Source organism: Cupriavidus sp. 21MJTG02-4, assembly GCF_057798975.1.
Genome location: NZ_JBYOJP010000001.1, coordinates 300918 through 355942, shown reverse-complemented (window position 1 = coordinate 355942; position 55025 = coordinate 300918). Strand labels below are relative to the sequence as shown.

The following is a 55025-nucleotide window of genomic DNA, read 5'->3' as shown; positions in this document are numbered from 1 at the left end:
CTGCGCCTGCAGGAAATAGCCCGCCGTGCGCGCTATCCATGCGCCCGCGCGCGGTTCGGCAAATGGCAGCGCCTGCAGTTGCTGGCTGCGCAGCAGCGACAGCAGCGCATGCCAACTCGGGTGGAAAGTGACCTGGTCGATGCGCTCGCCGGTGCGGCTGTGCGTATGCAGTTCGGGCGCGTACCGGTTGGCGTCGGCGGCCCAGCCCTGCACCTCGGGCTCGCCCAGGCGTGCGCCATGGCCGGCCAGCGCTGCAGCATGCCAGCCGCCGCCAAGGCGCTTCAGCGCGTCGCTGACGATTGGATCGCAGCCAAAGAGGTTGTAGTGCGCGAGATCGGGCACCTGGTTGAAGACGCGATGCGTGGCGGCGTCGGTCATGATGTCTCCTGGGTCGGCTTGCCGTTTGATTGCATGGTAGGGCACGTAGCCGCCACAAGAGTGCGCCGTTGTGCCCCTGTTGTCGATTTTTGCGGTGCAACATCGGCAATTCGATACTCCTGCGCACAGCTGTGGCACCACCAATGAGTGGGAACTGGCACTGGCGCCGGCCGGGGGCTTGTGCTTAAATTCACCCCGTTGGATGAAACAGGGGTGCCGTACGGATGGGCCGTGCGAGCTGAGAGAGTCCCTTCGAACCCGATCCGGTTAATGCCGGCGTGGGAAGTTTCTAGCAAGACCAAACGCTCTTGTCCCTCCGGGACTCGCCTCCAGGCCCCAGGCCCCGGCGGCGCTCACAGGGCTCCTGGTTTCGTCCACCCCGCAAGAGAGAGGACGACACCCATGGCCCGTACTGCCCCCGCTGCTTCCTTCGAATCGCTCGAAAGCGATCTCGACCAGAAATTTGCCTACCCGGCTTCCAGCAAGACCTACCTGACCGGCAGCCGCCCGGATATCCGCGTGCCGCTGCGTACCATCCTGCAGACGTCGACGCGGACCGAGAAGGGCGATATGCCCAATCCGCCGATCCCCGTGTACGACACTTCGGGCCCATACAGCGACCCGGACGTGCATATCGACCTGAAGGCCGGCCTGCCGGCGCTGCGCGCGAAGTGGATCGACGAGCGCGGCGACACTGAAATTCTCAAGGGTCTTTCGTCGGAATACGGCCGCGACCGCGCCAACGACCCCGCCACCGCGCACCTGCGCTTTGCCCAGCTGACCAACCCGCGCCGCGCCAAGGCCGGCGCCAACGTGTCGCAGATGCACTATGCGCGCAAGGGCATCATCACGCCGGAAATGGAATACGTGGCGCTGCGCGAGTCGCTGAACCTGCAGGCGCTGTACGACAAGCCGGAATACAAGGCCCTGCTGCGCCAGCACCCGGGCAACGCGCTGGGCGCGGGCCTGCCGCTGCGTCCGGAAGACATCACGCCGGAATTCGTGCGCAACGAGATCGCCACGGGCCGCGCGATCATTCCCGCCAACATCAACCACACCGAGCTGGAGCCGATGGCGATCGGGCGCAATTTCCGCGTCAAGATCAACGGCAACCTGGGCAACTCCGCCGTGACCTCGTCGCTGGCCGAGGAAGTGGAAAAGATGGTGTGGTCGATCCGCTGGGGCGCCGACACCATCATGGACCTGTCGACCGGCAAGCACATCCACGAAACGCGTGAATGGATCCTGCGCAACTCGCCGGTGCCGATCGGCACGGTGCCGATCTACCAGGCGCTCGACAAGACCGGCGGCATCGCCGAGGACCTGACCTGGGAGATGTTCCGCGACACGCTGATCGAGCAGGCCGAGCAGGGCGTGGACTACTTCACGATCCACGCCGGCGTGCTGCTGCGCTACGTGCCGCTGACGGCGGACCGTGTCACGGGCATCGTCTCGCGCGGGGGATCGATCATGGCCAAGTGGTGCCTGGCGCATCACAAGGAAAACTTCCTGTACACGCACTTCGACGAGATCTGCGAAATCATGAAGGCGTACGACGTGTCGTTCAGCCTCGGCGACGGCCTGCGTCCGGGCTGCATCGCGGACTCGAACGACGACGCCCAGTTCGGCGAGCTGCGCACGCTCGGCGAGCTGACCGCCAAGGCGTGGAAACACGACGTGCAGGTCATGATCGAAGGCCCGGGCCACGTGCCGCTGCAGCGCATCCAGGCCAATATGGATGAAGAGCTGAAGCACTGCTACGAAGCGCCGTTCTACACGCTCGGACCGCTCGTGACCGACATCGCCCCGGGCTACGACCACATCACCAGCGGCATCGGCGCGGCCAACATCGGCTGGATGGGCACCGCCATGCTGTGCTACGTCACGCCGAAGGAGCACCTGGGCCTGCCCGACAAGGAGGACGTGCGCGAAGGCATCATCACCTACAAGATCGCCGCCCACGCCGCCGACCTGGCCAAGGGCTGGCCCGGCGCGCAGCTGCGCGACAACGCGCTGTCCAAGGCACGTTTCGAATTCCGCTGGGAAGACCAGTTCAACCTCGGCCTGGACCCGGAACGCGCGCGCTCGTACCACGACGCCACGCTGCCGGCCGAAGGCGCCAAGATCGCCCACTTCTGCTCGATGTGCGGGCCGAAGTTCTGCTCGATGAAGATCACGCAGGAAGTGCGCGACTACGCGGCCTCGTTGCCGAAGGAAGCGCAGCAGGGCATGGAAGAGAAGTCGATCGAGTTCCTGAAGAAGGGCAGCAAGATCTACTCGTAAGGCAGTACGGGCACGGTTCGCAACCGTGCCCCCGTTCGTTCCGCCTGTCGCGCAGCGCCCCGCGCGGCGGGCTATCCGTAAAAGGAGGCCGGAAACCGCGTCGATTGCGCTGGTAGCCGGCACACATCCATGACAGCAGTGCAGTCCTTTGATGTCGCCATCCTCGGTGCCGGCCTGGCCGGGCGGCTGGCCGCCTGGCTTCTTGAGCGCCAGGGCGTGCGCGTGGCGCTGGTCGAGCGTGGCAGCCCGGACGGCTCCGGGTCGGCCGCGCACGTCGCGGCCGCCATGCTGGCGCCGCTCGCGGAGTCGGCGATTGCCGAGCGACGTATCGTCGATCTCGGCATTGCCAGCGTCGGCCTCTGGCGCGCCTGGCTCACGCAGCTGCGCGAGCCCGTGTTCTTCCAGGAGGACGGTACGCTGGTGGTATGGCATGCGCGCGACCGCGGCGAAATGTCCCTGTTCACGAGCAGGGTGCGTGCCGTAGCGCCGCCGGAACTGGTGGCGCAGCGCATGCGCGCGCTGGACGGCAAGGGCGTGGCCGAGATCGAGCCCGCGCTGGCAGGTCGTTTTCCGCAGGGCTTGCTGCTGTCCGGCGAAGGCCAGCTCGACAATCGCGGGGCGCTGCGCGCGCTGCTGTCGTGCGCGGTCAGCGACGGCGTGCATTGCGTCTGGGAAGCCGGAGATGTAGACGTCGCTATGCTGCCATCGCTTGGCATTCGCGCACGCGTAGTGCTCGACTGCCGCGGCCTTGGTGCGCGCGCGGCATGGCCCGCTGAGCCGGGCAAGGACGGTCGAGGCGCGATGCCGGGCCTGCGCGGGCTGCGTGGCGAAGTCGTGCGCGTACATGCGCCCGACGTGAAGCTGCACCGCCCGGTGCGCCTGCTGCATCCACGCTACCCGATCTATATCGCACCCAAGCCCAACGACCTGTACGTGATTGGCGCCACCGAGCTGGAAAGCGAGGACGATTCGCCGATGAGCGTGCGTTCCGCGCTGGAGCTGCTGTCGGCGGCGCATTCTCTGCATCCGGCGTTTGGGGAGGCGCGCGTGCTCGAACTGAACGTGCAGCGCCGCCCCACGCGCCCCGACCACCTGCCCGCGATCCGCGTGGACCAGCAGGCGCGCGTGGTGCGCGTGAACGGGCTGTACCGGCACGGTTTCCTGATCGCGCCGGCAGTGACCGAGGCGGCGTGCGAGGTGGTGAACGCGCTGCTCAACGATGACCCGGCCGCGCATGCGGTGCCGGCCGCCCTGCGCTGGCCCGGCATGATCGAGGCCGTGACGGAAACACCCGCGCTCGCCGAGGCCCCCGTGGGCCACACCGGCCTGCTGCACTGAAGCTGAACCCATGGATATCCTGCTGAATGGCCGCCCCCTCGCTGTCGCCGACGCCGCCACGCTGGCGGACGCGGTGGTCGCGGCCAAGATTGCCCCGCCGTTCGCCGCGGCGGTCAACGGCCAGTTCGTGCCGCGCGCGGCGCACGCGGCCACGCTCCTCGCGGCCGGCGACCGCATCGACCTCGTCCAACCCGTGACGGGAGGCTGACCCCATGACATTCGAACCGACAGAAACCCTGCGCGACCCGTTCGTGCTTTATGGCGAGTCCTTCGACTCGCGCCTGCTGCTGGGCACGGCCCGCTATCCGTCGCCGGCCACGCTGCGGGCGGCCGTGGAAATCTCGCGCCCGGCCATGGTGACCGTGGCACTGCGCCGCCAGGGCGCCGTGGGCGAAGGCGAGGGCGGCCAGGCCTTCTGGCAGATGCTGAAGGCGCTGGGCGTGCCCGTGCTGCCCAACACCGCCGGCTGCTTTGCGCCGCAAGAGGTCATCACCACCGCCATGATGGCGCGCGAGGTGTTCGAGACCGACTGGATCAAGCTGGAGCTGATCGGCGATGACTACACGCTGCAGCCCGACACGCTGAACCTGCCCGCGGTGGCGGAAACGCTGATCAAGGAAGGCTTCAAGGTGCTGCCGTACTGCACGGAAGACCTGGTGCTGTGCCGCCGCCTGCTCGATGTGGGCTGCCAGGCGCTGATGCCGTGGGCCGCGCCGATCGGCACCGGCCGCGGCGCCGTCAACCCGCACGCGATGCGCGTGCTGCGCGAGCGCCTGCCGGACACGCCGCTGATCGTCGACGCGGGCCTGGGCCTGCCGTCGCACGCGGCGCAGGTGCTCGAGTGGGGCTATGACGGCGTGCTGCTGAATACCGCCGTGGCGCAGGCCGCCTATCCGGTCAACATGGCGCGCGCGTTCGCGCAGGCCGTGGAAGCGGGCCGCACCGCCTACCTGGCGGGGCCGATGCCCGAGCGCGAAGTCGCGCAGGCCAGCACCCCTGTGGTCGGCATGCCGTTCTGGCACGCCGAAGGCGCGGAGCATCGCGCATGACCCGCCACGCGATCCATGCCGCCAGCGACGGCCCGCTGCGCCAGGCCGTGCTGGAGCACTACGGCGAAACCTTTGGCGTGTCCGATCACCCGTGGCAGGCATGGCGACTCGCCGACGCGCCCGCCAGCCCTGGCGCGCACGACGTGCTGTTGTCGGATGGCGAAGCCGATGCCGACGTGATCGCACGCGTGGCCGCGGCCGGCGCAACGCTGATCGAGACCGATCGCGAAGGCGGCCAATGGATCGACACCGTGCGTTCGCCGATGGGCACGTGGGTACTTTGCGCTCGCGCGGATGATGACCATGCGCACTCGCCGGCATTCGTCGCGGTGCTGCTCGCCAGCCTGTCGCTGCATTTCCCCGCGCATGACGCGCTGTGCCTGGCACGTGCGTGGCGTCCGGGCTCGGCCGAATGGCCGACGGAGTTCGATCGCTTCCCGCGTGTGCGCCATGCCGCGCTGGTGGCGCCGGAAGCCACCGTGCCGGCTTTTGCGCCGTGCCCGCCGGCGCTCGGCCTTTACGCCGTGGTGCCCAGCGCAGAATGGATCGAGAAGCTGGTGCCGCTGGGCGTGCCCACGGTGCAGTTGCGTTTCAAGTCGGAGGATCCTGCCGCTGTACGTGCGGAAGTCGAGCGTGCAGCGCAGGCCGCGAAGGGGTCGCAGTCGCGGTTGTTTATCAATGACCACTGGCGGGTTGCTGTTGAACTGCATGCCGCCAGCGGTGGCGACAGCGGTATCTATGGCATCCACCTTGGCCAGGAAGACTTGGACGAGGCCGATCTCGATGCCCTGCGGGCCTCAGGCCTGCGTTTGGGCGTGTCCACGCACGGCTATGCGGAGATGGTGCGCGTCGCGGCGATCCGGCCGAGCTATCTCGCGCTCGGCGCAATCTTCCCGACTACCACCAAGGTCATGCCGACGGCGCCGCAAGGGATGGGGCGCTTCCAGGCATATGTGAAGCTGATGCAGCCGGTGATTCCTTCGCTGGTGGGTATCGGGGGCGTCAATGTTTCCAACATGCGCGAAGTGCTGGCCGTTGGCGTTGGCAGCGCCGCCGTGGTGCGGGCAATTACCGAGGCGGATGATGTCGCGGCGGCGGTGGGGGAGTTGAAGGCGTTGTTTTGAGCGTTGAGTCGCTTGTTTGGGCCGTCGTGCTTGGCGGGCGCTGCTGTTCCGCCGGCTACGCCGGCGAAACAGCAGCGCTTGGCAAGCACACTGCGCTCATCTCAAGCAGAGACTCCTTCATCCCCAACATTTGTGCGACATTCGCCCAGCCGCGGGAACCGAACCTGACCCCGCCGCTATCATGTCGGGCAGCATTTGCCGCTAACCGTCGCGTTTCCCTCCTCCATATGTCCAGCCCGATCGAAATCGTCCCCGCCGCTCCCGGCTCGCCCGAGAAGCCCTACTTCGGCATCGACGTCCCGCTGATGCGCTATTTCGGCCTGCAGCCGGAGCTGATCGAAGCGGACTATTGCCGCACGCGCCTGCCGGCGCACCCGCAGCTCGTGAACAGCCGCGGCGACGTGCACGGCGGTACGCTGATGGCAACGCTGGACTTCACGCTGAGCGGTGCGGCGCGGTCGCACGCCCCCACTGAAACGGGTGTGATCACGATCGATATGTCCACACATTTCCTGGCTGCGGCGCGGGGCGAGCTGACGCTCGAAGCCCGCTGCATGCGCCGGGGCGCCCGCATCGCCTTCTGCGAGGGCGAGGTCAAGGACGCCTCGGGCACGGTGGTGTGCGTCGCACGCGCCGCGTTCAAGCTGGTGCCGCTGTCCAGCGGCGGCAACTGATTCAGTCCGGCAGGCGGCGGTACACCGCTGCAAAACGCGCCTGCTCGGTGATGCCGTAGTCGCCTGGCGCGTATTGCATCAGCCAGTCGCCCGGCTTGCCGTGCAGTACATCGCCGCCGTCGGAGCGGGCGATGCTGAAGGCCTCTTCCATGCGCCGGGCCAGCACGGGCACCGGCTTGTTGCGGTAAGGGCCGTCCTCGCCGTGTGCCGAGGGCTCCAGGGCCACGTACTTCGGATCAAAGCGCTCGCGCGAGACGACCCAGCGGTCGCCGGTCGCGCCGGTGACAATGGCATCGCCGACGCGGTAGCGGTTGGGGCCTTCGCGGCTCTCCAGTTCGCCGGCTTTCGCGGCGAACATCACCTGTACCTGCTCTTCCTTGACGTAGCGCGCGGCAGCGGAGTCTTCGCGCAGGTCGATGTCGTTCAGTGGCTGCATATCGTCTCCGTTCAGCCCAGCACGCGCGGTGCGAAGGCGTGGTTGAGCGGGCCGTTGCCCGCACCCAGTCTCAGTCCAGCGCCGGCGGCAATCGCCTGCGCCACATAGTCCAGCCCCTTGCCCGCCGCGTCTTCCAGTGTGTCGCCACGCGCCAGTTGCGCAGCGATGGCGGCAGCCAGCGTGCAGCCGGTGCCGTGCAGGTTCTTCGTGTCGATGCGAGGGTGCGTGAATACGCGTACGGTGCCGTCGGCCAGCATCAGCAGGTCGTCCAGCGCACCGCTCGCGCTGGCGGGGCCATCGTCGTCGAGGTGGCCGCCCTTGAGCAGCACGGCGGGACAGCCCATCGCGATGAGGTCGGCGGCGGCTTGCTCCATGTCGGCGCGGCGCGTGATCGTGCGGCCGAGCAGGTAGGAGGCCTCGGGCAGGTTGGGCGTCACCAGCACCGCACGCGGGAACAGCAGGCGCACCATGGCCTGGCTGGTGGCGTCATCGGAGAGCGTAGCGCCGGAGGTGGAGATCATCACCGGGTCGACCACCAGCTTGCGGATGCCGTGGCGGTCCGCCGCCGCGGCCACGGCCTCGACGATGGCCGCGGTGCCCAGCATGCCGGTCTTGGCCGCATCGACGCCGATGTCGCTGGCCACCGCGTCGATCTGCGCCGCCACCATGTCGGCGGGAATCGCATGCACGCCGGTGACGCCGAGCGTATTCTGCGCGGTGATGGCGGTGATGGCGCTCATGCCGAAGCAGCCCAGCGCGGAGAAGGTCTTGAGGTCGGCCTGGATGCCGGCGCCGCCGCCCGAGTCGGAGCCTGCGATGGTGAGGGTGCGGGGTGGTGTCGGGGTCATGTGAAAGAGGTGAGCGGAAAAAAGCCGGCGGCATTTTGCACGGGTTCACGCCGGCAGGCTACAATACCGCCACTCCGAGGAGCGTTGCAACGGATCGTGGCGTAACATGCCCTCCGCCAGGCTCGGACTGTCTCAAACGGCGCTCGCTGATCCGTGGTTCGCACGGTGGCGAGTCGACCTATCCGCCCGCTTCACACATGTTACGCATCGCGTCTCATGCCCGTGTGAAGCGCGGCCTGATTTCCCGCCCGTCACCGTCGTCCCACTCTTCACCGGAGTGAAACATGAACGCTGTGACCGACCTCAAGCAAGATTACCTCGTGGCCGACATCGGCCTGGCCGGCTGGGGCCGCAAGGAAATCGCCATCGCCGAAACCGAAATGCCTGGCCTGATGGCGATCCGCGACGAATTCGCCGCCGCGCAGCCGCTCAAGGGCGCGCGCATCGCCGGTTCGCTGCACATGACGATCCAGACGGCCGTGCTGATCGAGACGCTGGCGGCACTGGGCGCCGATGTGCGCTGGGCTTCGTGCAACATCTTCTCGACGCAGGACCACGCCGCCGCCGCGATTGCCGCGGGCGGCACTCCCGTGTTCGCGTTCAAGGGCGAGTCGCTGAAGGAGTACTGGGACTTCACGCACCGCATCTTCGACTGGGCCGACGGCGGCACCCCGAACATGATCCTGGACGACGGCGGCGATGCCACGCTGCTGCTGCACCTGGGCGCCAAGGCCGAGAAGGACGCTTCGCTGATCGCCAATCCGGGCAGCGAGGAAGAGACCTTCCTGTTCGCCGCGATCAAGGAAAAGCTGGCCAGGGACCCGAGCTGGTATAGCCGCAACCTGGCCGCCATCCGCGGCGTGACCGAGGAAACCACCACCGGCGTGCACCGCCTGTACCAGATGGCGCAGAAGGGCGACCTGAAGTTCCCGGCCATCAACGTCAACGACTCGGTCACCAAGAGCAAGTTCGACAACCTGTACGGCTGCCGCGAATCGCTGGTGGACGGCATCAAGCGCGCCACCGACGTGATGATCGCCGGCAAGGTTGCCGTGGTCGCAGGCTACGGCGACGTGGGCAAGGGCAGCGCACAAGCACTGCGTGCGCTGTCGGCACAGGTGTGGGTCACCGAAATCGACCCGATCTGCGCACTGCAGGCCGCGATGGAAGGCTACCGCGTGGTCACCATGGACTACGCCGCCGAGCACGGCGATATCTTCGTCACCTGCACCGGCAACTACCACGTCATCACGCATGACCACATGGCCAAGATGAAGGACCAGGCCATCGTCTGCAATATCGGCCACTTCGACAACGAGATCGACATCGCTTCGATCGAGAAGTACGAATGGGACGAGATCAAGCCGCAGGTCGATCACGTCAAGTTCCCCGACGGCAAGAAGCTGATCATCCTGGCCAAGGGCCGCCTGGTGAACCTGGGCTGCGCCACGGGGCACCCGTCGTACGTGATGAGCAGCTCATTCGCCAACCAGACCATCGCGCAGATCGAACTCTGGCAGGAACGCGACAGCGGCAAGTACCCGGTGGGCGTCTACACGCTGCCCAAGCACCTGGACGAGAAGGTCGCCCGCCTGCAGCTCAAGAAGCTGAACGCGCAGCTGACGGAACTGACCGAGCAGCAGGCGGCCTACATCGGCGTGCAGAAGCAAGGTCCGTACAAGGCTGATCACTACCGTTATTGAACTGAAGTGAAGGCCCCTCTGCCGCTTGCGGGAGAGGGGAAAAACCGCTTTCAAGGAGCCGTCATGAGACTGCTGATCGTCTGGATCATCAACGCCGTGTCGCTGTTCGTGCTGCCGTACATCCTGCCGTCGATCCATCTGAAGAGCTTTGGCTCGGCGATGCTGGCCGCGCTGGTGCTGGGCCTGGTCAATACGCTGATCCGGCCGATCCTGGTGATCCTGACGCTGCCGGTGACGGTGCTGACGCTCGGGCTCTTCATCTTCGTGATCAACGCGCTGCTGTTCCTGTTCGTCGGCAACCTGCTGTCGGGCTTCTCGGTCGGCGGTTTCGGGGCGGCCCTGCTGGGCTCCATCCTGTACAGCGTGATCTCGTGGCTGCTGTCCAGCCTGCTGCTGGGCGAACGCGCGGCCTGACGGCCACGCACTGCCGCGGGTCCTCGCGGGTCCTATCAAGCGCGCCGTGCCAACGCGGCGCGCCACTATCATGCAAGACCGCTACTACAGCTTTGAATTCTTCCCGCCCAAGACGGCGGAGGGCGCCGAGAAGCTGCGCAACACGCGCGCGCAGCTCGCTCCGCTCAACCCGAAGTACATCTCGGTGACGTTCGGCGCCGGCGGCACCACGCAGCAGGGAACGCTCGACACCGTGCTGGAAATCCAGCGCGAAGGCATCGAGGCCGCGCCGCACCTGTCGTGCGTCGGGTCCTCGCGCGAGAGCATCCGCGCCATCCTGCAGCAGTACCGCGACGGCGGCATCCGCCATATCGTCGCGCTGCGCGGCGACATGCCGTCAGGCATGGGCGAGATCGGCGAATTCCGCTACGCCAACGAGCTGGTGGAGTTCATTCGCGCCGAGACCGGCGACTGGTTCCAGATCGAAGTGGCGGCCTACCCGGAATACCATCCGCAGGCCAAGTCGCCGCGCCATGACCTGGAGAACTTCGTGCGCAAGGTGAAGGCCGGCGCCAACTCCGCCATCACGCAATATTTCTTCAACGCCGACGCGTACTTCCGCTTCGTCGACGATGCGCGCGCGATGGGCGTGGACGTGCCGATCGTGCCGGGCATCATGCCGATCACGAACTACTCGCAGCTGATGCGCTTCTCCGAGATGTGCGGCTCCGAAGTGCCGCGCTGGGTGGCCAAGCGGCTCGAAGGCTTCGGCGACGACCGCGAGTCGATCCGCGCGTTCGGCCTGGACGTCGTCACGGCGCTGTGCGAACGGCTGCTGGCGGGCGGCGTGCCGGGCCTGCATTTCTATACGCTCAACGCGGCCGGCGCCACCAAGGCGATCTGGCAGCGCCTGAAGCTCTGAGCGTGGCCGCGCGCCGACCCGATCCCTTCATCGAGCACCTGCTCGAACTGATGGGGCCGCTGGCGGCGCGCATCGGCGCGATCTCCGCGCGCCGCATGTTCGGTGGGCACGGCCTGTTCTACGACGGGCTGATGTTCGCGCTGGTCAGCGGCGGGCAGTGCTATCTCAAGGCCGACGACAAGACCCTGGCGCGCTTCGAAGCGCAGGGCAGCCATGCGTTCCGCTATGCCTCGTCAAGGGGCGAGGTGACGTTGCGCCACTACCTGGCCATGCCGCCGGAATGCCTGGAATCGCCGGCGTCGATGACGCCATGGGCGCAGATGGCGGTGGAGGCGGCGTTGCGCCTGGCGAACCAGAAGGGCTGAGTGCCGACACGGTGCCATCGGTGTCATACTCGGTGTCATGGTCACCGCCACCTTCCGCTTTTACGAAGAGCTGAACGACTTCCTAGCGCCGGACCAGCGCGGGCGTGACCTGTCCTGCCCATGCGCACGCGCCGCCACGGTCAAGCATATGATCGAGGCACTGGGCGTGCCGCATACCGAGGTCGAACTCATCCTGGTCAACGGTGAGTCGTCCGGGTTTGACCGGATCCTTCGCGATGGCGACCGCGTCTCGGTCTATCCCAAGTTCGAATGCCTCGATGTCTCACCGCTGCTGCGGGTCCGCGCGCACCCCCTGCGGATCCTGCGCTTCGTGGCCGACGCCCATCTGGGTGGCCTGGCGCATCTGCTGCGCATGATGGGCTTCGACACGCTCTACGACAACCACTTCGAAGACAGCGAGATCGAGCGTATCGCCGCACAGGAAGGCCGTGTCGTGCTGACGCGCGACCGGGAGCTGCTCAAGCGCCGTGGCATCACGCACGGCTGCTACGTGCGCGCGATCAAGTCCACGCCGCAGGTGCGCGAGATCTTCAGCCGGCTCGACCTGGCCCGCAGCGCGCGGCCGTTTTCGCTCTGCCTCGATTGCAACGTACCGCTGCAGCACGTCGCGCGCGAGGCCGTGGCGGGGCGCGTGCCGCCGGCGGTGCTGGAGCGCCATGAGCGCTTCGTCACCTGCGATCAGTGCCGCCGCGTGTTCTGGGAAGGCTCGCACTGGCGCTGCATGCGCATGCTCGTGGACGAGCTGGTGCAGGCCAACTGAGTCCTAAAGCGTCGCGCTGTTTCACCGTTAGTGCTGGCGTCAGAACACGCCCGCTTCGCTGACGATCCAGTCCATCGGCAAATCATGTTCCCGGGCCTGCAGGGCGATGCGGCAGGCCTCGAAGCCGATGCCGATGGCGACCGGCGGCGTCGGCATGGCGGCCAGCGTGCGGTCGTAGAAGCCGCCGCCGTAACCGAGACGGAACTTGTCGGCGCTGAAACCGACACAAGGAATCAGCAAGGCATCGGGCTGGGCTGCGTCGGTGCCGTCCGGTACCGGAATGCCGTAGTGCCCCTTGGTCATCGCGGTCTGCGGGGTCCAGAGATGGAAGTCGAGCGGCACGCCGGGACGGCTGACCGCGGGCAGCGCGGCATGGCGGCTGGCGTCCGCGGCGAGCCACCGGGCCACGACGGCGCGCGCGTCGAATTCCTGCTGGATGGGCCAGTAAAAACCGAGGCAGCGGATCGCCAGCCGTTCAAGCAGCGGCAGCAAGCTGGCGGCAATGCGGGTTTCGGCGCTGGCGCGGTCGGAAACGGCGGCGCGCTGCGCGAGCAGGCGCGTGCGCAGGGCGCGGCGGTCTTCTTCCGCGCCGGTGCCGGGTGGCGGCGAAGGCGGATGAGCGGCTGACATGGCGTGGGATAATGTCTGCGAACAAACCAACACTGACGGCGGCTGCGCGGATGCGGGGCGATGTTCCCGGCATGGGCGGCGCGGCGCGGCGTCAACAACAAGGAAGCAAAGAATGCTGAAGGGAGTATATCTGCGGCGTGCCGGCCGGGCCGCATGGGTCGCCGTGGCGTGTGCCTTGCTTGCCACCCCCGTGCTGGCGCAAAAGCGCCCGCAGCAACCGGTCGTGCGCGCGCCCCAGCCGCCGGCCATTCCGACCGACCCGGATGACGCCTTCACCGCGCTGCGCGATGCGGCCCGCAAGAACGACGCGGACCGCGCCTATGCGATCTCCGCGACGCTGGTGGACTATCCGATTCCGTCATACGTCGAGTACTTCCGCATCAAGCCGCAGATGTTCGACGGCAGCGGCCTGGCCCGCATCGATGCACCTGATGACCAGGTCCGCGCCTTCCTGCAGCGCTACAAGGGCGAAGCCATTGCCGACCGCATGCGCAACGACTGGCTGCTGGTGCTGGGCAAGAAGCGCGACTGGGCCAATTTCGACGCGGAGTACCCGCAGTTCGTGCTCAAGGACGACACGCAGGTCGAGTGCTACGCGCTGCTGTCGCGCGCGCTCAAGGGCCAGAACGTGGCGGCCGATACGCGCAACGTGCTGAGCGATGTGCGCTACTACGGCGAAGGCTGCGTCGACCTGATCGGCTACCTGGTGCAGAGCCAGCAGATCCAGCGCAGCGACGTTGCCTTCCAGACGCGCCAGGCGCTGGAACAGAACCTGGTTTCGTTGGCCGCCAGGATCGCGGCCACGGTGCCCGATGCGCGCATGGACAGCGACATGCTGGCCACCATCGTCAAGATGGCGCGCAATGACCCGTCGCAGGCCGCGGCCTACCTGACGGCCAGCGCCGGCAGCCTGTCGCGCGACGAACAGGGCGCGGCGTGGGGCGTGGTGGGGCAGTATGCCGCCAAGAAGCTTTTGCCGGATGCCGCCGGCTACTACCGCCGCCAGATGGACCTGGGCGGCAACCAGTGGTTGTCTGACGAAACCCAGGAATGGCGCGTGCGTGCGGCGCTGCGCCAGGGCGACTGGAAGCAGGTGCGGCAGGCCATCGAGATGATGCGTCCCCAGCTGCGCGCCAAGGATCCGGCCTGGACCTACTGGTACGGCCGCTCGCTGAAGGCCGATGGCCGCGATGCCGAGGCCCAGCAGCAGTTCCAGCAGATCGCAGGCCAGTTCAACTTCTACGGCCAGCTGGCCACCGAAGAGCTGGGCAACCGCATCACGCTGCCGGTGCGCACCACCGTGACCGATGCCGAAGCCATGGCCATGCGCAGCCGCGCCGGCTTCCAGCGCGCGCAGAAGTTCTACAACCTGAACCTGCGCTTCGAGGGCACCCGTGAATGGAACTGGGAACTGCGCGGCATGAACGACCGCGAGCTGCTGGCCGCGGCCGAGTATGCGCGGCGGATCGAGCTGCTGGACCGCACCGTCAATACCGCGGACCGCACGCGCGCCGAGCATGATTTCTCGCTGCGCTTCCCGATGCCCTACCGCGACCTCATGCAGCGGGCCACCGACGACGTCGGCCTCGACATGGCGTGGGCCTATGGCCTGATTCGCCAGGAATCGCGCTTCATCATGAGCGCGCGCTCGTCGGCCGGTGCGCATGGCCTGATGCAGGTGATGCCGGCCACGGCCAAGTACGTCGCGCGCAAGATCGGCATGGCGGACTTCTCGCCGTCGATGATGGGGGATCCCAACATCAACATCGTGCTTGGCACCAACTACCTGAGCATGGTGCTGACGGACCTGGACAGCTCCTGGACGCTGGCGTCGGCGGCCTACAACGCCGGGCCGGGACGGCCCAAGGCCTGGCGCAGCACGCTGTCGCGCCCGGTCGAAGGCGCGATTTTCGCCGAGACCATTCCGTTCAACGAAACGCGTACGTACGTGAAGAATGTGCTTTCCAACGCTACGTACTATGCTGCATTGATGAGCGGCCAGCCCCAGTCGCTGAAGTATCGCCTGGGCCAGGTTGCACCGTCGGCGGTGACCACCACTAGCCTTCCCTGACCGGGAGCGCGCCCCGCTTCAGCGGGGCCCGTGCCATGACTGGCCTGCCGCCGCGTGCCGTTCTATTCGCACGGAGGCATCCATGCAGTCCAGCAATGTCCTCATCGTCGGCGGCGCCGGATTCATCGGCAGTCATCTCGCTTCCCGGCTGGCGGGCGCCGCCTCGGCCTCCGGCGCGCCGCTCGAGCCCGGCTCCAATCCTGATTCCCCCATTGCGCCCGACCGCATCGTGATCGGCGCCCGCAACGTGGAGCATGCGCAGCACCTGCTGCTGCTGCCGCGTGTCGAGGTCGCGGAACTGGGGCTGGCCGACAACGCGGCGCTCGACGATGCGATAGGCCCGCTCGGCACGGACGGCATCGTCGTCAACCTCGTCGGCGTGCTGCACGGCGAGCGCGGCGATCCCTATGGTTCCGAATTTGCCGCGGCCCACGTGGAGATGGTGAGGCAGGTCGTGGCCTCGTGCCTGAGTACCGGCGTCCGGCGCCTGGTGCATATCAGCGCGCTCGGCGCCGACAGCACTGGCCCGTCGATGTACCTGCGCAGCAAGGGCGACGGTGAACGCATCGTGCGCAGCAGCGGCCTGGACTGGACCATCCTGCGGCCCTCCGTGGTGTTCGGCCCCGACGATCACTTCCTCAACCTGTTCGCCCATTTGCAGGAGATGGCCCCCGTGGTGCCGCTGGCCTGCGCGCATGCGCGCTTCCAGCCGATCTACGTGCAGGACGTGGTGCAGGCCATCGTCAACGCCATGGTCACGCCCGCGACCATCGGACGGGGCTATGACCTGGGCGGCCCGCAGGTGTACACGCTGGAAGAACTGGTGCGTTTTGCCGGCCGGGCGTCGGGCCACCCGCGCCCGGTGATTGCGCTGCCCGACGCGCTGGCGCGCGTGCAGGCCGCGGTGATGGAGCACATGCCAGGCGAAACGATGCTGTCGCGCGACAACCTCGATTCGATGCAGCTCGACAACGTGTTGCACGGACCCATGGCCGGCGAACTGGGCCTGCAGCCGGTCGGGCTGGAAGCCGTGATGACCGACGTGCTGTCCGGCCGCAACCGGGATGCGCAGCTCACGGCCATGCGGGCAAGCGTACATCGGTAACGCGTGCGGGCGCTTGTGACCGGGATTCACAGCGGTTGCGAGCGCTTTTCACTTTGAGGCCGATCATGGCGCTGGCAGAATGACGGGCTCGGCGCGCACGCCGGCTGCATGCGGGCGCGCTGGTTTCCGGGCAGGAATGTTGCATGCTGTCCGGCGACCTTCCCCCATCCCGCCCCCAAGGATTCCGCGATGAAGCTCGTCATCGGCAACAAGAATTACTCGTCCTGGTCGCTGCGCCCCTGGCTGCTGATGCGCCATGCCGGCATTGATTTCGAAGAAGTGCAGGTACGCCTGTTCGTCGGCAGCTTCGCCGCCGAGATCGCGCAGTATTCCCCGGCCGGCAAGGTGCCGGTGCTGGTGGACGGCGACATTTCGGTGTGGGACACGCTGTCGATCGCCGAATACCTGGCCGAGCGCTTCCCCGAAAAGACGCTCTGGCCCGCCGGCCGCGCCGAGCGTGCCTATGCCCGCTCGGTCTGCGCCGAAATGCACGCCGGCTTCACCAACCTGCGCAGCCAGTTGCCAATGAACACGACGGCGGTGCTGCCCGGCCGCGGCTGGAACGTAGCGGTCCAGCGCGACGTGGACCGGATCGCGCAGATCTGGACCGACCTGCGCGCGCGCCATGGCGATGCGGGGCCGTTCCTGTTCGGGACCTTTACGATCGCCGACGCGTATTTCGCGCCGGTGGTCAGCCGCTTCGCTACGTACGGCATCCACCTTCCCGATGCGGCCAAGGCGTATGCGGACTTCATCCTGGAGTTGCCGGCCATGCAGGAATGGATCGCCGGCGCGCGCGAAGAGCGCGATTTCCTGGCGGATGACGAGCCGTATCGCCTCGCGCCCGACCGGGGCGATGCGATTATCATCGGCCACTGAGCGCCGCGCGGCGGCGCGCCATAGCGAGACAAGACCATGCAGGTGTACGCCGTCGGCGGTGCCATCCGCGACGAATTGCTGGGCAAGCCCAGCCAGGACCGCGACTATGTCGTGGTCGGGGCCACCCCGGCCGAGATGGAAGCCGCCGGCTACAAGCCGGTCGGCAAGGACTTCCCGGTTTTCCTGCATCCGCGCACGAAAGAGGAATACGCGCTGGCGCGCACCGAGCGCAAGACCGCCTTGGGCTACAAGGGCTTTGCGTTCTATTGCGAGCCCGATGTCACGCTCGATGACGACCTGGTCCGGCGCGACCTGACCATCAACGCCATGGCGCGCGCGGTGGACGCCGACGGCAACCTGGTCGGCCCCGTCATCGATCCGCACGGCGGCCAGCAAGACCTGGCCACGCGGCAGTTCCGCCATGTCTCCGATGCGTTCGCCGAGGACCCGGTGCGCATCCTGCGCGTGGCGCGCTTTGCCGCGCGCTTCCATGACTTCACCGTCGCGCCCGAGACCGTGGCGCTGATGCGCAGGATGGTGGATGCCGGCGAGGTCGACGCGCTGGTGGCCGAGCGCGTGTGGCAGGAGCTTGCACGCGGACTGATGGAGGCGCGTCCGTCGCGCATGTTCGAGGTGCTGCGCCAGTGCGGCGCGCTCGTGCGCCTGCTGCCCGAGCTGGAGCGGCTGTGGGGCGTGCCGCAGCGTGCCGACTACCATCCCGAAGTCGATACCGGCGTCCATGTGATGATGGTGATCGACTGCGCCGCGGCCATGCATGCGCCGCTTGCCGTGCGTTTCGCCGCGCTGGTCCATGACCTGGGCAAGGGGACCACGCCCGAAGACGTGCTGCCGCGCCATCTGGGCCACGAAGGCCGCAGTGTCGAGCTGCTCGAAGACGTCTGCAAGCGCCTGCGCGTGCCCAACGACTGCCGCGACCTGGCGGTGGTGGTGGCGCGCGAGCATGGCAATATCCACCGCTGCATGGCATTTGGCGCTGCCGCGATTACACGGCTGCTGGAACGCTGCGATGCCCTGCGCAAGCCCGGCCGCTTTGCCGATGCGCTGCTTGCGTGCGAGGCGGACAAGCGCGGGCGCAAGGGCTTCGAGTCGGACACCTACCCGCAGCGTGCACGGTTGCTGGCCGCGCTGGACGCAGCCACCGGCGTCGACGCCGGTGCCATCGCCAAGGCGTCGGCCGATGACGTCAGCCAGATCCGGGAACGTGTGCACGCGGCGCGCGTGCAGGCCGTCGAGGCTCGCCTAGATCAGTTTCCCGATCACTAGCGCAAGCAGCGACAGCAGGATCGTCGAGGCGAACGGCAGCATGTACTCGCGCCCGAACAGGCGGAAGCGCACGTCACCGGGCAGCCGGCCGATGCCGAGCTTCTGCAGCCAGGGCAGGGCGGCCGACAGCACGACCACGCACAGGAAGATGGTGAGGGTCCAGCGCAGCATGGCGGCAGCGGCTCAGAGCGTGTGGCAGCGGTCGCCGCGCGCAAAGCCGGCGAGCGGTTCACTGCCATCCAGGCCGCGGGTCAGCGCGATCACCTTGAACAGCTCTCCCATCTCGGCTTCGGACAGGAGCTTCTGCACCGCATTGGCGGCGGGCAGGAAAGCGCGCGTATCGGACGGGTCCAGCGTCATCAGCAGGTCGGTGATGCCGGCATTCATCAGGAAGCGCGCCTGCGAGGTGAAACCCGACACGTCCAGGCCGGCATCGACGGCGGCATGCGCAATGCCGCTGAAGTTGACGTGCGCCGTGATGTCCTGCAGCCCCGGGTACAGGAACGGATCGGGATGCGCGTGATGGCGGTAATGGCACATCAGCGTGCCGCCGCTGCGCTGCGGGTGGTAATACTCGCCGGACGGGAAGCCGTAGTCGATGAAGAACGCGGCCCCGCGCGTCAGCATCGCACCTACTGCACGGGCAAAGCCATCGGCCTCGGCATGGGTCTCGGTGACGATGTCATGGTCGCCAGGCATGGCGTGCAGCGCATCGGGAATGGCATGGGCCGGAACCAGGCGGTCTTCGAACGTGAAGGCATGCGCTGCGGTGCTGTCATCGCCCGGGACGGAGCGGGCCACGCCGCGTTCATGCCAGCGGCCGGCCGTGCGCGCGAACAGGCGCACCGGCATGGCGTCCAGCACTTCATTGCCGACGATGATGCCCTCGAAGCGCTCGGGCAGCGTGTCCAGCCACTGCACGCGCGCGGCCAGGTGCGGTGCGCGCTGCGACAACGTGTCCTGCTGGCGGGCGCGCAGTTCGCCGGACAGCTCGACGATGCCGTAGGACTCGGGCAGTTGCCCTTCCTGTTCCAGCGCTAGCAGCAGGTCAGCCGCCAGGCGGCCGGTTCCGGCACCGAATTCGAGCAGGCGCGGCAGGCCTTGCGCCAGCAGCGGCGCGAACTGGCGCGCCAGCGTGCGGGCGAAGAACGGGCTCAGTTCCGGCGCGGTGATGAAATCGCTGCCGTCGCGCATATCCCGCCCGAACTTGGCGGCGCCGCCGCTGTAGTAGCCCAGCCCGGGCGCGTACAGCGCGAGCGACATGTAGCGGTCGAAGCCGATCCAGCCACCGGCCGCATCGATGGTTTCGCCGATCAGCGTGGCCAGCGAGTCGGAGGCGGCCAGCGCATCGGCGGAGGGAAGGGGTAAACTAACGGCTTTCTGCATGCCTCGATTGTAGCAATGCCCGAATCGAATCAACCTGCCGGCTTGTCGGCCCAGATGCAGCCGGCCCAGACGCAAGCCGCCGCGGCGCGCGGCGTGGCCATCGTCACCGGCGGCGCGCGCCGGCTTGGCCGCGCCATTGCGCTCGAACTGGCCGGACAAGGCTGGGACGTGGCCGTGCACTGCCATCGCTCGCGCGACGAGGCCGAGGCACTGGCCGTCAACATCCGCGCCCTCGGCCGCCGTGCCGCGGTGCTGCAGGCCGACCTGGCCGACGAAGCCTCCACCGCGACGCTGATCGCCGCCTGCACGGCCGAGCTTGGCGTGCCGACCTGCCTGGTCAACAACGCTTCGCTGTTCCAGTACGACGTGGCCACGAGCTTTTCGTATGCGTCGCTGGACACGCATATGCGGACCAACGTGGCGGCGCCCTTGCTGCTGGCGCGCGAGATGTACAAGGCACTGAGCGCCGACACGGGCGCAGCCGATCCGCGCGGTGTGGTGATCAACCTGCTCGACCAGAAGCTGGATAACCTGAACCCGGATTTCCTGTCGTACACGCTGTCCAAGGCCGCGCTGCAGACTGCAACCGTGCAGCTGGCGCAAGCGTTTGCGCCGCGGCTGCGGGTGGTGGGCGTAGCACCCGGCATCACGCTGGTGTCGGGCGAGCAGTCGGAGCAGAGCTTCCGCCGCGCGCACCGCGTCACGCCGCTGGGCAAGTCGTCCACGCCGGAAGACATTGCCCAGGCCGTGGCCTACCTGGCGCGCGCCAACGCCGTAACCGGCACCACGCTGTACGTCGACGGCGGCCAGCACCTGATGCCGCTGTCGCGTGACGTGATGTTCCTGACCGAATGATGTGACCCGCGTGCCGCGCCGTCTTCCGGGCGCGGCAGGCCAGACCCCTTCCCGAATTACCTTTCCCCGCTTGCCATGACCATGCTCGCCGCCCTTACCCATCCCAGCCTGCAAGACTGCCGCCGCATGTTCCTGCGCAACTATGAAGTCCAGATCAATATCGGCGTGCACGAATTCGAAAAGAAGGGCGAGCAGCGCGTGCTGATCAATATCGACCTGTTCGTGCCGCTGGCCGCCAGCACGCCGCAGGCCGACAAGCTCGAAGAGGTCGTCGACTACGATTTCATGCGCAACACCGTGGCCCAGCGCATGGCGCTCGGTCATGTGCACCTGCAGGAAACGCTGTGCGACGACGTGGCCCGCGCCATGCTCAAGCACCCGAAGGTGCGCGCCGTACGCGTCTCCACCGAGAAGCCGGACGTCTACCCGGATTGCGATTCGGTGGGCGTGGAAGTCTTCCACATCAAGCAGGACTGATCGGTCCCGGGTAAAATCTCGCCCCTTCCGAGCCGTCCGGCCATTTCATCCGGGCGGCCGCAACGATCCGGTATGCCTCATGACCCACTCCAATAACTTCTACCGCCTCGAGACGAGGCTGCAATCGCAAACCGGCAAGGCCATCGGCGACTTCGGCATGATCGAGGACGGGGACACCGTGCTGGTCTGCATGAGTGGCGGCAAGGACTCGTACACCATGCTGTCGGTCCTGATGGCGCTGCAGAAGCGCGCGCCCATCAAGTTCAAGCTGATCGCGATGAACCTGGACCAGAAGCAGCCCGGTTTTCCCGAGCATGTGCTGCCGGAGTACCTGAAGACAACCGGCGTGGAATATGTGATTGTCGAGGCCGATACCTACTCGATCGTCAAGGAGAAGGTGCCCGAGGGCAAGACCACCTGTTCGCTGTGCTCGCGCCTGCGCCGCGGGGTGATCTACCGCACGGCCAAGGAGCTTGGCGCCAACAAGATCGCGCTGGGCCACCACCGCGACGATATCGTCAACACCTTCTTCCTGAACATGTTCTTCGGCGGCAAGATGAAGGCCATGCCGCCGAAGCTGGCGACGGATGATGGCGCGCACGTCGTGATCCGGCCGCTGGCGTATTGCGCGGAGAAGGACATCGCCGCGTATGCGCGCGCGATGGAATTCCCGATCATCCCGTGCAACCTGTGCGGCTCGCAGGAAAACCTGCAGCGCAAGAAGGTCAGCGAGATGCTGCAGGGCTGGGAGCGCGAAAACCCCGGCCGCATCGACAACATCTTCGCGTCCCTGCGCAACGTGGTGCCGTCGCACCTGGCCGACACCGACCTGTTCCCGTTCACCGGGCTGGCCACGGGCCTGGCCAAGGTGGATGAAGCTTCGCTGTTCGGCGAAACCACGTTCACGCAGCAGCCGCTGGTGTTTGCCGGCAGCAGCGAGGAGAACCGGATGGAGTTCGTGCGCTTCGAGCGCCCCGGGCAGGTGCCCGCGGCCGCGCCACAGGCCAGCGCCGAGTAAGCCTGCCGGCCGGAAAACACGACGCCCGCGCACGACGCCCGCTCAAGACGCCCGCTCAAGACGCCCGCGTTATCACGCGGGCGTCTTGCCGTGGGGCATCGGGCGATCGCTACTGGTTCGCCGCCTGCGCAGTGTTGCCCTGGCGCTCGCGAATCAGGCTGCGCGTATCGTCGATCCATTTCTGGAAGCGTTCGACGGCATGCGCCTTCTGCGCTGGCGTGGTCAGGTTGGCAATGGTCGCGACCAGCGCCACGCCAGCCTGGTTGTTGGCGTCGTGGCTGGCGGCGCGGGTTTCGCCGGGCGGGTGCTGCCAGTGGTCAGCGTAGCGGCGCAGCAGCTCGATGACCTGCGCCTTGGGCGGATGCGTCTGCTGGACCTGCCGCGCCAGCGCCAGCCAGTCCTCCTGGCGGCGCAGGCGCTCCGCGTAGCGCGCCTGGGCGCCCTGCATCAGCGGGCCCATGGCGGCATGGATTGCCTTTTCCTGCTCATCGGAGAAGCTTCCGTAGATCAGCTTCGCGTAGTCCATCACCTTGTCGAAGCGCGCCGACTCGCGGTCCTGGGCACTGCCGCTCAGGAACTTCTTGCGGTACTTGGTGTTGCCCTCATCGAACTTCTTTTCGATGCGGTCGATCTGCGCCGGGGTCAGCGTAAGCAGCAGGTCGGCGACGTCCGGCATGGCCTGGTTGAACGATTGCCGCGCCAGCCGCTGGCTCGATTCCTGGAACTGCACGATGGACGAGGCGCTGACCGGTTGCCGGACCTGGTCCCGGGCCTGGGTCAGCAAAGTCGAGATCTCGGGAAGCTGGGACTGCCGGTGCCACGCGAAGAAGCGCGCAATGGCCTCGCGCGTGGGCGGCTCCTGCGCGTCGCTGACGTCGACATAATGGTCGATCCACCAATAAGCCAGGCGGTCGCCCTGCTGGTAGCCGGTCTTCATCGCGCTGCATCCGCACAGGACGGCCGCCGCGAATATCGCCAATATTCGGCGTAGCCAGCGATTGTGAAAATCGGAAACAGGGGCGTATTGGGCAGAAACCGTCATGTTAAAATCGCCGCGCATCTTGCCAGGGTTGCCGGATTGCCCGCAAGCCCGGTCCTGGCAACGGTTCTGGCGGCTCCAGGAACGGCGGATGCCACCACCACAGGGCTCACGAAAGCCGGCGGCCAAACTGCCGGCTGGTGCCTTAAAGAATAGCTTTCCCGAACCATGCACCAAGAGGGTCTCCTTGTGAACATCGTCATTCTCGCCGCTGGCATGGGCAAGCGGATGCACTCCGATTTGCCCAAGGTGCTGCACCCCGTGGCCGGGCGTCCCCTGCTTGCGCATGTCATCGACACGGCACGTACGCTGTCCCCTTCGCGCCTGGTGGTCGTGGTCGGCCACGGTGCCGAACATGTGCGCGCGGCCGTGGCCGCCGATGACGTCACCTTTGCGGAGCAGCCCCAGCAGCTGGGCACCGGACATGCGGTGGCGCAGGCACTTCCTCAGTTGGACGACAGCCAGCCCACATTGGTTCTCTACGGCGACGTGCCGCTGACCTCCGCGGCGACGTTGAAGTCACTGGTCGAAGCCGCCGGCAAGAGCCGGTTCGGCGTCCTGACAGTGGAGATGCCGGACCCGAGCGGATACGGCCGCATCGTGCGCGATGCCGCGGGCAGCATCGTCCGGATCGTCGAGCAGAAGGATGCCAGCGAAGCCGTCCGCGCGATCCGCGAAATCAATACCGGCATCATCGTGTGCCCGACCGGCCACCTGCGTCGCTGGCTGTCCACGCTGCGCAACGACAACGCCCAGGGCGAGTACTACCTGACCGATACCGTCGAGCGCGCGGCGGCCGATGGCGTCGAGATCGTCTCGGCCCAGCCCGCGGCGGTGTGGGAAACGCTCGGCGTCAACAGCAAGGTCCAGCTTGCCGAAGTGGAGCGCATCCACCAGCGCAACCAGGCCCAGCGCCTGCTCGAAGCCGGCGTGACGCTGGCCGACCCGGCGCGCATCGACGTGCGCGGCGAGCTGACCTGCGGGCGCGATGTCAGCATCGATGTCGGCTGTGTGTTCGAGGGCCGCGTGCATCTGGGCGATGGCGTGCAGATCGGCGCCAACTGCGTGATCCGCAATGCCACCATCGACGCCGGCGCGCAAGTGCAGCCGTTCTGCCATATCGACAGCGCGAAGATCGGCGCGGAGGGCCGCATCGGCCCGTACGCGCGGCTGCGCCCGGGCACCGAGCTGGGCGAGGACGTGCATATCGGCAACTTCGTCGAAGTGAAGAACTCGCAGGTCGCGGCGCATAGCAAGGCCAATCACCTGGCCTATGTGGGCGACGCCACGGTCGGCTCGCGCGTGAATATTGGCGCTGGCACCATCACCTGCAACTATGACGGCGCGAACAAGTTCCGCACGGTGATCGAGGACGATGTCTTCATCGGCTCCGATACGCAGCTGGTGGCGCCGGTGACGGTGCGCCGCGGCGCGACCATCGGTGCGGGCACCACGCTGACCAAGGAAGCGCCGGCCGACCAGCTGACGCTGTCCCGCGCCAAGCAGATGACCATCGCCGCCTGGCAGCGTCCGGTCAAGCAGCCGAAGCCGTAAGCAGTACGGCTACCGCGCGCGGTAGCCAACGGGGCAACACAACACGGCGGCCGCAGCGCTTGCGGCCGTACCGGCGCGGCACAATGGCCGTTGCCGTCATTGAAAACGGGCGCCGGTGTCGGCGCCGACCACGGGAGTCCAGCATGTGTGGCATCGTCGGCGCGGTTTCCACGCGCAATATCGTTCCGGTCCTGATCGAAGGCCTGCGCCGCCTCGAATACCGTGGCTATGATTCCTGCGGCGTAGCCGTGGTGCGCGATGCTTCCGTCGAGCGTGCGCGCACGGTATCGCGCGTGGCGGATCTGGACGCCCAGACCCAGGCTTCGGGCCTGGCCGGCACCACGGGCGTGGCGCACACGCGCTGGGCCACGCATGGCAAGCCCGACACCGTCAATGCCCACCCGCACCTGTCCGGCGAGACCATCGCGCTGGTGCACAACGGCATCATCGAGAACTACGAGCCGCTGCGCGAGGAACTGCGCGCGGCCGGCTACGGCTTCGAGTCGCAGACCGACACCGAGGTCGTGGCCCACCTGATCCACCAGGCCTACAGCTACCCGAGCAGCGCCACGCGCGGCGACCTGTTCGCGTCGGTGCGCGCCGTGACCAAGCGCCTGCATGGCGCCTATGCGATCGCCGTGTTCGCCAAGGACCAGCCCGAGCGCGTGGTCGGCGCGCGCGCCGGCTCGCCGCTGGTGGTGGCGCTCGGCGACGGCGAGGCTTTCCTGGCCTCCGACGCGCTGGCCGTGGCCGGCACGGCCAACCGCATCATCTACCTGGAAGAGGGCGATGTGGTGGAAGTCACGCGTGAAGGCGTGACCATCCGCGATGGCCACGATCATCTGGTCGAGCGCGAGGCACGCGTGGTCGAAGCGCACGCCGCCACGGTGGACCTGGGCCCGTACCGCCATTTCATGCAGAAGGAAATCTTCGAGCAGCCGCGAGCGCTCGGCGACACGCTCGAGGGCATCGACGGCATTTCGCCGGAGCTGTTTGGCGAGCGCGCGGCCGAGGTCTTCCCCGAGATCGACAGCGTGCTGATCCTGGCCTGCGGCACCAGCTACTACTCGGGCTGCACGGCCAAGTACTGGCTCGAAAGCATTGCCAGGATCCCGACGCAGGTCGAAGTGGCCAGCGAATACCGCTATCGCGAGACCGTGCCGAATCCGCGCGCGCTGGTGGTGGTGATCTCGCAGTCCGGCGAGACTGCCGATACCATGGCCGCGCTGCGCCACGCGCGCGCGCTGGGCCATACCCACACGCTGTCGATCTGCAACGTGGCCACCAGCGCCATGGTGCGGGAGACCGAGATGCGCTTCCTCACGCGCGCCGGCACCGAGATCGGCGTGGCGTCGACCAAGGCCTTCACCACGCAGCTCGCCGCGCTGTACATGCTGACGCTGGCGCTGGCCAAGGTGCGCGGCCACCTGTCGGAAGACGCCGAGGCGAAAGACATGGCCAACCTGCGCCACCTGCCCGCCGCGCTGCATGGCGTGCTGGCGCTCGAGCCGCAGATCATCGCGTGGTCGGAAGAATTTGCGCGCCGCGAGAACGCGCTGTTCCTGGGGCGCGGCAAGCATTACCCGATCGCGCTCGAAGGCGCGCTCAAGCTCAAGGAAATCTCGTACATCCACGCCGAGGCCTACCCGGCCGGCGAACTCAAGCATGGCCCACTCGCGCTCGTGACCGAAGCCATGCCGGTGGTGACCGTCGCCCCGAACGACGCGCTGCTGGAAAAGCTGAAGTCCAACATCCAGGAAGTCCGTGCGCGTGGCGGGCGCCTGTATGTGTTCGCCGACAGCGACACGCACATCCAGTCGACGGATGGCATCCAGGTGATCCGCATGCCCGAGCACTATGGCGATCTGTCGCCGATCCTGCACGTGGTGCCGCTGCAGTTGCTGGCGTATCACACGGCATGCGCGCGGGGGACTGACGTGGACAAGCCGCGGAACCTGGCGAAGTCGGTGACAGTGGAGTAGGACGTTTGGGACGTTCAGCGGCTAGATCTTCGGCCGAACGTTCGATGCATTGAAATGGAAAAAGCCGCGATATGCGGCTTTTTCGCTATCCATCCCGCAGCGCGCTGCCGCGCTCAGGCGCGGCGCATGCCCGATGCTGTCCGCTCGACGATCTCGAACACCGCCATCCCCGCAACCATGGCGGCCACAAAGCCAACCGCCTTCGGATAGCCAGCCCCAAGCGCCACGAGCGCCGGGCCCGGGCAAAACCCGGCGATTCCCCATCCAACGCCAAAAGCCGCGCTGCCAAGCACCAGGCGCAGTGTGACTGTTGTGCTGGCGGGCAACTGCATGGGCAGCCCGAGCAACGAGCGCTTGCGGCGACGGGCTATCAGGAAGGCGATTGTGCCGATGGCGATGGCGCCCACCATCACAAACGCCAGGGAGGGATCCCAGCTCCCCGCCAGGTCCAGGAAACCGAGCACCTTGGCCGGATTGGCCATGCCGGAAACCATCAGGCCAATGCCGAAGAGCAGGCCCGCGAGCAATGCGGTGATGGCGCTCATGTCAGCCTCCGATCTGGTGCCGTTGCACGAAGACGGTCAGGAACCCCGCCGCCATGAAGGTCAGCGTCGCGATCAGCGAGCGGATGGAGCCGCGCGAGAGGCCGCACACGCCGTGGCCGCTGGTACAGCCGCCGGCATAGCGCGTGCCGATGCCGACGAGGAAGCCGGCGACCAGGATCTGGCCCCAGCTCGCCTCGATGTCCGCCACGGCCGGCTTGCCGAGCAGGCCTGCCAGTACCGGGGCGGCGACGAGGCCGGCAAGGAAGGCCGCGCGCCATGCCATGTCTTGGCGTGGCAAGCCGAGCAGGCCGCCAAGAATGCCGCTGATGCCCGCGATGCGGCCATTGCAGAGCACCAGCACGGTTGCGGCCGCGCCGATGATGAGTCCGCCGGCCAGCGACAGGCCGGGCGTGAAGCTCGCAAGGTCAATCATCATGCGGGCTCCTGGTAGGGATGGGTACAGAACTGTTCATAGAGGACGGCCATGACGGCAAGTGCCTGGGGGCTCGCCACCGAGTAGTAGATGCTCTTGCCGTCGCGGCGCGTGGCCACCAGCCCGTTCTCGCGCAGCACGCCAAGCTGTTGCGACAGCGTCGGCTGTCGGATGCCGAGCTGCGCCTCCAGCTCGCCGACGGGGAGTTCGCCCTGTGACAAGCGGCACATCAGCAGCAGGCGATCCGGATTGGCCAGTACCTTCAGCAGCGCACATGCCTCGGTGGCAGCGGCTTGCAGGGTTCCGAGGTTGATGTCGGGGTCGGGCTTGTTCATAAGGCAACAACAGTATCGTTCTTTATATTATATAAAGAAATATAGTGTTTGGTGGTGTGGGCGCGCGAACCTGGTCATCAGTGGCCCGCACGCTGAGCCGGCGCTACGCCCGCTTCGTCAGCACGACGTGCAGCGCGGCGGGCGTGCTCGCGTGTTCGGTGCAGGCATAGCCGAGCGCCGGCAGGTCAATGCCGGCAAGCAGCGACTCGCCGCTGCCGAGCAGCGTCGGCGCCATGGCGAGGTGCATCTCGTCGATCAGGCCGGCCTGCAGGTACTGGCGGATCGTCGCCACGCCACCGCCCACGCGAATATCGCGGCCCTGCGCGGCTTCGCGTGCGCGCGCCAGCGCCGCGTGGATGCCATCGGTGACGAAGTGGAAGGTCGTGCCGCCCTCCATCTCGATCGATGGCCGCGCGTGGTGCGTCAGCACGAACACCGGCACGTGATAGGGCGGGTTGTTGCCCCACCAGCCTTTCCAGTCGTCATCGGGCCACGGCCCACGCACGGGGCCGAACATATTGCGGCCGAGGATCCACGCGCCCAGATTCTCGAAGCCGCGTTCGGCAAAGTCATTGTCGACGCCAGTGCTGCCGCCTTCGCTGCCGAGCATGGCCTGGAAGCGCCGCGTAGGGAATACCCATTCGTGCAGTGACATGCCGCCGACGCCGAGCGGATTGGCGAGGCTCTGGTTCGGGCCGGCGCCATAGCCGTCAAGCGACAGCGAGAAGCAGTTCACCCTGAGTCGGGATATTGGCTGCGAGAGATTCATGGTTCACTCCCTGGTCTTGGGTCGAACGGTTCAGCACGCGATCGGTTCTCCAGAGCATAGGAAAGAGCGGGTATCCCACTCCATCTTTTTCACGGGCAATGGGCGCCGCGCTTTTCCTTCCGGAAAGGCAATTACCGCATTCCTGGCATTTTTACGCGGGACTGATAATCGCTGCGAAAATCAAAACCATACGCATTCTCGATCCAGCGCACGACAGGAGATGATTTCCCGCGCATTTTGCCGTCTCGCTTGATGTCGCGCCAATCGGGACTACCATGAAAATTGACCGGCGCAAAAGCCGGACCGGATCGAACCAGGAGAAACAGGATTTTCTGCCCCGGGGGAAGGGGATATGCCATGAAATCTGACAAGAAGGTCATCCAGCTCCTCAATGCCCAGCTCAAGCACGAACTGACCGCGATCAACCAGTATTTCCTGCACGCGCGCATGTACCGGCATTGGGGCATCAATGCGCTGGGCAAGCACGAATATGAGGAATCGATCGAGGAAATGAAGCATGCCGACAAGCTGATCGAGCGCATCCTGTTGCTCGACGGCCTGCCGAATCTGCAGGACCTCGATAAATTGCTGCTCGGCGAAAACACCGGTGAAATGCTGGCTTGCGACTTGAAGCTCGAGCAGGTTTCCCAGGCCAGCTGCAAGGAGGCGATCAAGTATTTCGAATCGGTGGGCGACTACGTATCGCGCGAAGTCGTCGTCGATATCCTGGAAGCGACCGAAGAACATATCGACTGGCTCGAGTCGCAGATCGAACTGATCGGCAAGGTCGGCATCCAGAACTACATCCAGTCCGGCATGGGCGGGGTCGAATAACCCCGTCGCGAGTACGGCGCCTGCAGACTTTCCGATTTACCGCTACACTGCGCCCCGCAACACGATTTGTCCCCGGATCTTTCGTCCACGGCGGGGTGGCAGAGTGGTGATGCGACGGCCTGCAAAGCCGTTTACGACGGTTCGATTCCGTATCCCCGCCTCCAGTTTCCTTCCGCGCGCATGGTGCCGCATGCCTGCGGTGCCCTGAGCGGCACGATCCCTGCTTGTCCCTTCGCATATCACCCGTACGGGCGTGGAACCGACCGGTCTCATGCTGTACCGTGAGCGTTGTTTACGCGTTGTTACCGTCTGGAACAACGGCGCTCTTTGCGGTAGTGTGTTGACGCGGCAATGTGTTGGTGCAGGTGCATCCGGCGCTTGCGCACGTGACGACCATGCAGGGCTTCCGTGGTGTTCCCGTAGTGACGCAAGATTAAGAGGCTCCCGATGATTAAAGATCTGCGAATCCGGGCAGCGGCACCTCCGGATGCGCCAGCGGTCGGCGCGGTGCTGGAACGCTGCAGCCTGCCAACCGATGACGTACTCCGCATGCTGGAGCACTTCCACGTTGCCGTGCACGAATCGCAGGTGGTTGGCTGCGGGGCTGGCGAGCGTTTTGGCGAGACCGTGGTGATCCGCTCGGTCGCGGTGCTGCCGGAATACCGCGACCAGGGCATCGCCACCCACGTGGTACGCGCGGTGCTGATGCGGGCGCGTGCCAACGGGGCCAAGCGCGCCGTGCTGCTGACCCCGACCTGCCCGAGCTATTTCGCGCGCTACGGTTTCTCGCTGATCTCTGCCTCGAGCCTGCCGGCCGAGGTGCTGTCCTCCAGTGAATTCCATCGCCATACCGACACGCCGCCGCTGTGCATGTGCTGCGAACTGACCTGAAGCCGTTCGCCTGAGCGCCGGCACGTTTTCCCGAAAGCGGAAGTCATCGGGTCTTTTTCCAGTCGGTGGGGAACGGTCAGCCGTCAGGCGTGCCGCGCGGCGCGCACGCCCGGATGGTCTTCGTCGCGGCAGACGCTGATCTCCACCGTCACATGCACGAGCTCCTCATGCACGGACAAGGCCTCGCGCACGCGCTGCGGTGTCAGCGTGGTGTCATGCGTGACCAGGCAGACGATGCAGGCGAACTGCTGCTTGCCGACGCGCCAGACATGGAGGTCGGTCACGCGCGTGGCATCGCGGTCGTCGTCGGAGGCTTCGAATCCGGCCAGTACCTCGCGCACTTCACCGACCACCGGGTGGTCCATCTCGCGATCCAGCAGCACGGTGCCGCTCTGGCGCAGCAGCCCCAACGCCCAGCGGCCGACCAGCACCGCGCCGACCAGGCCCATCACCGGGTCCAGCCAGTTCCAGCCGAGCCACCAGCCGCCAGCCAGCGCGACGATGGCCAGCACCGACGTCGCGGCATCCGCCACCACATGCAGGTAGGCGGAGCGCAGGTTGATGTCGTGATGGTGGCCATGCCCGTGCGCGTGGGCATGATCGTGGTGGTGATGGTCGTCGTGGTGGTGCCCGTGCCCATGATGGTCATGGTCATGGTGCGCACCGCCGAGGATCAGCGCGCAACCGAGGTTCACCAGCAGGCCGAGCGCCGTGATGGCCATGGCTTCGCGATAGTGGATGGCCTGCGGGCTGAACAACCGGTCCACCGAGCCGATCGCCATCAGTGCAGCCACGCCAATCAGGAACACGGCGCTGGCGAAGCCTGCGAGCACTTCGATCTTCCAGGTGCCGAAGGCAAAGCGCGCGTCCGACGCGTAGCGGCGCGCGGCGGCGTAGGCAAAAGCCGTCATGCCGATCGCCAGGGCATGCGAACTCATGTGCCAGCCATCGGCCAGCAATGCCATGGAGTTGAACCACCAGCCGGCAGCAATTTCCACGACCATGGTGACGGCCGTGATCATCATCACCAGCCGGGTGCTACGCTCGGCCGCATGGTTGCCAGTGTCGAATACGTGGCTGTGGGTCCACGTGGAGAGATTTTCGGTGTGCATGGAGGGCGATCCGTCGGACGGAGCAGGAAGCGAGCGGGTAGGGTAGCAGACCACCGCGCGCGAACCCGGGCCGCCCCTGTGGCCGGAGCGGGAATGCGCAGAGGGCCGCGTATTCGATGTGATCTTTTCTCTTTTATACATACATTCACGTATGTATAATTTCAAGAAATATTCACATTCGATCCCCACTTTTGTTGTCGATTTCGATATGAGCTACCGTTTCATTGCCGTCTGCCTGGCGGTCTGGATTGGCATTTGCGCGACCGCTGGCATGGTGGTCGAGCGCCTCTGGAGTTGAGCCCGGCAGCGGGCCGGTTCAGGCAGCGCGCACGGCGCGCTCCCGGTCCGGCAGGCTGTCCAGGAAGTCCCATAACGGCGGCGCGTCACCGGTCGCCACATTGAAGCGGATCCATGGCGAATCCGTTTCCTCCGGCTCGAAATAGGATCCTGGCGCCAGCCAGATGCCATGTTCGAGCGCCAGCGTAGCGAGCCGGTTGCCGGTCATCGGCATGCCATCGGGTAGCGCGTCGCGTACGCGGGCCCAGGCGAACATCCCGCCTTCCGGGCGCAGCAGCACCTCCAGGCCGTGCGCTTCCATCTTCTCCGTCACGCGGTCCTGCTGGGCGCGCAACCGTTCGGCCAGCGCCGCCACATGGCGGCCGTAGTGGCCGCTGGTCAGGACCGAATACACCAGCCGCTCCGTCACTTCCGACGACGTCAGCCCGACTGCCATCTTGGTCCGCGCGAAGGCCTTGGCCAGGTCCGCGCTGGCGGCGAGATAGCCGACACGCAGCGACGGCGTGATGGTCTTGGAAAAGCCATTGACGTAGACCACCTGCGACAGCCCGTCCATCGCGGCCAGCATGGGCGAACCCGCCGGCGCGAGTTCGCGGTAGATATCGTCTTCCACCACCAGCAGCCGGTGCTGCTCGGCGAGCTGCAGCACGCGAAACGCGTTCATGCTGGTGAGGCTGGCGCCGGTCGGGTTCTGCAGCACGGTGTTGACGAACAGCGCCCGCGGCGCGTGCGTGCGGATGGCATCTTCCAGTGCATCGGTATCGAGCCCGGCCGCGGTGCGCGGCACGCCCACCACGCGCAGGCCGGCGAGCCTCAGAATCTGCAGCAAGTTGCAATAGCACGGTGCCTCGACCAGCACGGTGTCGCCGGTGCGCAGCAGCGTGCGCACCACCAGGTCCAGCGCCTGCGTGGCGCCCTGCGTCAGCACCACCTGCTGCGCCTGCACCGGAATCCCGTACTGGCCGAGCCCGGCGGCGATATGCTCGCGCAGCGGCGCATAGCCGTAAGGCTGGCCGTAGCCCGACACCTGCGCGGCCGGCACGCGCGCGGCGGCGCGCATGGCCTGGTGCAGGCCTTCCTCGTTGAGCCAGTCCCCGGGCAGCCAGCCGGCGCCGGCCTTGATCGGCACGGAATGATCGGCGAATACATCCGACAGCAGCCACGCCGCGTTCAGCCCGGGCGCTTCCCAACGCGGCGCACGCGCGCCGCCCGCCGGCGCATGGCGGTGGGCCACGGTGTAGCCCGAACCTGCGCGCGCGGCAAGGTAGCCCAGCGCGGTGAGCCGGCCGTAGGCTTCGGCCACCGTGAAGGTACTGATGCCATGCTGCTGCGCAAAGCGGCGTACCGACGGCAGCGCGGAGCCGGCGCGCAGCGCGCGGCGGTCCACCAGCGCGGCGATGCCGGCCACGATCTGTTCGGTCAGGGTTTCGCCGCCGCGGCGGCTGCGGGTCAGGTCAAGGGTCAGCATGCGGCACTTCAGACGGAGGCAACCTGTACAGTTTAGCCGCAGCACGGAGGCGTCTGGCCAACCCGCCGGTATCCGCGCCGAAAATGACGCACTGCAATGTGTGGCGCCGTACGGTACCGCATGGCGGGTCCCGTTGGCGTGACCTGGCGCTGCTGCTGCAGCGGCACAATCCTGTACGGTTTGCCTTGCCTAAACTGTACGGTAAGGCGACGTTGTCCGGACTGTATATTTTGTCGCCCTTGGGCCGCCGGTAGAGTGGCCGACATCCCTGCCGCTGCACGCACTTCGTCGTGACAGCGCGCGCCAACCCGCTTGCCAGAGGAGGACGTATGGACGCCGCCAAGACCGTGATTCCCGATCTCGATGCCCTGTGGATGCCCTTTACCGCGAACCGCCAGTACAAGGCGGCGCCGCGCCTGCTGGCGTCTGCCAGCGGCATGTACTACACCACCCACGACGGGCGCCAGATCCTGGACGGTTGCGCGGGCCTCTGGTGCGTGGCCGCCGGCCACTGCCGCAAGGAAATTGCCGAGGCTGTGGCGCGCCAGGCCGCAACGCTGGACTATGCGCCGCCGTTCCAGATGGGTCATCCGCTGTCGTTCGAGGCGGCCACCAAGGTGGCCGCCATCATGCCGCAGGGGCTGGACCGCATCTTCTTCACTAACTCCGGTTCGGAGTCGGTCGACACCGCGCTGAAAATTGCCCTGGCCTACCACCGCGCGCGCGGCGAGGGCCAGCGCACGCGCTTTATCGGCCGCGAGCGCGGCTACCACGGCGTGGGCTTCGGCGGCATGGCCGTGGGTGGCATCGGGCCGAACCGCAAGGCGTTCTCGGCCAACCTGATGCCCGGCACCGACCACCTTCCGGCCACGCTGAACATCGCCGAAGCGGCGTTCTCCAAGGGCCAGCCGCAATGGGGCGCACACCTGGCCGACGAGCTGGAGCGCATTGTCGCGCTGCATGATCCGTCGACCATTGCCGCGGTCATCGTCGAGCCGCTGGCTGGCTCGGCCGGCGTGCTGGTGCCGCCGGTCGGCTACCTGGACAAGCTGCGCGCGATCACCAGCAAGCACGGCATCCTGTTGATCTTCGACGAGGTCATCACCGCGTTCGGCCGCCTGGGCACCGCCACCGCGGCGGAGCGCTTCAAGGTCACGCCGGACCTGATCACGATGGCCAAGGCCATCAACAACGCCGCCGTGCCGATGGGCGCCGTGGCCGTGCGCCGCGAAGTGCACGACACGGTGGTCAACTCGGCCGCACCGGGTGCGATCGAGCTGGCGCACGGCTACACCTATTCGGGCCACCCGCTGGCCGCCGCCGCCGCGATCGCCACGCTGGACCTGTACCAGCGCGAAAACCTGTTCGGCCGCGCCGCCGAACTGTCGCCCGCGTTCGAAGCCGCGGTGCACAGCGTACGTGAAGCGCCACACGTGAAGGACATCCGCAATCTTGGCATGGTGGCCGGCATCGAGCTGGAGCCGCGTCCGGGCCAGCCCGGCGCGCGCGCATATGAGGCCTTCCTCAAGTGCCTGGAGCGCGGCGTGCTGGTGCGCTACACCGGCGACATCCTGGCGTTCTCGCCGCCGCTGATCATCAGCGAGGCGCAGATCGCCGAACTGTTCGACACCGTCAAGCAGGCGCTGCGGGAAGTGCAGTAACGAGGGACGCTGAAGTGAATATTGCAGAGAACCGGCAGATCGCCGAAATCCACCATTACATCGGTGGCACGGTCCGGCAAGGCGCGTCCGCGCGCTTTGCCGATGTCTTCAACCCGGCCACCGGCGAAGTGGCCGCGCACGTGACGCTTGGCACCGCGCAGGACGTGTCCGATGCCGTCGCGGCCGCCAAGGCCGCGTTCCCGGCGTGGGCCGACACACCGCCGCTGCGCCGCGCGCGCATCCTGTTCAAGTTCAAGGAACTGCTGGACAAGCATCACGACGACCTGGCCGCGCTGATCACGCGCGAGCACGGCAAGGTGTTCAGCGACGCCAGGGGCGAAGTCACGCGCGGCATCGAAGTGGTGGAGTTTGCCTGCGGCATTCCGAACCTGCTCAAGACCGATTTCACCGACAACGTCGGCGGCGGCATCGACAACTGGAACCTGCGCCAGCCGCTCGGCGTGGTGGCCGGCATCACGCCGTTCAACTTCCCGGTGATGGTGCCGATGTGGATGTTCCCGGTGGCGCTCGCGTGCGGCAATACCTTCGTGCTCAAGCCGTCCGAGCGCGATCCGTCGCCAAGCCTGCTGATTGCCGACCTGCTCAAGCAGGCTGGCTTGCCCGACGGCGTGTTCAACGTCGTGCAGGGCGACAAGGTGGCCGTCGATGCGCTGCTCGCGCATCCGGACGTGCAGGCGCTGTCGTTCGTCGGGTCGACGCCGATCGCCGAATACATCTACACGGAAGGCACGAAGCACGGCAAGCGCGTGCAGGCGCTGGGCGGCGCGAAGAACCATCTGGTGGTGATGCCCGACGCGGACCTGGACCAGGCCGTCGATGCACTGGTCGGCGCGGCCTACGGTTCGGCCGGCGAGCGCTGCATGGCGATCTCCGTCGCGGTGGCCGTGGGCGACGTGGCCGACAAGCTGGTCCCGCGGCTGGCCGATCGCGCCGCCACGCTGAAGATCCGCAACGGCATGGAAGCCGACGCCGAAATGGGGCCGCTCGTGACCGGCGCGCACAAGGCGAAAGTTGAAGGCTATATCGAGAAGGGCGTGCAGGAAGGCGCGAAGCTCGTGACCGATGGCCGGGGCCACAAGGTCGATGGCCACGAGAACGGCTTCTATGTCGGCGGCACGCTGTTCGACAACGTCACGCCGGACATGACGATCTACAAGGAGGAGATCTTCGGCCCGGTGCTGTCGGTGGTCCGCGTGCATGACTTTGCCGAAGCGGTGGCGCTGATCAACGCGCATGAGTACGGCAACGGCGTGTCCTGCTACACCAGCGACGGCGGCATTGCGCGCGCGTTCGCGCGGCAGATCCAGGTGGGCATGGTCGGCATCAACGTCCCGATCCCGGTGCCGATGGCGTGGCATTCGTTCGGCGGCTGGAAGCGCTCGCTGTTCGGCGACCATCACGCCTACGGCGAAGAGGGCGTGCGCTTTTACACGCGCTACAAGAGCGTGATGCAGCGTTGGCCGGATTCGATCGCGAAGGGTGCCGAGTTCACGATGCCGGTGGCGAAGTAGCATCCCGCCGGGATGATCTGCGTGATGCGTGACGTGGATCATCCCGCCCGGCGCCTAGTGATTTTTGGCGCACGCTCACAAGAGTAAACTTCCGTCCTTTCCAGGAAAGGCGAAGCCATCCACAAGACGGCATTCGCGGGAGTTGTTCTGATGAGTCTGTTCCGCACCAAGAATATCGACGCCATGCTCGCCGTGGCCGATCACGACGGCCTGAAGAAGGTGCTCGGGCCGATCGACCTCGTGATGATGGGCATCGGCGCCATCATCGGCACCGGGATCTTCGTGCTGACCGGCACCGGCGCGCTGACGGCCGGGCCCGCGCTGACGGTGTCGTTCGTGATTGCCGCCATGGCGTGCGGGTTTGCCGCGCTCTGCTATGCCGAGTTCGCATCCGCCATTCCCGTATCGGGATCAATCTATACCTACAGCTATGCCACGCTCGGCGAAATCGTCGCGTGGATGATCGGCTGGGACCTGCTGCTCGAATACGGGCTGGCCACCTCGGCGGTGTCGGTGGGCTGGTCGGGCTATTTCCAGTCGCTCGTCGCGGGCTTCGGCGTGAAGTTGCCGGCGGCACTCACGGCAGCGCCGGGCGCGGTGCCGGGCGTCGCGACCATGGTGAACCTGCCGGCCATGCTGATCATGCTGGCGATCACGTGGGTGGTGTCGTACGGCGTGAAGGAATCGGCGCGGCTGAACAATGTGATGGTGGCGATCAAGATCAGCGTGGTGCTGCTGTTCATCGCCGTGGGCGTCTGGCACGTGAAGCCGGTGAACTGGCAGCCGTTCGCGCCGTTCGGCATGACCGGCGTGTTCAATGCGGCAGCGCTGGTGTTCTTTGCGTTTATCGGCTTCGATGCCGTGACCTCCGCTGCGGAGGAGGTGCGCAACCCGAGCCGCGACCTGCCCGTCGGCATCATCGGCTCGCTGGCGGTCTGCACCGTGCTGTACGTGGTGGTGGCGGCGATCATGACTGGCATCGTGCCGTTCGCGAAATTCGAGGGCGTGGATCATCCCGTGTCGCTGGCGCTGCAGTTCGCCGGGCAGAACTGGGTGGCTGGCTTTGTCGACCTCGGCGCCATTCTGGGCATGACCACGGTGATCCTGGTGATGACCTACGGCCAGACCCGCATCATCTTTGCCATGTCGCGCGATGGCCTGCTGCCCGAGCGGCTCTCGTCGGTGCATCCCGTGCACGCCACGCCGTACTTCGCCACGTGGACCGTGGGCATCGTGTTCGCCATCATTGCCGGCTTCGTGCCGCTCAATGTGCTGGCCGAGCTGATCAATATCGGCACGCTCGCGGCGTTCACGCTGATCTCGATTGCCGTGCTGGTGTTGCGCCGCACGCGGCCCGACCTGCCGCGCGCGTTCCGCTGCCCGGGCGTGCCGGTGGTGCCGCTGCTGTCCGCGGGCTTTTGCCTGTTCCTGATGGCCCACCTGCAGGCGCTCACGTGGATCGCATTCCTGGTGTGGCTGGCGATCGGCCTGGCGGTGTATTTCCTCTACGCGCGGCGCAACGCCGTGCTGCACAACCACGGCGGCTGAGGCTCAGCCCCTTGAACTCTCCTCGCCCATGGCAGCGGCCTCGCGCATGAACGCCACGGAGCGCGGTTCGTTGGCATACGCGGTATTGACGCGGATCCACGCCGAGGTCTCGCCGCCCGGCCGGAAGTAGTTGCCGGGCGCGAGCATCACGCCGTATTTCTCGCCCAGCGCGACCAGCGCGCGCGAGTCCTCGATGCCCGGTGGACGGGCCCACAGGAAGTTGCCGCCCGCGGGCTCGCAAAACACTTCCCAGCCGCATGCCGCGAGTTGGCGCACCGCGTTGGCCGAAGACTCACGCACGCGCAGGCGTAGCCGTTCCACGTACTTGCGATAGGCGCCGCGTTCCAGCAGCGAGGCGGTGACCGCCTCCGCGAAGTGCGAGCCGGCCACGCTGGTGAGCACTTTCACATCGACGAGGTCCTTCACCAGCGCCTTGTCCGCCACCAGGTAGCCGGTGCGCAGCGAGGCCGACACTGTCTTCGAGAAGCCGCCGATGTAGATCACGTGCTCCAGCTGGTCCAGCGTGGCGAGCCGGTCGGTGAAGTGCGTCTGGAAGTCCGAGAAGATATCGTCCTCGACAAAGCGGAAGCCATGGCGGCGCGCCAGTTCTAGCAGCCGGAAGGCGACCGGCGGCGCCAGGGTCGAGCCCGTGGGGTTCTGCAGCACGCTGTTCGTGAAGAACAGCTTGGGCTTGTGCTCGCGCAGCAATGCCTCGGTGGCCTCGGGGTCGGGGCCGGACGGCGTGTGCGGCACGCCCACGAGCTGCACGCCGTGCAGGCGCAGCAGGCCGAACAGGTTGTAGTAGCCGGGATCTTCGACGAACACCGTGTCGCCCGGCTTGAGCAGGTGGCGCACCACCAGGTCCAGTGCCTGGCTGGCCCCGGTGGTGATCAGCACCTGGGGCAGCTCCGCGGCAATGCCGAGCTGGCGCACGCGCAGCAGCACCTGCCGGCGCAGTTCAGGGTGGCCAAGCGGTGTCGCGTAGTGAATCACGCTGTCGATGTCGTTGCGCGACACCGCGCGGATGGCCTGGGTCAGCCCTTCCACATCGCGCCAGGTCTCGGGTACGAAGCCGCCGGCCAGCTTGAGCGCGCCGCTGGGATGGTTGAACTGCTCCATGATGTGGCCGGACAGGTCCTCGGCCAGGCTCGGGTCCGACCAGCCGCGCGCCGACCGGGTGGCCAGCGGGCTCTCCGCCACATAGAAGCCCGATCCATGGCGCGAATCCAGCAGTCCTTGCGACACCAGCCGGTCATAAGCCTCGATCACCGGGAAGCGGCTGATGCCACTGTTGGCCGCAAGCTGCCGGATCGAAGGCAGCCGCGCGCCGGGGCGCGCCTCGCTGGAGCTGATCCATGCCTTCACGCCTTGGATGATCTGCTCGGTCAGGGGAATGCCCGTGGTGGGGTCAATGATCAGCTTCATGGTGGCGTCGACCTATCAGTCGAACTGTCAGGAAAAACTACTGAACAGTTCATGGAAAACTGTTCACAACTGTACATGGGATTCTAGTCGGGGATGCGAATAATGGAAGCATGGCGGAGATCGGTGCCGCCGCGCTGGCAAGGAGTGCGACATGCGTGAACTGAGGGTATTTGAACTGGATGAACCGGCGCAGCCGGTGAGCCTGCGCGCGGGCTACGGGCAAAGCGTGAAGGTGATCGAGGGCCGGGTGTGGGTCACGGTGGAAGGCTGCGTGGCCGACTTCTGGCTGCAGCCTGGCGACGTTTTTGCGCTGGCCGAGGGCGAGCGCTTCTGGCTGTCGGGCGAGGGCGGCCCGGCGCGTTTCGCGCTGTCTGCGGTATCCGCGCCGTTGTCGTGGGCGCGGCTGGCCGGGTGGCTGCGCGTGCTGGCGCACCGCTGGGGCGAGTGGAAAACGGATGCGTTTGGGGAATGCCCGCGGTTGAGCGTGCGGTGATGGCGTCGTCAGCCGCTGCCAGGGCCGCCATGCGCGACCTTTGTCATTCCGTGACTCAGGCAGCGACCGAGTGCCGCTTGATTTCCGCCAGCTTGGCGGCACCGATCTTTTCTTTCGCCATTTCGGTGTCGTAGTAAGTCTGCAGGTTCATCCAGCTTTGCGCGTCGGTGCCGAAGAAGGCGGCCAGGCGCACCGCTGTGTCTGCGGTGATTGCGCGTTCGCCCTTGACGATCTCGTTGATGCGGCGCGGCGGCACATCGATGGCTTTTGCCAGGGCGTACTGGGACAGGCCAAGCGGCTCGAGCCAATCCGCCTGCAGGATCTCGCCCGGGGGGGCGAGAGGGACTTCACGAGACATAGCCGGCTCCTTTGCGTGTTTAGTGGTAATCGACGATTTCGACGTCGGCTGCGTAGCCATTGGCGAACCGGAAACAGATGCGCCACTGGTCGTTGATCCGTATGCTGAACTGCCCTTCACGGTCTCCCTGGAGTGCTTCCAGACGGTTGTTTGGCGGGACGCGCAGGAAGCCAAGGCTGTCCGCCGCATGGATTTGCTGCAGTTTTCGGATGGCGACTCGCTCGATGTTGGCAAACCGGGCCACGCGGGTACCACCGAAAAGTAGCGCGGTGTCGCGACAGTTGAACGACGTAATCATGGGTATGATAACGCATGGCGTTAATAACGCAAGACGTTACTACGCGTAGCGACGTGATTGACTCGCCGCACAATAGCTGACTTGGGTTACGTAAACGTCAACGCCATATAATCGATTGGCCCCCGTCGTAGCTGCCGGGGACCACGCCCGCCGCAAGCACGGCCAAGCCGGCACCAGACCGGCGCACCAGGCTGCAGGCGGCCGCGAGCCAATCCAGCCAGCGGTGGAGACCATGACCGATCTTTCCGATGTGCGCGATGTCCGTCGCGACGCGCCCCAGGCGCAGGCGCGCGGCCCCGTCAACAAGGTGCGTTTCGTCACGGCGGCATCGCTGTTCGACGGCCACGACGCATCGATCAACATCATGCGGCGCATCCTGCAGTCCTACGGCTGCGAGGTGATCCACCTCGGCCACAATCGCTCTGTCGATGAAGTGGTGACCGCAGCACTGCAGGAAGACGCGCAGGGCATTGCCATCTCCAGCTACCAGGGCGGTCACGTCGAGTACTTCAAGTACATGGTGGATTTGCTGCGCGAGAAGGGCGGCGAGCATGTGCAGGTGTTCGGCGGCGGCGGCGGCGTGATCGTGCCCGATGAAATCCGCGAACTGCAGACCTACGGCGTGGCGCGCATCTACAGCCCGGAGGACGGCCAGCGCATGGGCCTGGCCGGCATGATTGCCGACATGGTGCAGCGCTGCGATATCGACCTGAGCCGCTATGCACCGACGACGCTCGATGCGGTGGCCGCAGGCGACCGCCGCGCGCTGGCGCAGCTCATCACCGCGCTGGAGAATGGCAAGGCGGATCCTGCGCTCGTAAAAGACCTGCACGCGAAGGCGGAGAAGGCCACGGTGCCCGTGCTCGGCATCACCGGGACCGGTGGCGCGGGCAAGTCATCGCTGACGGACGAACTGATCCGTCGCATCCGTCTGGACCAGCGGGACACGCTGCGCATCGCGATGGTCTCGATCGACCCGTCGCGGCGCAAGTCCGGTGGCGCGCTGCTGGGCGACCGCATCCGCATGAATGCGATCAACCATCCGAACATCTTCATGCGCTCGCTGGCCACGCGTGAAGCAGGCAGCGAGATCTCGCAGGCACTGCCCGATGTCATCGCCGCGTGCAAGGTGGCCGGGTTCGATCTGGTCGTGGTCGAGACCTCGGGCATCGGCCAGGGCGATGCGGCCATCGTGCCGCACGTGGACGTGTCGCTCTACGTGATGACGCCCGAGTTCGGCGCCGCGAGCCAGCTCGAGAAGATCGACATGCTCGACTTCGCCGATTTCGTCGCGATCAACAAGTTCGACCGCAAGGGTGCGCAGGATGCCTGGCGCGACGTGGCCAAGCAGGTGCAGCGCAACCGCGAGCAATGGCATGGCAAGCCCGAGGACATGCCGGTGTATGGCACGCAGGCGTCGCGCTTTAATGACGATGGCGTGACCATGCTCTACCAGGGCCTGCGCGATGCGCTGGCCGGCAAGGGGCTCAAGTTCCAGCCGGGCACGCTGCCCGCGCTGACCGGCCGCATTTCGACAGGGCAGAACGTCATCGTTCCGCCGCAGCGCAGCCGCTACCTGGCGGAACTGGCCGATACATTGCGCGGCTATCACCGGCGCGTGGCGGAGCAGAGCCGCATCGCGCGCGAGCGCCAGCAGTTGCGTGCGTCCAGCCGCATGCTCGCGCAAGCGCAGGGCGAAGGCGTGGCTGCACTGGACAACCTGGCCGCGGAGCGCGACGCGGCGCTTGGCCCGCTGGAGCGCAAGCTGCTGGAAATGTGGCCGCAAATGCAGCAGGCCTACAGCGGTGACGACTACGTGGTGAAGATCCGCGACAAGGAACTGCGTACACGGCTCGTAAGCACCACGCTGTCGGGCACGAAGATACGCAAGGTCGTGCTGCCGCGCTTCGAAGACGAGGGCGAAGTGTTGAAGTGGCTGATGCGCGAGAACGTGCCCGGCAGCTTCCCGTACACCGCCGGCGTGTTCGCATTCAAGCGCGAGAACGAAGATCCCACGCGCATGTTTGCCGGCGAGGGCGATGCCTTCCGCACCAACCGGCGCTTCAAGCTGGTGTCGGAAGGCATGGAGGCCAAGCGGCTTTCCACCGCATTCGACTCGGTCACGTTGTATGGCGAAGATCCACACGTGCGCCCGGACATCTACGGCAAGGTCGGCAATTCCGGCGTGTCGATCGCCACGCTCGACGACATGAAGGTGCTCTATGACGGCTTCGACCTGACCAGCCCCAGCACCTCGGTGTCGATGACGATCAACGGCCCGGCGCCGACCATCCTGGCGATGTTCATGAACACCGCCATCGACCAGAACCTCGATAGATTCCGCGCCGACAACGGCCGCGAGCCGAGCGCCGACGAAGAGGCGAAGATCCGCGCGTGGGTACTGCAGAACGTGCGCGGTACGGTGCAGGCCGACATCCTCAAGGAAGACCAGGGCCAGAACACCTGCATCTTCTCGACCGAGTTCTCGCTCAAGGTGATGGGCGATATCGCCGAGTATTTCGTGCACCACCAGGTGCGCAATTTCTACTCGGTGTCGATCTCGGGCTACCACATTGCGGAGGCCGGCGCGAATCCGATCTCGCAGCTCGCCTTCACGCTCGCCAACGGCTTCACCTATGTCGAGGCGTATCTGGCGCGCGGCATGCATATCGACGACTTCGCGCCCAACCTGTCGTTCTTCTTCTCGAACGGCATGGACCCGGAGTACAGCGTGCTCGGCCGCGTGGCACGCCGTATCTGGGCGGTGACGATGCGCGACAAGTACGGCGCCAACGAGCGCAGCCAGAAGCTCAAGTACCACATCCAGACCTCGGGCCGCTCGCTGCACGCGCAGGAGATCGACTTCAACGACATCCGCACCACGCTGCAGGCGCTGATCGCGATCTACGACAACTGCAATTCGCTGCACACCAACGCCTATGACGAGGCCATCACCACGCCCACCGGCGAATCGGTGCGCCGCGCGCTGGCGATCCAGCTGATCATCAACCGCGAATGGGGCGTGGCCAAATGCGAAAACCCGAACCAGGGCAGCTTCCTGATCGAGGAACTGACCGACCTGGTCGAAGAGGCCGTGCTTCAGGAGTTCGAGCGCATTGCCGAGCGCGGCGGCGTGCTCGGCGCGATGGAGACCGGCTACCAGCGCGGCAAGATCCAGGAGGAGTCGCTGTACTACGAGCAGATGAAGCATGACGGCACGCTGCCCATCATCGGCGTGAACACGTTCCGCAATCCGGACGGCGATCCGATGCCGCAGAAGCTGGAACTGGCGCGCTCCAGCGAAGCCGAGAAGCAAAGCCAGCTCGACCGCCTGGCCGCGTTCCAGCAGTCGCATGCCCACGCGGCGCCCGCCATGCTGCAGCGGCTGCGCCAGGCCGTGATCGACAACCAGAATGTCTTCGCGGTACTGATGGATGCGGTGCGGGTGTGCTCTCTCGGGCAGATTTCGCACGCGCTGTTCGAGGTCGGAGGCCAGTACCGCCGCAATATGTGAAACATAAGGCAGAAAACTGCCCTGAAATCGGGTGGCGGAGGGGGACTGTCACGGCCACGGCCGCCCCTGTGCGTTAAACTCGACGGCTCGCCGGATTCCGGAACGACCGCCGCACCCGACCATGAACAGCCCGTACGACACGAACAACATTTTTGCGAAGATCCTGCGTGGCGAACTGCCGTGCATCAAGGTCTATGAAGATGCCGACACCATCGCCTTCATGGACATCATGCCGCAATCCGACGGCCATACCCTGGTGGTGCCGAAGGAAGCCGCGGTCAACCTGTTCGACCTGTCGGAAGCCGGCGCGGAAGCCGCGATCCGCACCACGCAGCGCGTCGCGCGCGCAGTGCGCCAGGCATTCGATCCGGATGGGTTGTCGATCGGGCAGTTCAATGGCGCCGCTGCCGGCCAGACCGTGCCGCACGTGCATTTCCATATCGTGCCGCGCTATTCGGACCAGTCCTTGCGCGGCCACGCGCGCGACACGCAGACCCCGGACGTGCTCGAGGCCCACGCGCAGCGCGTCATCGCCGCGCTGCGCGAACAAGCTGCCTGAGCGGTCGCGGACAACGAATACATAACCAGCAAAGAGGAATAGAGATGGCAATCAGGACAGTGGGCATCGTCGGTGCCGGCACGATGGGCAACGGCATTGCACAGGCCTGCGCGGTAGTTGGCCTTGATGTGGTGATGGTGGACATCAGCGACGCAGCGGTGCAGAAGGGCGTCGCCACCGTCGCCGGCAGCCTGGACCGCCTGATCAAGAAGGACAAGATCAGCGAGGCCGACAAGGCCGCCGCGCTGGCGCACATCCACGGCTCGACCGCGTATGAAGACCTGAAGAAGGCCGACATCGTGATCGAGGCCGCCACCGAAAACTATGACCTGAAGGTCAAGATCCTCAAGCAGATCGACGGTATCGTCGGCCCGGAAGTGATCATCGCGTCGAACACCTCGTCGATCTCGATCACCAAGCTGGCCGCCGTGACCAGCCGCGCCGACCGCTTCATCGGCATGCACTTCTTCAACCCGGTGCCGGTGATGGCGCTCGTCGAACTGATCCGCGGCCTGCAGACCAGCGACGCCACCCACGCCGACGTCGAGGCACTGGCCAAGGAACTGGGCAAGTACCCGATCACCGTGAAGAACAGCCCGGGCTTCGTGGTCAACCGGATCCTGTGCCCGATGATCAACGAGGCTTTCTGCGTGCTGGGCGAAGGCCTGGCCTCGCCGGAAGAAATCGACGAAGGCATGAAGCTCGGCTGCAACCATCCGATCGGGCCGCTGGCGCTGGCCGACATGATCGGCCTGGATACGATGCTGGCCGTGATGGAAGTGCTGTACACGGAGTTTGCCGATCCGAAGTACCGCCCGGCCATGCTGATGCGCGAGATGGTGGCTGCGGGGTATCTGGGCCGCAAGACTGGGCGTGGGGTGTACGTGTATAGCAAGTAACCCGCAAAGCTCTGGCGCGTTGCCCTGATGCAACGTGTGAAGTGCCGCAAGCGCCGGCCGCCATTGAAGGCGGCCGCTTTGTTTTTAGCGTGAATCCAGGCCCCCGCGGCGCGCCGCGAAAGCCGCTTACATGGTTTCACATGCAGAAACAATTCCAGTTCACCCGTTACGTGACAGCCGCGTTAGAGTGAATCATGGATGCAAGACAAAAAAGGAATCCAATGATCCGCCCCCTCCTTGCCGCTTTTACGCTTGGCGCGTTGTCGCTGGCGGCAGCCAGCCCCGCCATGGCACGTGTGGATGTCGGCGTAAGCATCGGCGTGCCGGCACCGGTGTACGTCGAGCCTGCTCCCGTCTATGTGGCGCCCCCGCCGCCGGTCTATGTGGCGCCTCCGCCTCCAGTCGTCTATGGCCCGCCGCCCGTGGCATATGGCCCGGCGCCGGTGGTCGTTGCTCCGGCCATCGTGATGGGCTGGCACGGTGACCGCTATTGGGACGGCCGCCGCTGGTGGGGACGCGAGCAGTGGTACGGCCGCCGCGGCCATCGTGAGCGCGATTGGGACGACGACCATGGTCACGGCCACGGACGTGGCCATGACCGCGACCGCTGGTAACCCGCCGTCCGGGGGCAGGGGCCGATTTCGCCTATAACTGAAGTCGCCCCAGCCCACCACCGGAGACGGCAATGCGAACAACCTGCCTGGCTGTCCTGCTCCTCACCCTGTCGCTATCCGGCTGTATCTCGGTCAGCAGCGGCGACCCGAATCCTCCCGCCAACAACACCGCAGCCCGGCCATCGTCCGGTACGACGGTCACCTGTCCACAACTACCGTGCTACTGAAGATTGCCGGCATGGGCTGAGCGGTATCCTCGCTCTGCCTGATCCAGGCCGGCATCGCGCTGTTCAGCGGCAATGCGCCTCACCTGCATCATGATGTCGTCGGAAAACACTGCGACCGGCGCCAGCGGCAGGCCGGCGTGGCGCAGTGCATCGGCCGTCCACGTATTGCAGGTGTAGAACAGGCTGTAGGCAGCGGTAGCCGAGAGGTAGGCGCCACCTTCATACGGGCCCGCACCGAGGCTGATAGGCTTCCCATCCGCGCCTCTCTGCACAGCGTCGCGCAGGTGGGTTTGCAATCCCTCCAGCCCGGCCTGGCCGACCGCGAGGCCGACGACATTGCCGGCGCCGAACGCTTCGGCTGGCGGCGCGCGCAGCGCAGTCAGCACCACCACGCCACGCCCCGGCAACAACGCCAGCAGCATCGTCACCATGCCGTGGTTGCGCCGTACTACGTAGGAGCGGTCGCCGAAGCCCAGGCACAGATAGCGAACATCCTCGAAGCCGCTGGCAAGGCTGCGCACGGCCGGGCCCGCGTCCTCGCTGCGCAGGCAGACATCGGTGTGCCAGTCGCGCACGACCACGTCGATCGTGGCAGCGGCAGGGATGGCAGGATGAATGGATGGCGCCGGCGGCAGCGGCGCGCAGGCGGCGATTGCCAAAGTGGCCAATCGGCACGCAAGAGAATAGGCGCGGCGCACGTTCAGCGCAGCAGGACCAGCCGCGGCACGGCATCGGCACCGCTCCATACGATGGCGTTCTGGCCGTGCTTCGTGCCGAGCGCGCGGGCAGCGTCAAGCGATATCCCTGGCACCAAAAAGCTCGGCTCGCCGGGCCAGCCGTTCGCCGGATGCTTGCCGATACCCGGAATGGCGGTATAGCCGAGCCGCGCGAGTTCATCGGCCAGTGCCTGCTGCCGCGCGTCGTTGCGCAATGGATCACAAGCCTGGCTGAACGGATTCGCCGCGGTGATGAACGCACTCGATGCCACATGCAGTCTTGCATGCAATGCAGCCAGTGGAACGCTTGGCTCGTCGATCTTCAGTATCAGCGGCGCATCGCCATGCACGCGGTATTCGGTCTCGCGATAGGCCCGCAGCGTGGCCTCGTCGATCGCGGTGCGCGCAGGCATGGTGTCACTCGCCGTACTGGCGCAGCCCGTCGAGGTCCAGCACTTCGATCACGCCGTAGTCCACGCGCACCAGGCCCTGCTGCTCGAGCACCTTGAGCGCCTGGTTGGCGCGCTGGCGCGAAATGCCGGCGAGCAGGCCGATCTCTTCCTGCGAGATCTCCAGCGTGTTGCCGATGCCCGGATAGAGGTGCTCATTGAACAGCGACGACACCGCGCGCGCCACGCGCGAATCGATGTCGAGCAGGCGCTCGTATTCCACCGCGGCGATGAACTGGCCCAGCCGCTCGTTGAACTGCGTGAGCAGGAATCGCGTGAACGGCAGGCTGGTATCCAGCAGCCACTGAAAAGTCTCGCGCGGCAGGAAGGCGATGGACGAGCGGCGCAGCGCCATCACGTCGTACTTGCGGATCTCCGACTTGAGCACCGCGCCTTCGCCGAACCAGCCGCCGGTCGGCACGCCGGTGAAGGTGACCGACTTGCCCGATGGCGACACGGTAGTGATCTTGACGATGCCTTCGAGCACGCCGAGCCAGTGCTCGGCGATTTCACCCTTGTGACAGACATAGTCGCCTTGCGTGTACTCACGCACGAACATCGCGCGGCGCACGCGTTCGCGCTGCTCCGGACTGAGGTCCGCGGCCCATACGCAGCGGTCGACGAAATCGTTCAGCATGGCCTGGAAAGGTCCTGTAGGGATTAACCCGGAATTGTCACCGGCGTGACAACCGGGGGGGGAGGCATCGGCTATCTTACGATCACTACGGAGCCGGCAAGTGCCACAACACAAGGCACGACGGGCTTGATGCGCTGCGGCATGACAGCCGCCAGGCAAAACAGGCCAAGTATAACGACCCGGACCGGCGCTTGACACCGCGCGTGGATCCCCACGACGGAGGGACAGGAGACAGCGATGCAGGAATCGTCGGCGACGACCTTTCCGCGATTGCTGCTGGAGCACGCCCGGCAACGGCCGGCGCATCCGGCGTATCGCGAAAAGGATCTCGGCATCTGGCAGACATACAGCTGGGCACAGGCAGCGCAGGAAGTCCGCGCGCTGGCATGTGGCCTCGCGGCACTGGGATTCACGCGCGGCATGAACCTGGCGGTGGTGGGCGACAACCGTCCGCGCCTGTACTGGGCCATGACGGCTGCGCAGGCGCTTGGCGGCGTGCCGGTGCCGCTGTACCAGGACGCCATTGCCAATGAAATGGTCTACGTGCTCAACGATGCGGAGATCGATTTCGCCATCGTCGAAGACCAGGAGCAGGTCGACAAGCTGCTCGAAGTCGAAGAGCAACTGGCCGCCTCCGGCCGCTGCGTGCGCCACGTCATCTACGAAGACCCGCGCGGGCTGCGCGACTACGATCATCCGTCGCTGATGTCGTACCAGCGCCTGCAGGAGATCGGCCGCGAATATGACCATGCGCATCCGGGCTTCTATGATGAGGCGATTGCCGCGGGCGCGCCCGAAGACACGGCCATCATCCTCTATACGTCGGGCACCACCGGCAAGCCCAAGGGCGTGTGCCACGCTCACCGCGGTTTGATCGGATCGGCGCAGAACGGGTGCGGCTTCGACGGCCTCACTGAGGAGGACGACGTGCTGTCCTACCTGCCGATGGCATGGGTCGGCGACAACCTCTTCTCTTACGCACAGGCCATGGTGGCGGGCTTCACCGTGAACTGCCCGGAATCGCGCGAGACCGTCATGACGGACCTGCGCGAGATCGGCCCGACCTACTACTTCGCCCCGCCGCGCATCTATGAAGGGCTGCTCACGCAAGTGATGATCCGCATGGAAGACGCGGGCTGGATCAAGCGCAAGCTGTTCCACTGGGCCATGGATGTCGCGCGCCGCTGCGGTGCCGACATCCTCGACGGCAAGCCCGTCGGACTGGCCGACCGCATGCGCTATGCCGCCGGTGAGTTTCTGGTCTACGGTCCGCTGCGCAATGTGCTCGGCATGAGCCGCATCCGCGTGGGCTATACCGCCGGCGAGGCGATCGGCCCGGACCTGTTCCGCTTCTACCGCTCGATCGGCGTGAACCTCAAGCAGTTCTACGGCCAGACCGAAACCTGCGCCTATGTCTGCCTGCAGCCGGACGGGCAGGTCAAGTTCGATTCCGTCGGCCCGGCGGCGCCCGGCATGGAAATCCGCATCGCCGACAACGGCGAGGTGCTGGTGCGCGGCGTGGGCCTGCTCAAGTCCTACTACAAGCGCGATGACGCGACCCGCGAGGCCATCAACGACGAGGGCTACTTCATGACCGGCGACGCCGGCGTGATCGATGCCGACGGCCACCTCAAGATCATCGACCGTGCCAAGGACGTGGGCAAGCTGGCCGATGGCTCGATGTTCGCGCCCAAGTACATCGAGAACAAGCTGAAGTTCTTCCCGTACATCAAGGAAGCGGTGGCCTTCGGCACCGGCCGCGACCAGGTCTGCGCCTTCATCAACATCGACTTCGATGCGGTGGGCAACTGGGCCGAGCGCCGTCACCTGCCGTATGCCGGCTACGTCGACCTGGCCGCCCAGCCCGACGTGATCGCGATGATCGGCGAATGCGTGGACCAGGTGAATGCCGACCTGGCCAACGATGCCATGCTGGCCGGCTCGCAGATCTCGCGCTTCCTGATCCTGCACAAGGAGCTGGACCCGGACGACGACGAGCTGACGCGCACGCGCAAGGTGCGGCGCGGCTTTATCGCCGAGAAATACGCGGTGCTGATCGAAGGCCTGTATGCGGGCAAGGCCGAGCAGTTCATCGAGACGCGCGTGAAGTTCGAGGACGGGCGCGAGGGCAGCGTGTCGGCCACGCTGAAGCTGGTGGATGCCAAACGCCTGCCGCCGTCGGCACGCGCGGCGTGAGCAGGGGAGCAAGAGCATGACGCAAGTGGCCTGGCAAGGAACGGACCGCGCGCCCACGGGGCAGCGCGGCGCACAACCCGAGTGGAACGGCATGGCGCGCACGGATGCATCGGGCGCCATCCCCGGCGGCGGCGCCATTGCGCCGGCCGGCCCGATGGCGCCCGGGGCGCCGCTGGCCGACATCGGCCTGCAAGCCGGCGTGCAGCGTTCGCAGCAGACGCACGAGCACGCGCGCACCGGTGGGGAGGTGATCCTGGACCTGCAGCACATCTCGCTGTCGTTCGGTGGCGTGAAGGCGCTGACCGATATTTCGTTCGATGTGTGCGAGCACGAGATCCGCGCCATCATCGGCCCGAACGGCGCAGGCAAGAGTTCGATGCTGAACGTGATCAACGGCGTGTACCACCCGCAGCAGGGACGCATCGTGTTCCGCGGCGAAGAGCGCCGCCAGATGCATCCGACCGACGCGGCGCGCCAGGGCATTGCGCGCACGTTCCAGAACATCGCGCTGTTCAAGGGCATGACGGTGCTCGACAACATCATGACCGGCCGCAACACGCAGTTCCGCACCGGCATCCTCGCGCATGCACTTTGGTGGGGGCCCGCGCGCAATGAAGAGATGCGGCACCGGCAGAAGGTCGAGGAGGTCATCGACTTCCTGGAAATCCAGTCGATCCGCAAGACGCCGGTGGGACGCCTGCCCTACGGCCTGCAGAAGCGCGTGGAGCTGGCGCGCGCGCTCGCGGCGGAGCCGTCGATGCTGCTGCTCGATGAACCGATGGCCGGCATGAACGTGGAAGAGAAGCAGGACATGTGCCGCTTCATCCTGGACGTGAACCGGCAGTTCGGCACCACCATCGTGCTGATCGAGCACGACATGGGCGTGGTGATGGATATCTCGGACCGCGTGGTGGTGCTGGACTACGGCAAGAAGATCGGCGACGGGACACCGGAAGAGGTGAAGGCCAATCCGGATGTGATCAAGGCCTACCTCGGCACCTCGCACTGAGCCCGCACGCGGCTTTCCACTCAACTGATTCCACCGGAACGCAGCCATGACGTTCTTCATAGAAATCCTGCTCGGCGGCTTGCTGTCGGGCCTGATGTACTCGCTGGTGGCGCTGGGCTTCGTGCTGATCTACAAGGCCTCGGGCGTGTTCAACTTCGCGCAGGGCGCGATGGTTTATTTCGCCGCGCTGGCCGTGGTCGGCCTGATGGACAAGGGCCTGCCGATGTGGGCCGCCGTGATCGGCGCCTTTGTCGTGATGATCATCGTCGGCATGAGCACCGAGCGCTTCGTGCTGCGCAAGCTGGTCAACCAGCCGCCCATCACGCTGTTCATGGCCACGATCGGCCTGTCGTTCTTCCTCGAAGGCCTGGGGCCGCTGCTGTTCGGCAATGAAGTGCGCCCGATCAACCTGGGCATCGTCGATGAACCGATCGAGGCCATCCTCACGCGCTTCAACATCGTTCTGTCCAAGTTCGATATTGCCGCTGCCGCGATCGCCGGCGTGCTGGTGGGCTCGCTCGCGCTGTTCTTCCAGTACACCAAGGTGGGCCGCGCACTGCGCGCGGTGGCTGACGACCACCAGGCCGCGCTGTCGCTGGGCATTCCGCTGCAGCACATCTGGGCGATCGTGTGGGGCGTGGCGGGCTTTGTCGCGCTGGTGGCCGGCATGCTGTGGGGCTCGCGCAATGGCGTGCAGTTCGCGCTGACGCTGACCGCGCTGAAGGCGCTGCCGGTGCTGATCCTCGGCGGCTTTACCTCTGTACCGGGCGCCATTGTCGGCGGGCTGATCATCGGCGCTTCGGAGAAGCTGGCCGAAATCTACATCCCTCCGGTGTTCCAGTCGGCGTTCGGCGGCAACTTCGGTGGCATCGAGGGCTGGTTCCCGTATGTGTTCGCGCTGCTGTTCCTGCTGGTCAGGCCTGAAGGCCTGTTCGGCGAGAAGCATATCGACCGCGTCTGAACCGACTTCGCTCCAGGAGATTTTCCATGTTCTATCGTGAAGCCGGCCAGTTCAAGACGAGCTACGTCGCCGACAGCCAGATCTTCCCCATCCGCCAGGACCGCATCGGCTTTGCCGTGCTGATGGCGATGGCCTTCCTGGTGATTCCGTTCGTCGGCTCGGAATACTGGTTCTCGGCCATCCTGATCCCGTTCCTGATCTTCGCGCTCGCGGCGCTCGGCCTGAACATCCTGACCGGCTATGCCGGGCAGTTGTCGCTGGGCACCGCTGCCTTCATGGCCGTGGGTGCTTACGCGGCCTATAACTTCCAGCTGCGCGTGGAAGGCCTGCCGGTGCTGCTGACGTTCATCCTGGCAGGCCTGTCCGCGGCGCTGGTGGGGGTGGCGTTCGGCCTGCCGTCGCTGCGCATCAAGGGCTTCTACCTGGCGGTGGCCACGCTGGCCGCGCAGTTCTTCGTGGTGTGGGCGCTGACCAAGTTCCCCTGGTTCTCCAACAACAGTTCGTCGGGCGTGATCACCGCTCAGCGGCTGGACCTGTTCGGCATGGCCATCGACACGCCGGTGAAGAAGTACCTGTTCGTGCTGGCCATCGTCACGGTGCTGGCGTTCATCGCCAAGAACCTGGTGCGCTCGGCCACCGGCCGGGCCTGGATGTCGGTGCGCGACATGGACGTGGCGGCCGAGGTGATCGGCATTCCGCTGATGCGCACCAAGCTGCTGGCCTTTGCCGTCAGCTCGTTCTACTGCGGCGTGGCCGGCGCGCTGTACGCGTTTTGCTATCTCGGCTCGGTGGAACCGGACGGCTTTTCGCTGGACCTGTCGTTCCGCGTGCTGTTCATGATCATCATTGGCGGCGTGGGTAGCATCCTGGGTTCGTTCCTGGGCGCGGCGTTCATCCTGCTGCTGCCGATCTTCCTGGACAACGTGCTGCCGCCGCTGGCATCGCTGCTGCACCTGCCATTCACGAATGCCACGGTGTCGCACATCCAGCTGATGGTGTTCGGCGGCCTGATCATCTTCTTCCTGATCGTGGAGCCGCACGGGCTGGCGCGGCTGTGGCAGATCGCCAAGGAGAAGCTGAGGCTGTGGCCGTTCCCGCACTAATCGCATCAATCGCTTTCCGACGTAGCTTTCGATCAAACGGGTACCCCATAACAAACGCACCTGCCAAGGTGAAGGAGACTGTCATGACAACCCTGATTCGCAATGTGCAGCGTGCCGTGCTGGCCGCGAGCGCCGCAGCGGCGCTGATGGTGCCGGCTGCAACGGCACTGGCGCAGACCAACGAACAGTTCGTGGCACTGCCAAGCTACCGCGTGGGCCCGTATGGCGCCAACGGGCAGTCCTGGTATGGCGGCTTCGTCGACTACCTGAACTACGTCAACCTCAAGGACGGTGGCGTCAATGGCGTCAAGCTGAGCTGGGAAGAGTGCGAGACCGAATACAACAACGCCAAGGGCGTGGAGTGCTATGAACGCCTGAAGGCAAAGAACGCCACCACCAAGGGCACCGCGTATCACTCGATGTCGACGGGCATCTCGTACGCGCTGGTCGACAAGACCGCCGCCGACAAGGTGCCGCTGGTGATGATGGGCTACGGCCGCACCGATGCGGTGGATGGCTCGGTGTTCCCCTATGCCTTCCCGCTGGTGACGACCTACCAGATGCAGGTCTCGGCCATCGTGAAATACCTGGCGACCAAGAATGGCGGCTCGCTCGCCGGCAAGAAGATCGTCTACCTGTACCACGACTCGGCCTATGGCAAGGAGCCGATCGTCGCGCTGCAGGCGGAAGCCAAGCTGGGCAAGTTCAACCTGGTGGAGATCCCCGTGGCGCACCCCGGCAACGAGCAGGGCGCGCAGTGGCTGAAAATCCGCCAGGAGAACCCCGACTACGTGATCTTCTGGGGCTGGGGCGTGATGAACCAGACCGCGCTGAAGGCCGCGCAGAAGGTGGGCTTTCCGCGTGACAAGATGATCGGCTCGTGGTGGGCCGGCTCGGAAGAAGACACCGTGCCGGCCGGCGAAGCCGCGAAGGGCTATATGAGCGCCACCTGGAACGTGGCGGGCCGCGGCGTGCCGCTGATCGCCGACATCGACAAGGTGGTGTACGGCGCGGGCAAGGGCAATATGCAGGACAAGAACAAGGTTGGCTCGGTGCTCTACAACCGCGGGGTTTCGGCGGCCGTGGTGACCGTCGAAGCCATCCGCGTGGCGCAGGAGAAGTTCGGCAAGGGCAAGCCGATGACCGGCGACCAGATGCGCTGGGCCTTCGAGAACCTGAACCTGACCAACGCGCGCCTGCAGCAGCTTGGCGCGACCGGCCTGCTGCCGGAAATCAAGACCAGCTGCGACAACCACGAAGGCTCGGGCAAGGTGAAGATCCAGCAGTGGGATGGCACCAAGTGGGTCGTGGTGTCCGACTGGATCGAAGGCAACAAGAACCTGATCCACCCGCTGTTCAAGGCCACCGCGGCGCAGTACGCGAAGGAGAAGGGGATCACGCCGGGATGCATGAAGTCGTGATCGCAGCGGCGGTGAACACTGCCATTTGTGTGCTCCCCTCTCCCCAATGGGAGAGGGGCCGGGGGTGAGGGCCGGCGGTGGCTTTGCATTGCCGCCCGATCGAGCGCCCGCCCCCAAACCCCACACCAAACCCCCCACACAGTGACT

Annotated in this window: 55 protein-coding genes, 1 tRNA gene and 2 riboswitches (1 of these 58 only partly in view); of the genes, 36 read left to right on the top strand and 20 right to left on the bottom strand. The window is 66.2% G+C overall.

Translation table 11 applies throughout. The annotated features are described in order from the left end of the window. Positions 1-378 carry the 5' end (the start) of an acyl-CoA dehydrogenase family protein gene (locus tag AC3FKH_RS01730; RefSeq protein ID WP_488672404.1) on the bottom strand. The gene continues 1284 nt to the left of window position 1, outside the view, so 378 of the gene's 1662 nt are visible here — the first part of the coding sequence; its start codon is at positions 376-378; its stop codon lies off the left edge, out of view. A gap of 199 nt (positions 379-577) precedes the next feature. Further along, a riboswitch (TPP riboswitch) is annotated at positions 578-680 on the top strand. 100 nt (positions 681-780) lie between these two features. On the opposite strand from AC3FKH_RS01730, the gene thiC reads away from it, so the two are divergent. The 6 genes from thiC (at position 781) to AC3FKH_RS01700 (ending at position 6846) form a co-directional block, all read left to right on the top strand. Continuing rightward, entirely contained in the window at positions 781-2661 is a 1881-nt protein-coding gene (gene thiC, locus AC3FKH_RS01725; protein ID WP_483710188.1) for a phosphomethylpyrimidine synthase ThiC, read from the top strand. Positions 2662-2790: 129 nt separating this feature from the next. After that, positions 2791-3999, top strand: coding sequence for an FAD-dependent oxidoreductase (locus tag AC3FKH_RS01720; RefSeq protein ID WP_488672402.1), 1209 nt, complete (start codon positions 2791-2793; stop codon positions 3997-3999). Between the two features lie 10 nt (positions 4000-4009). Beyond that, positions 4010-4207 carry a sulfur carrier protein ThiS gene (gene thiS / locus AC3FKH_RS01715; protein WP_483731024.1) on the top strand — a complete coding sequence of 66 codons (198 nt, stop codon included), beginning with the start codon at positions 4010-4012 and terminating at the stop codon, positions 4205-4207. 4 nt (positions 4208-4211) lie between these two features. Beyond that, positions 4212-5048: a thiazole synthase gene (locus AC3FKH_RS01710; RefSeq protein WP_488672399.1), complete on the top strand. Its 837-nt coding sequence runs from the start codon at positions 4212-4214 to the stop codon at positions 5046-5048. Further along, on the top strand, positions 5045-6172 hold the full coding sequence (locus AC3FKH_RS01705) for a thiamine phosphate synthase (RefSeq protein WP_488672398.1): 1128 nt from the start codon (positions 5045-5047) through the stop codon (positions 6170-6172). The genes AC3FKH_RS01710 and AC3FKH_RS01705 overlap by 4 nt, the downstream gene beginning before the upstream one ends. A 227-nt stretch (positions 6173-6399) precedes the next feature. Continuing rightward, positions 6400-6846 carry a PaaI family thioesterase gene (locus AC3FKH_RS01700; protein ID WP_488672397.1) on the top strand — a complete coding sequence of 149 codons (447 nt, stop codon included), beginning with the start codon at positions 6400-6402 and terminating at the stop codon, positions 6844-6846. A gap of 1 nt (position 6847) precedes the next feature. Here AC3FKH_RS01700 and AC3FKH_RS01695 read toward each other — a convergent pair whose 3' ends face one another. After that, on the bottom strand, positions 6848-7282 hold the full coding sequence (locus AC3FKH_RS01695; RefSeq protein WP_488672395.1) for a PGDYG domain-containing protein: 435 nt from the start codon (positions 7280-7282) through the stop codon (positions 6848-6850). A gap of 11 nt (positions 7283-7293) precedes the next feature. Then, positions 7294-8130, bottom strand: a complete 837-nt coding sequence (thiD, locus tag AC3FKH_RS01690) for a bifunctional hydroxymethylpyrimidine kinase/phosphomethylpyrimidine kinase (protein WP_488672393.1) — start codon at positions 8128-8130, stop codon at positions 7294-7296. 70 nt (positions 8131-8200) lie between these two features. Beyond that, positions 8201-8282, top strand: a riboswitch (S-adenosyl-L-homocysteine riboswitch). Positions 8283-8414: 132 nt separating this feature from the next. Between thiD and ahcY the strand changes: the two genes are divergently transcribed. From ahcY to AC3FKH_RS01665, 5 genes are all read left to right on the top strand, one after another. Then, a complete protein-coding gene (gene ahcY / locus AC3FKH_RS01685; RefSeq protein ID WP_488672391.1) occupies positions 8415-9833 on the top strand; it encodes an adenosylhomocysteinase in 1419 nt (472 codons plus the stop codon). A 63-nt stretch (positions 9834-9896) separates the two neighbouring features. Then, positions 9897-10247, top strand: coding sequence for a phage holin family protein (locus AC3FKH_RS01680; protein ID WP_011296404.1), 351 nt, complete (start codon positions 9897-9899; stop codon positions 10245-10247). Positions 10248-10317: 70 nt separating this feature from the next. After that, positions 10318-11148, top strand: a complete 831-nt coding sequence (gene metF, locus AC3FKH_RS01675; RefSeq protein WP_483710198.1) for a methylenetetrahydrofolate reductase [NAD(P)H] — start codon at positions 10318-10320, stop codon at positions 11146-11148. 2 nt (positions 11149-11150) lie between these two features. Beyond that, the gene (locus tag AC3FKH_RS01670; RefSeq protein ID WP_488672389.1) at positions 11151-11513 is read left to right on the top strand and encodes a TfoX/Sxy family protein; all 363 of its coding nucleotides are present in this window, start codon (positions 11151-11153) and stop codon (positions 11511-11513) included. A gap of 37 nt (positions 11514-11550) precedes the next feature. Beyond that, entirely contained in the window at positions 11551-12294 is a 744-nt protein-coding gene (locus AC3FKH_RS01665) for a Mut7-C RNAse domain-containing protein (protein ID WP_488672387.1), read from the top strand. Between the two features lie 39 nt (positions 12295-12333). Here AC3FKH_RS01665 and AC3FKH_RS01660 read toward each other — a convergent pair whose 3' ends face one another. Further along, positions 12334-12924, bottom strand: a complete 591-nt coding sequence (locus tag AC3FKH_RS01660; protein ID WP_488672385.1) for a 5-formyltetrahydrofolate cyclo-ligase — start codon at positions 12922-12924, stop codon at positions 12334-12336. A 112-nt stretch (positions 12925-13036) separates the two neighbouring features. On the opposite strand from AC3FKH_RS01660, the gene AC3FKH_RS01655 reads away from it, so the two are divergent. The 4 genes from AC3FKH_RS01655 (at position 13037) to AC3FKH_RS01640 (ending at position 18263) form a co-directional block, all read left to right on the top strand. Beyond that, a complete protein-coding gene (locus AC3FKH_RS01655) occupies positions 13037-14995 on the top strand; it encodes a lytic transglycosylase domain-containing protein (protein WP_488672383.1) in 1959 nt (652 codons plus the stop codon). Positions 14996-15077: 82 nt separating this feature from the next. After that, positions 15078-16100: a complex I NDUFA9 subunit family protein gene (locus tag AC3FKH_RS01650; protein WP_488672381.1), complete on the top strand. Its 1023-nt coding sequence runs from the start codon at positions 15078-15080 to the stop codon at positions 16098-16100. Positions 16101-16289: 189 nt separating this feature from the next. Continuing rightward, on the top strand, positions 16290-16979 hold the full coding sequence (locus AC3FKH_RS01645) for a glutathione S-transferase family protein (protein ID WP_488672379.1): 690 nt from the start codon (positions 16290-16292) through the stop codon (positions 16977-16979). Positions 16980-17015: 36 nt separating this feature from the next. Continuing rightward, positions 17016-18263 carry a multifunctional CCA addition/repair protein gene (locus AC3FKH_RS01640; protein ID WP_488672377.1) on the top strand — a complete coding sequence of 416 codons (1248 nt, stop codon included), beginning with the start codon at positions 17016-17018 and terminating at the stop codon, positions 18261-18263. Here the strand turns inward: AC3FKH_RS01640 and AC3FKH_RS01635 are convergent. Both AC3FKH_RS01635 and AC3FKH_RS01630 read right to left on the bottom strand, forming a co-directional pair. Continuing rightward, a complete protein-coding gene (locus AC3FKH_RS01635; protein ID WP_483710206.1) occupies positions 18240-18434 on the bottom strand; it encodes a DUF2905 domain-containing protein in 195 nt (64 codons plus the stop codon). The genes AC3FKH_RS01640 and AC3FKH_RS01635 overlap by 24 nt on opposite strands. Positions 18435-18446: 12 nt before the next feature. After that, on the bottom strand, positions 18447-19649 hold the full coding sequence (locus tag AC3FKH_RS01630) for a class I SAM-dependent methyltransferase (protein ID WP_488672374.1): 1203 nt from the start codon (positions 19647-19649) through the stop codon (positions 18447-18449). A gap of 54 nt (positions 19650-19703) precedes the next feature. Between AC3FKH_RS01630 and AC3FKH_RS01625 the strand changes: the two genes are divergently transcribed. From AC3FKH_RS01625 to ttcA, 3 genes are all read left to right on the top strand, one after another. Then, positions 19704-20504 (top strand): SDR family oxidoreductase, encoded by an 801-nt coding sequence (locus AC3FKH_RS01625; protein ID WP_488672875.1) that lies wholly within the window; start codon positions 19704-19706, stop codon positions 20502-20504. A 75-nt stretch (positions 20505-20579) separates the two neighbouring features. Further along, entirely contained in the window at positions 20580-20981 is a 402-nt protein-coding gene (locus tag AC3FKH_RS01620; protein WP_488672372.1) for a dihydroneopterin aldolase, read from the top strand. Between the two features lie 79 nt (positions 20982-21060). Further along, the gene (gene ttcA, locus AC3FKH_RS01615) at positions 21061-21999 is read left to right on the top strand and encodes a tRNA 2-thiocytidine(32) synthetase TtcA (RefSeq protein ID WP_488672370.1); all 939 of its coding nucleotides are present in this window, start codon (positions 21061-21063) and stop codon (positions 21997-21999) included. A gap of 109 nt (positions 22000-22108) precedes the next feature. Here the strand turns inward: ttcA and AC3FKH_RS01610 are convergent, their stop codons facing one another. Continuing rightward, positions 22109-22936: a DUF6279 family lipoprotein gene (locus AC3FKH_RS01610; RefSeq protein WP_488672368.1), complete on the bottom strand. Its 828-nt coding sequence runs from the start codon at positions 22934-22936 to the stop codon at positions 22109-22111. Positions 22937-23227: 291 nt separating this feature from the next. Between AC3FKH_RS01610 and glmU the strand changes: the two genes are divergently transcribed. Then, positions 23228-24592 carry a bifunctional UDP-N-acetylglucosamine diphosphorylase/glucosamine-1-phosphate N-acetyltransferase GlmU gene (glmU, locus tag AC3FKH_RS01605; RefSeq protein ID WP_488672366.1) on the top strand — a complete coding sequence of 455 codons (1365 nt, stop codon included), beginning with the start codon at positions 23228-23230 and terminating at the stop codon, positions 24590-24592. Between the two features lie 143 nt (positions 24593-24735). Then, positions 24736-26574 (top strand): glutamine--fructose-6-phosphate transaminase (isomerizing), encoded by a 1839-nt coding sequence (gene glmS, locus AC3FKH_RS01600; protein ID WP_488672364.1) that lies wholly within the window; start codon positions 24736-24738, stop codon positions 26572-26574. 113 nt (positions 26575-26687) lie between these two features. On the opposite strand, the gene AC3FKH_RS01595 is transcribed toward glmS, so the two are convergent. The 5 genes from AC3FKH_RS01595 to AC3FKH_RS01575 all read right to left on the bottom strand — a co-directional run bounded on the left by AC3FKH_RS01595 (position 26688) and on the right by AC3FKH_RS01575 (position 29015). Further along, entirely contained in the window at positions 26688-27119 is a 432-nt protein-coding gene (locus AC3FKH_RS01595) for a DUF6691 family protein (RefSeq protein ID WP_488672362.1), read from the bottom strand. Position 27120: 1 nt separating this feature from the next. Then, the gene (locus AC3FKH_RS01590) at positions 27121-27555 is read right to left on the bottom strand and encodes a YeeE/YedE family protein (RefSeq protein ID WP_488672360.1); all 435 of its coding nucleotides are present in this window, start codon (positions 27553-27555) and stop codon (positions 27121-27123) included. Next, on the bottom strand, positions 27552-27887 hold the full coding sequence (locus AC3FKH_RS01585; protein WP_488672358.1) for an ArsR/SmtB family transcription factor: 336 nt from the start codon (positions 27885-27887) through the stop codon (positions 27552-27554). Before AC3FKH_RS01585 ends, AC3FKH_RS01590 begins: the two co-directional genes overlap by 4 nt. Positions 27888-27990: 103 nt before the next feature. Further along, a complete protein-coding gene (locus tag AC3FKH_RS01580; RefSeq protein ID WP_488672874.1) occupies positions 27991-28638 on the bottom strand; it encodes a dihydrofolate reductase family protein in 648 nt (215 codons plus the stop codon). 149 nt (positions 28639-28787) lie between these two features. After that, positions 28788-29015: a hypothetical protein gene (locus AC3FKH_RS01575; protein ID WP_488672356.1), complete on the bottom strand. Its 228-nt coding sequence runs from the start codon at positions 29013-29015 to the stop codon at positions 28788-28790. On the opposite strand from AC3FKH_RS01575, the gene bfr reads away from it, so the two are divergent. From bfr to AC3FKH_RS01560, 3 genes are all read left to right on the top strand, one after another. After that, a complete protein-coding gene (gene bfr, locus AC3FKH_RS01570) occupies positions 29014-29490 on the top strand; it encodes a bacterioferritin (protein ID WP_488672354.1) in 477 nt (158 codons plus the stop codon). The two genes, AC3FKH_RS01575 and bfr, sit on opposite strands and share 2 nt — an antisense overlap. Positions 29491-29579: 89 nt before the next feature. Continuing rightward, a tRNA-Cys gene (locus AC3FKH_RS01565) sits at positions 29580-29654 on the top strand. 283 nt (positions 29655-29937) lie between these two features. Next, complete coding sequence (locus AC3FKH_RS01560) at positions 29938-30381, top strand: GNAT family N-acetyltransferase (protein WP_488672352.1); 444 nt, start codon at positions 29938-29940, stop codon at positions 30379-30381. Positions 30382-30464: 83 nt separating this feature from the next. On the opposite strand, the gene dmeF is transcribed toward AC3FKH_RS01560, so the two are convergent. Continuing rightward, positions 30465-31493 carry a CDF family Co(II)/Ni(II) efflux transporter DmeF gene (gene dmeF / locus AC3FKH_RS01555; RefSeq protein WP_488672349.1) on the bottom strand — a complete coding sequence of 343 codons (1029 nt, stop codon included), beginning with the start codon at positions 31491-31493 and terminating at the stop codon, positions 30465-30467. Between the two features lie 316 nt (positions 31494-31809). Continuing rightward, positions 31810-33258, bottom strand: coding sequence for an aminotransferase-like domain-containing protein (locus tag AC3FKH_RS01550; RefSeq protein ID WP_488672347.1), 1449 nt, complete (start codon positions 33256-33258; stop codon positions 31810-31812). A 329-nt stretch (positions 33259-33587) separates the two neighbouring features. Between AC3FKH_RS01550 and aptA the strand changes: the two genes are divergently transcribed. The 3 genes from aptA (at position 33588) to bcaP (ending at position 37999) form a co-directional block, all read left to right on the top strand. Then, positions 33588-34919, top strand: a complete 1332-nt coding sequence (aptA, locus tag AC3FKH_RS01545; protein ID WP_483710246.1) for an omega-aminotransferase AptA — start codon at positions 33588-33590, stop codon at positions 34917-34919. A gap of 14 nt (positions 34920-34933) precedes the next feature. Then, positions 34934-36451, top strand: coding sequence for a CoA-acylating methylmalonate-semialdehyde dehydrogenase (locus AC3FKH_RS01540; RefSeq protein WP_488672345.1), 1518 nt, complete (start codon positions 34934-34936; stop codon positions 36449-36451). Positions 36452-36601: 150 nt separating this feature from the next. Then, positions 36602-37999: a branched-chain amino acid transporter BcaP gene (gene bcaP / locus AC3FKH_RS01535; protein ID WP_488672343.1), complete on the top strand. Its 1398-nt coding sequence runs from the start codon at positions 36602-36604 to the stop codon at positions 37997-37999. A 3-nt stretch (positions 38000-38002) separates the two neighbouring features. On the opposite strand, the gene AC3FKH_RS01530 is transcribed toward bcaP, so the two are convergent. Then, complete coding sequence (locus AC3FKH_RS01530) at positions 38003-39424, bottom strand: aminotransferase-like domain-containing protein (protein ID WP_488672341.1); 1422 nt, start codon at positions 39422-39424, stop codon at positions 38003-38005. 151 nt (positions 39425-39575) lie between these two features. On the opposite strand from AC3FKH_RS01530, the gene AC3FKH_RS01525 reads away from it, so the two are divergent. After that, positions 39576-39917: a DUF2917 domain-containing protein gene (locus AC3FKH_RS01525; RefSeq protein ID WP_488672339.1), complete on the top strand. Its 342-nt coding sequence runs from the start codon at positions 39576-39578 to the stop codon at positions 39915-39917. Positions 39918-39972: 55 nt separating this feature from the next. Here the strand turns inward: AC3FKH_RS01525 and AC3FKH_RS01520 are convergent, their stop codons facing one another. Further along, positions 39973-40275 carry a HigA family addiction module antitoxin gene (locus AC3FKH_RS01520; protein WP_488672338.1) on the bottom strand — a complete coding sequence of 101 codons (303 nt, stop codon included), beginning with the start codon at positions 40273-40275 and terminating at the stop codon, positions 39973-39975. 19 nt (positions 40276-40294) lie between these two features. Then, on the bottom strand, positions 40295-40573 hold the full coding sequence (locus AC3FKH_RS01515) for a type II toxin-antitoxin system RelE/ParE family toxin (RefSeq protein ID WP_488672336.1): 279 nt from the start codon (positions 40571-40573) through the stop codon (positions 40295-40297). 232 nt (positions 40574-40805) lie between these two features. Here AC3FKH_RS01515 and icmF point away from each other — a divergent pair, with 232 nt between their 5' ends. From icmF to AC3FKH_RS01495, 4 genes are all read left to right on the top strand, one after another. Further along, on the top strand, positions 40806-44087 hold the full coding sequence (gene icmF / locus AC3FKH_RS01510; protein WP_488672334.1) for a fused isobutyryl-CoA mutase/GTPase IcmF: 3282 nt from the start codon (positions 40806-40808) through the stop codon (positions 44085-44087). Positions 44088-44208: 121 nt separating this feature from the next. Next, positions 44209-44646, top strand: coding sequence for an HIT family protein (locus AC3FKH_RS01505; RefSeq protein WP_488672332.1), 438 nt, complete (start codon positions 44209-44211; stop codon positions 44644-44646). Between the two features lie 17 nt (positions 44647-44663). Then, the gene (locus AC3FKH_RS01500) at positions 44664-45545 is read left to right on the top strand and encodes a 3-hydroxybutyryl-CoA dehydrogenase (RefSeq protein ID WP_488672872.1); all 882 of its coding nucleotides are present in this window, start codon (positions 44664-44666) and stop codon (positions 45543-45545) included. Positions 45546-45766: 221 nt separating this feature from the next. Then, positions 45767-46159, top strand: coding sequence for a hypothetical protein (locus AC3FKH_RS01495; protein ID WP_488672330.1), 393 nt, complete (start codon positions 45767-45769; stop codon positions 46157-46159). A 220-nt stretch (positions 46160-46379) separates the two neighbouring features. Here AC3FKH_RS01495 and AC3FKH_RS01490 read toward each other — a convergent pair whose 3' ends face one another. Genes AC3FKH_RS01490 through AC3FKH_RS01480 form a run of 3 tightly spaced genes read right to left on the bottom strand, consistent with a single transcriptional unit; the run spans position 46380 to position 48188 of the window. Then, positions 46380-47045 carry a DUF2459 domain-containing protein gene (locus AC3FKH_RS01490; RefSeq protein WP_488672328.1) on the bottom strand — a complete coding sequence of 222 codons (666 nt, stop codon included), beginning with the start codon at positions 47043-47045 and terminating at the stop codon, positions 46380-46382. A 41-nt stretch (positions 47046-47086) separates the two neighbouring features. Then, a complete protein-coding gene (locus AC3FKH_RS01485) occupies positions 47087-47515 on the bottom strand; it encodes a DUF3293 domain-containing protein (RefSeq protein WP_488672326.1) in 429 nt (142 codons plus the stop codon). 4 nt (positions 47516-47519) lie between these two features. Then, entirely contained in the window at positions 47520-48188 is a 669-nt protein-coding gene (locus tag AC3FKH_RS01480) for a Crp/Fnr family transcriptional regulator (protein ID WP_488672324.1), read from the bottom strand. 237 nt (positions 48189-48425) lie between these two features. Here AC3FKH_RS01480 and AC3FKH_RS01475 point away from each other — a divergent pair, with 237 nt between their 5' ends. The 5 genes from AC3FKH_RS01475 (at position 48426) to AC3FKH_RS01455 (ending at position 54878) form a co-directional block, all read left to right on the top strand. Then, positions 48426-50384 (top strand): AMP-dependent synthetase/ligase, encoded by a 1959-nt coding sequence (locus AC3FKH_RS01475; RefSeq protein ID WP_488672322.1) that lies wholly within the window; start codon positions 48426-48428, stop codon positions 50382-50384. Positions 50385-50400: 16 nt separating this feature from the next. Continuing rightward, the gene (locus AC3FKH_RS01470) at positions 50401-51393 is read left to right on the top strand and encodes an ABC transporter ATP-binding protein (protein ID WP_488672320.1); all 993 of its coding nucleotides are present in this window, start codon (positions 50401-50403) and stop codon (positions 51391-51393) included. A gap of 46 nt (positions 51394-51439) precedes the next feature. Continuing rightward, the gene (locus tag AC3FKH_RS01465) at positions 51440-52354 is read left to right on the top strand and encodes a branched-chain amino acid ABC transporter permease (protein WP_224081250.1); all 915 of its coding nucleotides are present in this window, start codon (positions 51440-51442) and stop codon (positions 52352-52354) included. Between the two features lie 26 nt (positions 52355-52380). Next, positions 52381-53457 carry a branched-chain amino acid ABC transporter permease gene (locus AC3FKH_RS01460; RefSeq protein ID WP_488672318.1) on the top strand — a complete coding sequence of 359 codons (1077 nt, stop codon included), beginning with the start codon at positions 52381-52383 and terminating at the stop codon, positions 53455-53457. 83 nt (positions 53458-53540) lie between these two features. Next, positions 53541-54878 (top strand): ABC transporter substrate-binding protein, encoded by a 1338-nt coding sequence (locus tag AC3FKH_RS01455; RefSeq protein ID WP_488672316.1) that lies wholly within the window; start codon positions 53541-53543, stop codon positions 54876-54878. Positions 54879-55025: the final 147 nt, after the last annotated feature.

Excerpts from the sequence above, each read along its gene's own strand:
- thiC (WP_483710188.1), top strand. The coding sequence starts at position 781 with ATGGCCCGTACTGCCCCCGCTGCTTCCTTCGAATCGCTCGAAAGCGAT.
- AC3FKH_RS01720 (WP_488672402.1), top strand. The coding sequence starts at position 2,791 with ATGACAGCAGTGCAGTCCTTTGATGTCGCCATCCTCGGTGCCGGCCTG.
- thiS (WP_483731024.1), top strand. The coding sequence starts at position 4,010 with ATGGATATCCTGCTGAATGGCCGCCCCCTCGCTGTCGCCGACGCCGCC.
- AC3FKH_RS01710 (WP_488672399.1), top strand. The coding sequence starts at position 4,212 with ATGACATTCGAACCGACAGAAACCCTGCGCGACCCGTTCGTGCTTTAT.
- AC3FKH_RS01705 (WP_488672398.1), top strand. The coding sequence starts at position 5,045 with ATGACCCGCCACGCGATCCATGCCGCCAGCGACGGCCCGCTGCGCCAG.
- AC3FKH_RS01700 (WP_488672397.1), top strand. The coding sequence starts at position 6,400 with ATGTCCAGCCCGATCGAAATCGTCCCCGCCGCTCCCGGCTCGCCCGAG.
- AC3FKH_RS01695 (WP_488672395.1), bottom strand. The coding sequence starts at position 7,282 with ATGCAGCCACTGAACGACATCGACCTGCGCGAAGACTCCGCTGCCGCG.
- thiD (WP_488672393.1), bottom strand. The coding sequence starts at position 8,130 with ATGACCCCGACACCACCCCGCACCCTCACCATCGCAGGCTCCGACTCG.
- ahcY (WP_488672391.1), top strand. The coding sequence starts at position 8,415 with ATGAACGCTGTGACCGACCTCAAGCAAGATTACCTCGTGGCCGACATC.
- AC3FKH_RS01680 (WP_011296404.1), top strand. The coding sequence starts at position 9,897 with ATGAGACTGCTGATCGTCTGGATCATCAACGCCGTGTCGCTGTTCGTG.
- metF (WP_483710198.1), top strand. The coding sequence starts at position 10,318 with ATGCAAGACCGCTACTACAGCTTTGAATTCTTCCCGCCCAAGACGGCG.
- AC3FKH_RS01665 (WP_488672387.1), top strand. The coding sequence starts at position 11,551 with ATGGTCACCGCCACCTTCCGCTTTTACGAAGAGCTGAACGACTTCCTA.
- AC3FKH_RS01660 (WP_488672385.1), bottom strand. The coding sequence starts at position 12,924 with ATGTCAGCCGCTCATCCGCCTTCGCCGCCACCCGGCACCGGCGCGGAA.
- AC3FKH_RS01655 (WP_488672383.1), top strand. The coding sequence starts at position 13,037 with ATGCTGAAGGGAGTATATCTGCGGCGTGCCGGCCGGGCCGCATGGGTC.
- AC3FKH_RS01650 (WP_488672381.1), top strand. The coding sequence starts at position 15,078 with ATGCAGTCCAGCAATGTCCTCATCGTCGGCGGCGCCGGATTCATCGGC.
- AC3FKH_RS01645 (WP_488672379.1), top strand. The coding sequence starts at position 16,290 with ATGAAGCTCGTCATCGGCAACAAGAATTACTCGTCCTGGTCGCTGCGC.
- AC3FKH_RS01640 (WP_488672377.1), top strand. The coding sequence starts at position 17,016 with ATGCAGGTGTACGCCGTCGGCGGTGCCATCCGCGACGAATTGCTGGGC.
- AC3FKH_RS01635 (WP_483710206.1), bottom strand. The coding sequence starts at position 18,434 with ATGCTGCGCTGGACCCTCACCATCTTCCTGTGCGTGGTCGTGCTGTCG.
- AC3FKH_RS01630 (WP_488672374.1), bottom strand. The coding sequence starts at position 19,649 with ATGCAGAAAGCCGTTAGTTTACCCCTTCCCTCCGCCGATGCGCTGGCC.
- AC3FKH_RS01625 (WP_488672875.1), top strand. The coding sequence starts at position 19,704 with ATGCAGCCGGCCCAGACGCAAGCCGCCGCGGCGCGCGGCGTGGCCATC.
- AC3FKH_RS01620 (WP_488672372.1), top strand. The coding sequence starts at position 20,580 with ATGACCATGCTCGCCGCCCTTACCCATCCCAGCCTGCAAGACTGCCGC.
- ttcA (WP_488672370.1), top strand. The coding sequence starts at position 21,061 with ATGACCCACTCCAATAACTTCTACCGCCTCGAGACGAGGCTGCAATCG.
- AC3FKH_RS01610 (WP_488672368.1), bottom strand. The coding sequence starts at position 22,936 with ATGAAGACCGGCTACCAGCAGGGCGACCGCCTGGCTTATTGGTGGATC.
- glmS (WP_488672364.1), top strand. The coding sequence starts at position 24,736 with ATGTGTGGCATCGTCGGCGCGGTTTCCACGCGCAATATCGTTCCGGTC.
- AC3FKH_RS01595 (WP_488672362.1), bottom strand. The coding sequence starts at position 27,119 with ATGAGCGCCATCACCGCATTGCTCGCGGGCCTGCTCTTCGGCATTGGC.
- AC3FKH_RS01590 (WP_488672360.1), bottom strand. The coding sequence starts at position 27,555 with ATGATGATTGACCTTGCGAGCTTCACGCCCGGCCTGTCGCTGGCCGGC.
- AC3FKH_RS01585 (WP_488672358.1), bottom strand. The coding sequence starts at position 27,887 with ATGAACAAGCCCGACCCCGACATCAACCTCGGAACCCTGCAAGCCGCT.
- bfr (WP_488672354.1), top strand. The coding sequence starts at position 29,014 with ATGAAATCTGACAAGAAGGTCATCCAGCTCCTCAATGCCCAGCTCAAG.
- AC3FKH_RS01575 (WP_488672356.1), bottom strand. The coding sequence starts at position 29,015 with ATGGCATATCCCCTTCCCCCGGGGCAGAAAATCCTGTTTCTCCTGGTT.
- AC3FKH_RS01560 (WP_488672352.1), top strand. The coding sequence starts at position 29,938 with ATGATTAAAGATCTGCGAATCCGGGCAGCGGCACCTCCGGATGCGCCA.
- dmeF (WP_488672349.1), bottom strand. The coding sequence starts at position 31,493 with ATGCACACCGAAAATCTCTCCACGTGGACCCACAGCCACGTATTCGAC.
- AC3FKH_RS01550 (WP_488672347.1), bottom strand. The coding sequence starts at position 33,258 with ATGCTGACCCTTGACCTGACCCGCAGCCGCCGCGGCGGCGAAACCCTG.
- aptA (WP_483710246.1), top strand. The coding sequence starts at position 33,588 with ATGGACGCCGCCAAGACCGTGATTCCCGATCTCGATGCCCTGTGGATG.
- bcaP (WP_488672343.1), top strand. The coding sequence starts at position 36,602 with ATGAGTCTGTTCCGCACCAAGAATATCGACGCCATGCTCGCCGTGGCC.
- AC3FKH_RS01530 (WP_488672341.1), bottom strand. The coding sequence starts at position 39,424 with ATGAAGCTGATCATTGACCCCACCACGGGCATTCCCCTGACCGAGCAG.
- AC3FKH_RS01525 (WP_488672339.1), top strand. The coding sequence starts at position 39,576 with ATGCGTGAACTGAGGGTATTTGAACTGGATGAACCGGCGCAGCCGGTG.
- AC3FKH_RS01520 (WP_488672338.1), bottom strand. The coding sequence starts at position 40,275 with ATGTCTCGTGAAGTCCCTCTCGCCCCCCCGGGCGAGATCCTGCAGGCG.
- AC3FKH_RS01515 (WP_488672336.1), bottom strand. The coding sequence starts at position 40,573 with ATGATTACGTCGTTCAACTGTCGCGACACCGCGCTACTTTTCGGTGGT.
- icmF (WP_488672334.1), top strand. The coding sequence starts at position 40,806 with ATGACCGATCTTTCCGATGTGCGCGATGTCCGTCGCGACGCGCCCCAG.
- AC3FKH_RS01505 (WP_488672332.1), top strand. The coding sequence starts at position 44,209 with ATGAACAGCCCGTACGACACGAACAACATTTTTGCGAAGATCCTGCGT.
- AC3FKH_RS01495 (WP_488672330.1), top strand. The coding sequence starts at position 45,767 with ATGATCCGCCCCCTCCTTGCCGCTTTTACGCTTGGCGCGTTGTCGCTG.
- AC3FKH_RS01485 (WP_488672326.1), bottom strand. The coding sequence starts at position 47,515 with ATGCCTGCGCGCACCGCGATCGACGAGGCCACGCTGCGGGCCTATCGC.
- AC3FKH_RS01480 (WP_488672324.1), bottom strand. The coding sequence starts at position 48,188 with ATGCTGAACGATTTCGTCGACCGCTGCGTATGGGCCGCGGACCTCAGT.
- AC3FKH_RS01475 (WP_488672322.1), top strand. The coding sequence starts at position 48,426 with ATGCAGGAATCGTCGGCGACGACCTTTCCGCGATTGCTGCTGGAGCAC.
- AC3FKH_RS01470 (WP_488672320.1), top strand. The coding sequence starts at position 50,401 with ATGACGCAAGTGGCCTGGCAAGGAACGGACCGCGCGCCCACGGGGCAG.
- AC3FKH_RS01465 (WP_224081250.1), top strand. The coding sequence starts at position 51,440 with ATGACGTTCTTCATAGAAATCCTGCTCGGCGGCTTGCTGTCGGGCCTG.
- AC3FKH_RS01460 (WP_488672318.1), top strand. The coding sequence starts at position 52,381 with ATGTTCTATCGTGAAGCCGGCCAGTTCAAGACGAGCTACGTCGCCGAC.
- AC3FKH_RS01455 (WP_488672316.1), top strand. The coding sequence starts at position 53,541 with ATGACAACCCTGATTCGCAATGTGCAGCGTGCCGTGCTGGCCGCGAGC.